This is a genomic window from Nocardia sp. JW2, assembly GCF_051843015.1.
Taxonomy (GTDB): Bacteria; Actinomycetota; Actinomycetes; order Mycobacteriales; family Mycobacteriaceae; genus Nocardia; species Nocardia coubleae.
The window spans coordinates 1-56,944 of record NZ_JBPXLK010000030.1 but is presented as its reverse complement, the minus strand read 5'-3'; the positions used below and the strand labels follow the sequence as shown (position 1 = coordinate 56,944).

The window sequence follows — 56,944 nt, the reverse complement described above, 5'->3', positions numbered from 1 at the left end:
TCGGCGGTGCCGCGCCCACAGAACCGGTCGACCAGCTGGTCGGCGAGTTCCTCACAGGCACGGCGCAATTCGAAGTGATCCACCGCGTCGAGAGCGGGTTCGACCATCGCCAGGTGACGACGGTGTTCGGCACCGGCGGTGAAGTAGATCGACGGCATCGGCCGCCCGACCATCGGCAGCAGCGGCCAGTCCTCGGGCACCCGCCCCCACTGGTTCCACAGCGACACATCGCGCGGGAACAGCACCGGATCGCTGGTCACCTGGTGCAGTTCGCGGTACCCGATCACCAGCCAGGCGGGGAAACCGCCGGGCAGTTCGACGGCGACGACCGGGCCGTGTTCGCGGCGCATCCGCCGGTACACCTCGTGCGGTTCGATATGGAACTCGGGACCGCTCAGCGGGACGGCGCCGGTGACCGGGCAGGCGCCTGCCGGTGTGCTCATGAGACGGTCTCCCCCTGTGGGACAACAGAATACAGGTGCTCGATCAGGGCGATGAGTACCTGTTTGCTCGATTCACGCGAGCGGGCGTCACACATCAGCAGCGGGACCGCCGGGTCAAGATCGAGCGCGTCGCGCACCGCCTCGGGGGCATGTGATTCACCGAAGTCGTTGCAGGCGACCACGAATGGCGTGCCCTGGTGTTCGAGACGGTCGATGGCGTACCAGGAGTCGGCGATGCGGCGCTGGTCGACGAGCACGATCGCACCGAGCGCACCGGCGAACAACCGGTCCCAGAGGAACCAGAACCGTTGCTGCCCAGGGGCGCCGAACAGATACAGGACGTGCTCGTCGTCGATGCTGATGCGGCCGAAGTCGAAGGCGACGGTGGTGGTCGACTTGCCAGGCACGCCGCTCGCGTCGTCGACGCCGACACCCACATCGGTCATCGTCGCCTCGGTGTCGAGGGGGCGGATCTCGCTCACCGACCGGACCAATGTCGTTTTGCCGACACCGAATCCGCCGATGATGACGATTTTCAACCCGTGCCGCGCCGTGCTGTGCAGCGGCGCCCGTGACCGCTCGGGTACGTCTTCAGAGCCTGCGAAGTCCAACGAGCACCTTCTCGAGGGTGGAAAGATCCAGATTCATCGCCGCCGACAGCGGAGGCCTGATGGTGATCTTGCCCGCGGCGAGCAGATCCGACAGCACAACCGTCGCCACGCCGACCGGCAGCCGCAGTTCGGCCGCGATCTCCACCACGGCGGTCGGCGCCCGGCACAGCTCGAGGATCGCGACCTGCTCGGAGGTCATGCCCGCGTTCGGCGCCGACTCGCTGACCACGAGGGTGACCAGGTCGAAGTCGTCGTCGGCGGGCATCCGGCCGCCGGTGAGGGTGTAGAACCGGTCGGGATCGTCATCGCGGCCGAGCATTACGGCGTCCCCCGGCGCGGCTGGGCGGCGAGGTGTTCGCCGAGCTGCTCGACCAGTTCGTGCATGGTGTGCCCGACCAGGCCCGCGTCGGCGTCCTCGGCGGCGATCACCGCTAAGTGCGCGCCGAGCCCGGCCTCGACCACGAACAGGATGCCGCCGTAGAACTCGGTCATCGACTGGCGGACTCCGCCTCGCCCGTCACCGAATTCGACGGAGGCCCCGTGTGCGAGGCTCTGGAAACCGGCGGCGATCGCGGCGAGCTGGTCGGCGCGGTCGGTGTCGAGTTCCGGGGTGTGGCAGATCTTGAGGCCGTCACCCGAGAGCAGCAGGGCGTGGCGGGTGCGTGGGGTGCGGGCGAGCAGTTTCTCGAGCAACCAGCCGAGATTGGTCGCGGCGGTGGTGGTCATCGGTCCTCCTGAGGGTCTGGGGCAGAGGCGGCGCTGCCTGTGCGCGGCTCGATGCGGGCAGAACGTTGGAAGGCGCCGAGTGCCGATGGTTTCGCCGGCGTCGCCTGGGTGGGCGCGGGCGGGGTGAGACCTTCGGGATGGACCTGCGCGAGCGTGCTGCCGCGACGGCGCTTGGGCAGCGCCGGAGTGGTCGCCGCGGGCAAGTGGGCGGCCTCACCGGCGGGCGGTGACACCTGGCGGGCGATGGCGTCGGCCCAGCCGAGGTCGCCGTTCTCGGTGTGCGGTGCCGGGCGCGGGGGCGGTGCGTCGAACTGGCCGAGGTTGGTGAGCTGGATGCCGCCGGTGTCGGCACGCTGGGTGGCGGGCGCGGCGTGACGGCCCGTGTCGCGGCCCCGGCGTTCGGCGCGGGCGGTGAGTTCGCGCGGGACGACGACGACCACCGCCGTGCCACCGATGGCCGAGGGCCGGTACGACACGGTGAGATCGTGTTTGCGCGCGAGGTTTCCGACCACGGCCAGCCCGAGCCGGGTGCCCGAGAGGGAGGCCAGGTCGGCGCCCTTGCCCTTGTGGTCGCGTCCGCTCACGGCGGCCTCGGCGCGGCGTAGGGCCGATTCGCTCATCACCAGACCGCTGTCCTCGATGGTGATGACAACGCCCGCGGGCACTTCCGCCGCGTAGACATGCACCTCGGTGGTGGGCGGGGAGAAGTTGCAGGCGTTGTCGAGCAGTTCGGCCAGCGCGTGCATCACGCCTTCGGCGGCGTGCCCGGCGATACCGACCTCGGCCACCGCGCGCAGTCGCACACGCTGGTACCCGGCCACTCGGCCCATCGCGCCACGCAGGATCGATTCCATCGCAATGGGCTTGGCCCAGCGCCGGCCGGTGCGGGCGCCGCTGAGCACCGCGATGCTGTCGGCGAGGCGGCCGGTCTGGGCGGTGCGGTGGTCGATGTGGAGCAGGTCGGTGAGCACGCGGGGGTCGGCGTGACGGTGTTCCATCTCGCGCAGTTCGGCGAGCATGCTGGTGGTCATGGCCTGGATACGGCTGGCGGCACCGGCGAACGCCGCGAGCGCGGCGGCACCGCGACGCGAGTTCTCCTGCGCTTCCCAGGCGTAGGCGGAGCTGTGTTCCTCGGCCTTCGCGATGCGCTGCGTCGCCTCGGCGACGGTGGCCGCCAACTGCTGTTCGGCGCGCTGAGCGGCGGCGGCGGAGAGGTCGGCTTTCGCGGTTTGGCGCAGCGCGACGAAAACCGCCGGACAGGCGATCAGCGCCGTGACCAATGCCCCGACCAGCACGGGAATGCCGATGAGAGGGGGCGCGAAAACCACGGTGAGCGCGGCGATCACCACGATGACCACTGCGGCGCTCAGCACCACATACCTCGCCGGTCCCGCTGTCGTGCGGTCCCCCGTCGCGTGCGTCACCGGCCCGACTTCCGCAGTAACCACAGGCCCCCAACCACCAATCCTCGAGCCAAACATGCAGCAAGGCAGCCCGTTTCGATAACGGGGCGAGCATAACGAGCCCTCGTCCCAACTGCCACTCGAGCAGTCAGGGTTCACCGGTTGTTGACCCGGTTGTCTCTTCCCGCGCTGGTGACAGCCTCGCCGCTGTCGAGCATCACAGCACGCCCGCGCCTGCTATGGCCGCCGCCATAGCACCGTAGCCGAGGTCGTTGGGGTGCAGATGATCTCCGCTGTCGAACTGTCGCGCCAGTCTGCTCCGGTCGTCCGGCGCGGCCAGCGCACGGTCCAGATCCACCACCGCGTCGAAGGCGTTGCCGGTGCGTATCCAGGTGTTCACCTGAGCTCGCAGGTCGTCCTTGCCCGGCGAGTAGTACACCGAACCACCGAACGGCAGCAGCGTCGCGCCGATGACGCGCACGCCCGCCGCGTCGGCCGCGCCGATCAGCTCGCGATAACCCGCGATGAGCTGGTCGGCCGAAACAACAGGGGACAACACGCCATCGGGTCCGGTGGTCCCGGCCAGGCCGATGTCGTTGATGCCGATGAGCACGATCACGGTGTCGACGCCGGGCTGTTCGAGGACGTCGCGGCGGAAACGGAGGCGGGCACTGTCCCCGAGCACGGTCGAGTCGGTGAGCAGCCGGTTGCCGCTGATACCCGCGTTGACGACCGCGTGCGGTCCGGTGCCCGGGTGGCGGGCGAGCTGGTCCGGGTAGCGCTGGTCGGTGTCGACCGTCGAGCGGTAGCCGTCGGTGATGGAATCGCCGAAGGCGACGGTGACCTCCCGTTCCGCGCCGATCGCGTCGATGCCCGTCAGGTAGTACCAGGATCGGGAGGTCTCGGTGAAGGGCGTCGCGGTCGGTTCGGCCGCGTGGTCGCCCGCGGCGCGGAAGCTGGTCGTGGCAGCTTGCGCGTGCTGGGTCGCCGGGCCGGTCGGGCGGGCGAAGTAGAGCGTGACGGTGACCGCCTCCCCGGCCGCGACCGGCAAGGGGATCGGGTCGCTGGCCGCCTCGGCGCCGGGGGCGACATCGAATGTCGTCGAGCGGGCCATTGTCAGCGGGAACACCGACCCGGGCACCAGCGCGGCGCCGCCTGCGCTGCGAGCCACCGTGGCACCCGCGACCGCCAACGGTTCGGTGCCATAGCGATTCGACAGCCGGACCCGGACCTGCGGGCCGCCGTCCGTCAGGCGGACGACCTGGCGGACGGTCTCGTCGGCAAAGCCGTCGGCCGACCAGTTCTGGGTCGCCGGATGCTGGGCGGCCGCCGCCCACACGCTCGACCACTCGGGTGCCGGCTCGCGCGTGCCACAGGCGACCAGCACCAGGACGGTCACCGTCGCGAGGAAGGTGACCGCCCGGCGGGCGGACTTGTTCATCCGAGCGACCAGGTCATGCCGAATTCGCCCAGTGCGTCGAGGAATTCGACCGGGTCGAACAGTTCGGCCGGTGACTGCGCGCCCGGTTTCGCGCCCGCGCCGATGCGGGTCGCTACCGCCACCGCGAGCTGGGCACTGTTGCGGTACGTGTCGGGCCCACTTCCGATGCCACGCAGCGTCTTTCCGGCGCGGTGGATGTCGACCACCATCGAATACGGAGCCGGGGCGGAGGGTGTTTCGGGCGCACGTTCCAGGTCGGCCTCGGTGACGGTGCCGACCATCGCGAAGATCTCCTTCGCCAGCACACCTTCCACCGAACCGGCCGCGGTGTGGCGCGGGATCGTCACCACGGCCGGCTGTGGGAACTTCACCACCGCGACAGGGTCGGTGGCGCCTGGCAGGAGCAGCGTGTCCCGGCGCGGCTGGGGGCCGGTGCGGAATTCACCGTCGGACCAGGAAAGACCACCACTGGTGAAGGCGTCCAGATTGCGCAGCACCGTGCGCATACTGCCACGTGAACCCTCCCCACCGGGTGCGACGACATGGCTGAGCACGATCTCGTCGGCACCGCCGAGCCGCCGCGCGCCGAGGTCGGCGAGCAGGTCACCGAACACGCCCGCCTCCGTGACGGCCGTGACCAGGGTGACGCCTGCGGCCTCGGCGAGCGGCCCGTATTCGTCGAACACCTTGCGGGCGAACAGTTGTTCGCCCGCGACATCCACATAGCTCGCGCCCGCGGCGACGGCGGCGCGCAGCACGCCCTCACCGGTTCCGGTGTAGTCGGGCAGCGTGCTGACGACCACGTCGATGCCGGTGAAGGCGGCGACCAGCGCGGAGTGATCGTCGGCTGCGGCGACCCGGACAGGTACGCCGAAGTCCGTCAGCCGCTGGGCGTTACGTCCCACGACGATGGTGTCGATTCCACGACGACCCAGTTCCGCCACCGCGAAACGGCCGACGTGTCCACTGGCCCCGTACACGGCGATCTTCATGTCCTGCTCCTTGTTCATTCGGTTGATGAACTCAGCGTATGGACATATCTCAGGACGTGAAATCATCCAGAATCCGCAGAAGATATCCAAACGTCTTCGGCGGTATTGTCATCGGTTATGGATCTGCTCAGCGATGTGCTGGCCACCGCGCGTACCGGTGACCCGGCGTCAGGGATGTTCGTGCGGCACGCGCCGTGGGGCCGCAGGTATCCGCTGATGGAGGGTGCCGGTTTCCATGTCGTCCTGCAGGGTTCGTGCTGGCTCACCAGGGCGGGGGCCGAACCCATCGCGCTCGGTACGGGGGACGCGGTGCTGATGCCGCGCGGGGTCGCGCACGGTCTGGTCGATCAGCTCACCAGCACGTTCACCGAGACCGCGGGACCCGACGACGTCCGCGTGGTCGACGGCCCCGGTGCCGCTTCTACCCTGCTGTGCGGGTCATATCACCTCGCCGCCGATCGCACCCATCCATTGCTGGCGGAATTGCCCGAGGTGGTGCACATTCCGGCCCGGCTCGGCACGCACGCGTCGTTGCGCGCCGCCGTCGACCTGCTCGCCGCCGAACTCACCGACGCCCGCCCCGGCGCCGACGCGGCCGTCCCACCGCTGCTCGACCTGCTCCTGCTCTATCTCTTGCGCGCCTGGCTCGCCGAAAGCGCCACCCACGACACCGCACGGTGGTCGGTGGCGTTCACCGACCCCGAACTGTCGCGTGCGCTGCGGGCCGTGCACGAGGACCCTGGTCACCACTGGACCGTCGAATCGCTCGGCGCCCGTGCGGGTTTGAGCCGGGCCGCGTTCGCCAAACGATTCACCACCCTGCTCGGCGAACCGCCACTGGCCTATCTCACCCGCTGGCGGATGCTCACCGCTGCCCGGCTTCTGCGCGAGACCGACCACCCGTTGGCCACCATCGCCGGGCGCACTGGCTACAGCTCCGAGTACGCCTTCGGCAAAGCCTTCAAACGTGAATACGGTGTGGCCCCCGGCCGGTACCGCGCAGGGTGATCAGTCGAGCACCGCGGTCGCCTCGACCTCGACGAGCAGGTCGGGTTCGCCCAGCGCCGCCACGCCGATCAGGGTGATCGGTTTGACCGGGTCGACACCCATTTTCGCGGCCGCGCGACTCACTCCTTCGCCCAGCAGCGGATATTTGTCGGCATTCCAGTCGACGACGTAGATCGTCAGCTTCGCGACGTCGTCGAAGGATCCGCCGATCGCGGTCATCGCGGTGCCCACATTCAGGTAGGCCTGTTCCACCTGGGCGGCGAAATCGCCGGCACCGACCGGATTTCCGTCGGCGTCGCGGGCCACTTGCCCGGCCAGGAAGACCAGGCGTGAGCCGGTCGCGATCGACAGCTGCCGGTACACATCGGGCTTGGGCAGCCCGTCCGGATTGATCAGTTCCACGGTCATGTTCGCTCCCATCGTCGGTGCCATAACCATAACGCTGTTATGTAATATGGCGCCATGGGTAGAACGCGGAATCCGGCGGTGCGGTCGATGCTGATCGAGCGGGCGGCGCAGATGGTCGCGGCGCGTGAACCGGTGACGCTGCGCGGGCTCGTCGCCGGGACCGAGGTGTCGACGATGGCCGTGTACACCTATTTCGACGGGATCGACGGGTTGTGGCGGGCGGTGCGGCAGGAGGGGTTCACCCGGTTGGCCGCGCGCCTCGCCCATGTGCCCGACACCGGCGATCCCGTGCGCGACCTGGCCGCCCTCGGCAGCGCCTACCTCGCCAACGCACTGGCCGAACCCGATCTGTACCGGGTGATGTTCGACGCCGGTTTCGAACTCGAGGACGCACCGGCCGCCGATGCGACGTTGGAACGGCTGGTGACGGCCGTGGCGAGGGCCCGCGACCTCGGCCGCTTCCGAGCCGAGGTCGACCCCCTCGAACTGGCGACGCAGAGCTGGGTGATCGGGCACGGGCTGGCCGCGCTGGTGGCGACCGGCCCGTTGCCCGCCGAGGCACTCGACCACGGCATCCCGATGCTCACCGCCCTGTTCGTCGGAGCGGGCGACGAACCGCGGCTGTGCGCCCGTTCCGTGCGGGCGGGGTGGCGGATCAATTGAGCTGGGCGACCGCCGCTTTCGTCGCCTCGGCCAGGAGTTCGTTGGACGGCTCGGCGTCCTGCTCGGATTTCGTCGACAGGACCGCGAGCACCAGGGGCGGGCGGTTCGGGGGCCAGGCGATGGCCACGTCGAGGGCCGAACCGTAGGCGGGGCTGCCGGTCTTGTCGCCGACAGTCCAGTCGGCGGGTAGACCGGCCTTGATGCGTTTGCCGCCGGTGGTGTTGGCCTTCAGCCAGTCGGCGAGCTGGGCGCGTTCGGGTTCGGCGAGGACATCACCGAGGACGAGGGCGCGGTAGTCGGCGGCCAGGGCGGCCGGGGTGGTGGTGTCGCGTTCGTCGCCTGGGATGGCGGTGTTGAGTTCGGTTTCCCAGCGGTCCAAGCGGGTCACGTTGTCACCGAGGGTGCGCAGGAACGCCGTGAAACCCGCTGGGCCGCCGAGCAATCGGAGCACCAGGTTGCCCGCCGTGTTGTCGGAGAGGGTGATGGTGGCATGGCAGAGGGCCGCTACGGTCATGCCGGTGTCGACGTGCTTCTCGGTTTCGGGTGAGAACTCGACCAGGTCGGCGGCGGTGTAGTGGATGACCTGGTCGAAGTAGCCGGTCGAGAGTGGATGCGCCTGCAGGAGGGCGCCACAGGCCAGGCCCTTGAAGGTGGAGGCGATGGGGAAACGCTCGTCGGCCCGGTAGGCGACGGTGGCGCCGGTTCCGGTATCGGTGACCGAGAGACCCAGTCGCGCATTGTATTTCGATTCCAAGGCGGCGTACTGGGTGGTGTCGGCGGACGCGGTGCCCGGTGCGGCCGAGGTGTCGCTCGGGGCCGCGGGTTCGGAGGAGCACGCGGTGAAGGTCAGCGTGGCGACCGCGAGTGCGGCGGCCGCGAGGCGTCTGCGGATCGGGTGCTCGATAGCGGAGGAAGTCACCGACGCACCACACCATCGCGGGCGGGGCGCGGCCAATACCGGATGCCGTCCGCGGCGAGTCGCGATCGATATCGCCGCAGTTCACGTGGGGTATCCGAGGCGATGCGCTGGGCACTTCGTCCGGTTCGGGCGAGTCGTTGCGTGACCGCTGGTTCAATGGCCCCATGGACCTGCTGCGCCACCTCCGGTTCTTCGTCGCCGTCGCGGACGAGGGCCATTTCGGGCGGGCGGCAGCGGCACTCGACATGACCCAACCACCGCTGTCCCAGGGTTTGCGTCGCCTGGAACAGCACCTCGACATCGAGCTCGTCCACCGGACCACCCAGGGCGCCGTGCTCACCCCGGCGGGCAGGCAGTTGCTGCCGCGCGCCCGGCTGCTCGTCGACGACGCCGATCGCCTGCTCGCCGAATCCCGGCGCATCGCCCAGCTCAGCGGCACCACCCGGTTCGCGGCGACCACCGCCTTGCCGGACCGTGTGGTCACCGCCTGCGTCACCGCGTTGCGGCCCGCGGACGGGACGGTGTCGACCACGATCGGCAGCACCGTCGACCTCGTCGCCGACGTGCGCTCGGGCATCTGCGATGTCGCGGTCATCGAACACCCGGCCCTGGTCGACGGTGTCGAAGCGGGCCCCGTCGTGAAACTCCCCCGCTGGCTGGTCGTTCCCGCCGGTCACCGCACCACCACCACCGAACGCCCCACCTTCCCCATGCTCACCGGTCTGCACTTCGCCCATCCCCCGCGTCCGGCCAACCCGCCCGCTTACGACGCGCTCCTCGATCTCCTGCGTGAACGCGGTCTCGACACTCCGTCGCTGCCCGCGCCCGACGACCGCGCTGTGCTGGCAGCGGTAGCCGCCGGAACCAGCTTCGGACTCACCACCACCCCACCCACTCCCACGCCGGGCGTCGCGTGGTTGACCTTGGCGCCGCAGTCGGTCGCGTTGCGGGTCAGGGTGATTCGGCGGACTGATACGCGCGGGCAGGCGGACGTGCTCGATCGCGTGCTGTACCGGGAGCGGTTGCGGTGACGGTGCGAATCACCCGTCTGTGCGCGATGAGGTGTATACGAGCAGGTGTTTTGTGTGCTGATCGATATGGCTCGACCGGCGCACAGGCCGAGTTCACGCCGGTCGAGAGGCGGAACGCGCAGATCGAGTCCCCGTCGCCTCGGTCGCGAGGGGTTGCTGCGCGGATCGCTGGCCGAGGACGAGGACGTGGTGTGGGAGACCTATGCGCGCTGGTACGCGATGAGCGAACAGCGCCGCGCCGAGGTGACCACGCCCGGCGTGCGGAGCACGCGCCGGGACGACCGCTGCCACCACGGCCGGGCGAGGCCACCGAAGCACGGACGATTCTCGCGGCGGAAGATCGGTGCGCCGGGGGCGTCGCGTGACTGTTCGGAGCGCGCGGTGAGCCGTTCGTTCGACATGCTGCGTGCGGGGTCGGGGTTCGTGGCTGCCGATCAGGCTGCTCCGACGGCCGCGGACAGGATTCGGGCGGTGTTCGCGGATGCCGGGTGCAGTGGGTGGCTGCATGCGCGGCGGTGTGACGGTTCGGCGGCGGAGATCTCGGTGGATGGGCGGGATCGGGTGGTGATGGCGTCGGTGTACAAACTGCTGTTGTGCGTGGCGTTCTACCGCGAGGTGGATCACGGGCGCATCGATCCGGCGGGCAGGCTCACCATCGATCCCGCCGACTGCACCCCGGGCCCGACCGGTATTGCCGCAATGCACGATCCGATCACGCTGAGCCGTCGCGACCTGGTGACTTCGATGATGACGGTGTCCGACAACGCCGCCGCCGACGTTCTTCTCGGTGAACTCGGGCTGGCCGCCGTCACCGACATGGCCGTCGAACTCGGTCTCACCGAAACCCGGGTCGTCGGCGGCACCGCCGATCAGCACCGAAGTCTGGTGCGCGACACCGACACCCACAGCACCGCCGAGGCGTTCGCGGCGCTGGCCGACAACGACGAGGCGTGGACGGTGTCGGCCTACGATCCCGCCTATGCCAGCGCGACCACTCCCGAGGAGATGACGCGTCTGCTGTGGCGGCTCTGGTCCGGCGGCGTGTTGTCGACGGAGAGCACGGAATTCGTGCGCGCGGTCATGCGCAACCAGATCTGGCCGCACCGTGTCGCTGCCGGCTTCCCACATCGCGGTGTCGTGGTCGCGGGCAAGACCGGCACCGTCGGCATCATCCGCAACGAGGTCGCGGTCGTCGAATTCCCCGGCGAAATCCCCGTCGCCGTCGCGGTCTTCACCCGCGCGGCCCGCGCCGACCCCGCCCTCCCCGTCGTCGACGCCGCCATCGGCGAGGCTGCCCGCATCGCCGTCACCGAACTCCGCCGCCCCACCCCCTGACCCCCTCCTGGACAAACGATCACCACTCTCTGGTGGTGTTCGGCTCTCGGGCGATGCCGCCATCAGAGCGTGGTGATCTCGAAGTGACTGGGTGCGAGCCGGTTCGACGGCCTAGCATCGTCATTCGTGGGTGGAGATTCCGGCTTCGGCCGAGCGAAAATTGGTGGGATCGTGGCGGGGGCGCTCGGTTTGTTGCTGGCGGTTCTCGTCCCGCTGCTTCCTGTGCAGCAACAGCGCGCGAGCCTGGATTGGCCGCAGGACAAGTCGCTACAGGTCAGCGCACCGCTCGTGGACTACGTGCCGCTGAGCCTCGATCTACGCATCCCCTGCACCGCCCTACAAGGTTTCACCGGCGGAACCGTCCTGTCCACCGTCCCACCCCAAGCTCCCCGAGCAGGCTCCAAGGGCCTGGTCGCCCGCATCGAGGACCGCCCGGACCAGGGCCGCACGCTGTCGATGGTGTTGCGCGACCGCCTATTGCTGAGCGTCCCCCTCACCAGCCTCCCCACCGATCCCGCAGCGCCTGGGGTAGAGGGAACACCCTTGCCCTCGGCGCCTGCCGCACCATCGGGAGCACCATCGGGAGCGCCCTCGGCAGCACCGTCAGCAGCGCCGTCAGCAGCGCCCTCAGCAGCACCGTCAGCAGCGCCCTCAGCAGCACCGCCGGCAGCACCCTCAGCAGCACCAGTGGGGACACCGCCGGCAGCACCGTCAGGCGCACCCTCAGCAGCACCAGTGGGGACACCGCCGGCAGCACCGTCAAGCGCACCCTCAGCAGCACCAGTGGGGACACCGCCGGCAGCACCGTCAAGCGCACCCTCAGCAGCACCAGTGGGGGCACCGCCGGCAGCACCGTCAAGCGCACCCTCGGCTGCACCGGTGGGGGCGCCGGCGAGCAGCGCTCCATCGGCAGTGCCTGATAGTGGCGTGGCGCCAGGCTCGGCGGACGGTGGCTGTGCGCTTGTCGTCTTCTCCGATGCGGGGAGCACCAGTGCCGAGATCGTCGGAGTGGCGGCACGGGACGGCGCGGTGTTGCGGACGGCTGTGCAGGGTGATGTGCGACCGCAGGTCGTCGGTGTGTTCACCGAACTCGATCGGGGGCGGCTCGGTGATGCGGGGTTGCACGCCGAGATCGACGCGCGGTTCTCGTCGAGTCCGAGTGGGTGGAAGCTGGCGGCGATCATCGGTGCGGTGCTGTGCACGCTGGTGGCGCTGATCTGCCTGCACCGCAGTGACCTTCGCGACGGCAGGCGCACCCGCCGACTACTTCCGATGGGCTGGTGGCGGTTGCGCGCGGTCGACGCGACCGTGGCGGGCGTGCTGGTCGTGTGGCATGTGATCGGGGCGAACAGTTCCGACGACGGGTACATCCTCACGATGGCCCGGTCCGCGCGCGAGGCCGGGTATACGGCCAACTACTACCGGTGGTTCCAGGTGGCGGAGGCACCGTTCGGCTGGCCGTACGAGGTGCTCGCCTGGATGAGCAGGGTCAGCGAGGCAGGCGTGTGGATGCGGTTGCCCGCGTTGCTCGCCGGACTCGTGTGCTGGCTGGTACTCAGCCGGGAAGTACTGCCCCGCTTGGGCATTGCCGCGAACCGCTGGGCGGTGTGGACCGGTGCGCTGGTGTTCCTCTCGATCTGGCTGCCGTACAACAACGGTCTGCGTCCGGAACCCTTGATCGCCGTCGGGGTGCTGGTCACCTGGTGCTCGATGGAGCGCGCGGTGGCGACACGGCGTGTGCTGCCGGCCGCCGTCGCCGTGCTCGTCGCGGCATTCTCATTGGCCGCCGGTCCCACCGGATTGATCTGCACGGCAGCGCTTCTGGCCGCTTCACGCCCGGTTCTGCGCACCATCGTCGCCCGCTCCGGCTCCACTCCGAGCGGATACGCGATGCTGCTCGCACCGATCGCCGCCGCCGGAACACTCGTTCTCGTTGTGGTCTTCGCCGACCAGACCCTGGCGACCGTCCTCGAAGCCACCCGCGTCCGCCAGCTCGTCGGCCCCGACATGTCCTGGTTCGAGGAACGCACCCGCTGGGACACCCTGCTGTCGGTGAACCCCGACGGTTCCCTCGCCCGCCGCTTCGGCATCCTCGCCATGCTGCTGTGCCTGATCATCGGCGTCCTCACCACCTTGCGCCACGGGCGCGTCCCCCGCACCGCCCGCGGACCGGTAACCCGCCTGCTCGCAGTGGTTTTCATGGCACTACTGCTGATGATGTTCACCCCCACCAAGTGGACCCACCACTTCGGCGTGTACGCGGGCTTGGCCGCCGCCCTCGCCGCCGTCACCGCAGTCGCCTTGAGCCGCAAGATCATTCACGCCGCCTACGTCCGCACCCTCTTCACCGCAGCGGTCCTGTTCCTCCTCGCGGTAAGCCTCACCGGCTCCAACGGCTGGTGGTACGTCTCCGGCTACGGCGTCCCCTGGCCCGACCGCGCCCCCACCCTCGACAACATAAGCCTGTCCACCCTCGCCCTCACCGCCACCGCCGCAACCCTCCTCCTCGCGCTCTACCAGTACTACCGCGAACCCCGCCCGCGCGAGAGCGGCACCCAGGCACCCGCTGGCGACCACATCAGCCAACCGCGCATATCTGAGTACGAGACCCGGCCTGGCTCCGTCGAGAACGACAGCGATCTCGACGTAACCGAGCCAGGGACCCGCTCCCGCTCATCCGAGCACGACCGCCGGTCAGTCGACGCCGCGCACAGCGAGCCGAGTGTGCCTGGACGCGAGGACAATCCGCTGCCACTCGATAGTGACGTACCCACAGCCGCCGACCACCCCGTACAGGCCGGAAGATCGACTGGTGCCGAGCACGCCAGCGCACCCGACGAATCCCAGCGCAGCGACCATTCACCGTCACACGAGCAAGACGACCTTCCGACGGCCGCCGACAAACCAGGCGCACCCACGCAGGCCGGCCAACTAGGGGCCGAGCACGATAGCGACCTCGCCGATTCCCTGCGCGACAGCCATTCACCGTCACCCGAGCATGACTCCCAGCCGGCGGGCGACAACCCGCGCACCGCCGGGCGCGACAACCCAATCGTCGACGAGCGCGGCGCATCACTGCCCGACACCACGCAGGACGGTGAGCCTCGCATCTCGCAGGCCGACCGAAGGGTGCCGTTTGCTGGGAAGTGGGCTGCGGCTGGTCGTTTCAAAGTCGCCCCGGTCGCGCCGCTGACTCTGGTTGCGGCAGCGCTGGTGCTGTTCGAGGTGGGTTCGCTCGCTTCCGCGGCGATCTCCCAGTACCCCGCCTACTCGGTCGGCCTGTCCAACCTGCGCGCCCTCGGCGGCAACCCCTGCGCCATGGCCGACGACGTCCTGGTCGAAACCAACACCGCCGACTCCCTGCTCACCCCGTACACCGGCACCATCGCCGACAGCCTCGCCGCTGAGAACACCGGCTTCACCCCAAACGGCGTTGGCAGCCTGGCCCCGGACCCCGGCCCCGGCCAGTCGTCCGCACCACCCTCCGGCTCCGGTCCCGGCGGTGGAGGGCCAGGTAGCGGCCCCGGCGGCGCACCGAGCGGTCCGAACGGCGGGGCAGCCGGTTCTCCACAAGGTGGACCCAGCGGTGGAGGACCACGCGCCCCCAGCGGCCCACCACCCAGTGGCAGCGCAGGGGGCCCCGGCGCCGGCCAGAGTGGCGCCGCACCCGGCGGTCCGACTGGTGCCGCCCCCAGCGGCCCGAATGGTGCGGCGACCGGTCCAGCGCCAGGTGGTTCGGCACCCGGTGCCGGCGCAGGGCCCAGCAGCGGCGGCCTGAGTGGCAGCGCGCCCGCAGGGCCGAACGGCGCCATCCCCGGCGGACAACCGAGTGGCAACGAAGTACCGCGCGGGACAAACGGCGGCCCGGCGGGCGCTCCAGGCGGGCCGAGCGATGGCATGCCAGGCGCTGCCGCAGGACCTGGCAATGGCGCACCAGCCGGAGCCCCAGGACCAGGCAACGGCGCACCGACTGGAGCCGCAGGACCAAGCGGGATAGGGATTGCCGGTGTCAACGGGAGCACTGTGGCGCTGCCGTTCGGGCTTGCTCCCGAGCGAACGCCGGTACTCGGTAGTTACGCCGTGGGAGAGCCTCGCGCCAGCAAGTTGATCACCCAGTGGTTCCGGATGGATCTGGCAGCGGTGCTGCGTGATCCGGCTTATCGGGTGTTGATCCTCACCGTTGCCGGACGCATCGAAGGAGTGGGCCCTGATGGGGCACCGATGCCGGGACAGCGGCTCCGCGTGGAGTTCGGTCGGGAGGCCGGCGGCACGTTCTCCCTGTTGGGCGAGGTGCCCCCGCCGAGTGTGGGCGGCGCACCGGGGTGGCGGAATCTTCCAGTCGCACTGGATCGGATTCCGGTGGGCACCAACGCCGTTCGCCTCATCAGCGAGGGTGACCCCGATCCGATGCAGTGGGTGGCACTCACCCCACCACGCCTGCCGAAACTGACAACGCTGAACACGATGGTCGGTGAAGAGAACCCGGTACTCGCGGATTGGCATGTGGGCCTGGCCTTCCCATGCCAGCGCCCCTTCGATCATCGAGCAGGCGTGGCGGAGATGCCGATCTGGCGCATCCTCCCCGACAAACTCAACGCCCAGGTCTCCGAAACCTGGCAGGGCGACACCGGCGGCGGCCCCCTCGGCTGGACCGGCATGCTCATGCGGTCGCAAACCATCCCGTCCTACCTGGCCGACGACTGGACCCGCGACTGGGGTGAACTCCAACGCCTCACCCGCCTGATCACCGCACCCCCCGCCGAGATCACCATCGACACCGAACCCACCTGGGGCTGGTCCACCGCCGCACCGATCAGAACAGACTGATCACAAGCGCAACCAGCCGAAACGACAACCGCCGCTGTCCAGAAGGGCAGCGGCGGTTGGATTGTGGGACAACCTACTTCGGCGGTGCACCACCGGCCGGCGGCTCCGCACCGGGAGCACCCGGGGGCGCGGCGGCGGCGGGTGGCTTGGCGCCTGCGGGCAGGGGCTTGCCGATGTGGGGTGCCATGTCCGGCATCAAACGGATCGCCACCTGTTCCCAGGTGCCCCAGTTGTGGATGCCGATATCGGGGAAGTCGTAGCTCACGTTGGTGTAACCCAGTGCGGTGAGGCGCTTTTCGAAGGAACGGGTGTTGGCGAGGGCGATCGCTTCCAGCGGCATGCCCTGGGTGATCGCGTCGATGGACGACAGATCCTGATCGGCGGGCTTGGCGCTACCGGCCGAGATGTAGAGGCGGGTGTTGTTCGCGATCAGCTTCTCGGCGAAGCCGTAGGGGTCCATCCGCCGCCACTTCTCGCTGCCCGCGGGCGCCATCGCCTCGATGTTGTACCCGCCGCTGGCGATCATGGCCGCACCGAGCGCCTCCCGCATACCGGGCATCGACATGTGCAGGTACCCCGACAGCGACCCCGCATAGCTGAACTGCTCGGGGTAATAGGCCGCCATCAACAGCGCCGCACTGCCACCACTGGACAGCCCGAGCACACCATTGCGCGTGGAACTGAACCCCAACCGCGACTTCAAAGCCTCGGGCAGCGTCTTGGTGATGAAGGTTTCCCACTGGTAGGCGGTGGTTTTGCCCTGGGTGTCCTCCCAGCCACCGATGGCCGAACCGGAGTCGGCGCTCGGCAGCATCGACCCGTCGGGGTTCACTCCGTTGAAGCTGCTCGGCTGCTCCCAGTCGGCGTAGAAGCTGGACTGCCCGCCGACCGGCATCACCACATTGATGTTGAACTTCGCCATCTGCGCCGGGATGGAGGTGTGCTTCTCCCAGCCGTTGAGGTCGTTCTCGGCGCGTTCACCGTCGAGCAGGTACACCACCCGGTCCGTGTTGCCGTCGGCCGCGCGCACGATGCGCGTGTTGATGGTGCCCATCGACGACTCGACCGCGAAGTCGATCGCGTTCGGATCGGCATCGGCAGCCGCCGGAACCACCATCCCGAACGGCAGCAACACCGCCGCCGTGACCCCGATCAGGGTCCGCCGGACCCGCCCGGATCGGCGCGCAGGCGCCCCTCCCCCGTTTACGCCACGCATGATCGACCTTTCGCTGACGCGGCCACGCCGCTCCCCACACGACCCGCCCCCACGGCGATGTCCTGCCGCGCAGCATAGCGCGCCCGGCAGCCACCGGCACATACCGAATTACGGTGCGACGCAGCCACCTTCACCGGCCTGGGCTTTCACCACGGCACCGGTGACGATCCGGGCGCTACGCTGGTGAGGAAATTCGTGCCGCGACCCCGGCGGCCCCTGCAGAACGGGACCCCGTGAAGCTCGCTGTACGCCTGATGTTCGTGCTGATCCCAGCCTTGCTGCTGGCCCTGCCCTGGTGGACTCTGGTCTGGGCACCCACCGGCGGTACCGGAACGCTGTTCTGGATCGGGACCGCCGTCGTCGCGGCCCTGTTCGCCTGCCTGCCGGTGGCGATGTTCCTCGGGCACGGCCCGGCCCAATCCGACCCGGCGGTGATCGTCGGCGACGCCCTGCTCGGGGTGTCCTGGGTGTTCTTCGCCTGGTCGGTCATCGGCGTGTTCGTCCGCGGCGCGCTGACGGTGATCGGTGTCGACGACCCCGCCCGCCCGGTCGCGGCGGGGGTGGCGATCACCGCGCTCGCCCTCACCGGCTGGGGCGTGTACGAGGCACGCCGGGTGCCGCGCGTGCGCACGGTCGACGTGGCCATCCGCGGCCTCGCCCCCGGCCTCGACGGTCTGCGCATGGTTGTCGTCACCGACACACACTACGCCGCGCTGAACCGCGTGCGCTGGTCGGAGAAGGTGGTCGACGTGGTGAACGACCTCGAACCCGACATCGCCTGCCACGCCGGCGATCTCGCCGACGGCTCGGTCGAGAAACGCCAGACCCAGGTCGACCCGCTCGGCAAGGTCGTCGCGCCGCTCGGCCGCTTCTACATCACCGGCAATCACGAGTACTTCGGCGACGTGCAGGGCTGGATCGACTACATGGCCGGCCTCGGCTGGCAGCCACTGCACAACGAACACCGCACCCTCACCCGCGACGGTGACCGGCTGGTCATCGCCGGAATCGACGACCCGACCGGGCGCGGACTCCCCGGTCACGGCCCCGATCTGCCCGCCGCCCTGACCGGTGCCGACCCCGACCTGCCGGTGGTGCTGCTCGCCCACCAGCCCAAGCAGATCGCCGACGCCGTCGCGGCCGGGGTGGCGCTGCAGATCTCCGGTCACACCCACGGCGGTCAGATCTGGCCGTTCCACTACCTGGTGCGACTGGATCAGCCGGTCGTGGCCGGGCTGAGCAGGCACGCGAACAACACCCAGCTCTACACCAGCCGTGGCACCGGGTTCTGGGGACCGCCGCTGCGGGTGTTCGCACCCAGCGAGATCACCGTCCTGGTGCTCCACCCGGAGCCCGCCTGAACCGTCAGCGGTGCGGCTGGGTGACCTCGCTCGGCAGCGGACCGCTCATGGCCACACCGGACCCGGTCCAGCTGTAGGTGATCGCCGCCGGGCCACCCTGCGGCGCCGCGAACGGTTCGTCACCGACGAGCCACTTGTAATTCACGGTCACCGAGTTGCCACTCGCCCCGGCGACATAGGTGAACGCGTAAGCCTCGGAAGTCGCTGTGCCCAGGTACTTTCCGTCGTGGAAGAACAGGATGTGAATCGGTGCGCCCGCCGAATTCCCACCGACGGCGCGCACCCACAACAGCTGACCACAGCTGCCCGGCCGGTCCTCCGAGGCCTGCGAGGCGGCCCAGCCGTCACCGAGCCCGGCGAGCGCTTTGCGCACACCGCTGGAGCCCGGGTCGACGCACCGATCCGGCCCGCTGATGTCGTCGGCGGGCGGCGTGACCACCGGCGGCTCCGGATCCGACGGCACCGGTGAGTCGATCACCGGCGGCACCTCAGCCGACGGCCTCCCCGGCGACGGCGTGCCCGGCGACGGCGAAATGGTCTGCTCCACAGGAGGTTCCACCGGAACCGAAGACGTAGCGGTGACCGAGGTCGTCGGCCGGGCAGTGCCCCCGTCGTCCCCGGTGCAGCCCGCGACCATCCCCGCCGCCACCGCGATCAGCGCACTCATCCGAACTGCGTTCTTCATGATTTCCTCGATTCCGAGTCCCCCGCACGCTGTCGGCGCGGACAACGACTCCATCGAGACTCTCGCCGACCCCGTTAGGCGAAAAATGCGAATCCCAGCCCTAGGGTGCGAAATCCACACCCTCCGTCCCACCGGCTGTGACGTGCCGATTCGACATCCGCGCCGAGCAGTTCCCGGCGAGTGGTACCGAATGAAAGCATCGGCGCGTGATCGGTGGCACTGTTACCGTGAAACGGGGGCATTCGTACCGAAAAGGCTTGCCCCGCAAGCAGTGTGATGTGCGAGCGATGAGGAGACCTGAATGGACGACGTGGCACTGGTACTGGACCCCGCAGGCGCGGATATCCAGGGAGAATCCGCGCGGATTCGGGCACGGGGGCCGGTGACGCTCGTCGAGCTGCCGGGTGCGGTGCGGGCATGGTCGGTCACCGACGCCGCCACGCTGAAGAAGCTGCTGGCCGACCCACGGGTGTCCAAGTCCGCCACCAAGCACTGGCCCGCGTTCGCCGCGGGCGAGGTGCCGCCGGACTGGCCGCTGTTCCTGTGGGTGGCCGTGAACAACATGTTCACCGCCTACGGCGCCGACCACACGCGCCTGCGCAAGCTGGTCGCACCCGCGTTCACCCACCGGCGCACAACCGCCATGCGCCCGATGATCGAGAAGATCACCGCCGGCCTCCTCGACGAACTGGCCGCCGTCCCGGCAGGCGAGGTGATCGACCTGCGCGAACGCTTCGCCTACCCGCTGCCCATCCAGGTGATCTCCGAGCTGATGGGTGTGCCGGATTCGCTGCATGCGGGCCTGCGCAAGTGCGTCGACGGCATCTTCGACACCTCGCTGAGCCCGGAGGAGTCGCAGGCCAACTACATGAACATGTACGGCATCCTCGGCGAGTTGGTCGCCTACCGCCGCACCAACCCCGGCGACGACATGACCAGCCTGCTCATCACCCACCGCGACGAGGACGACGGCACCCAGCTCACCGAGCAGGAACTCGTCGACACCTTGCTGCTGGTGATCAGCGCGGGTCACGAAACCACCGTCAACCTGCTCGATCAGGCGGTGCACTCCCTGCTCACCCATCCCGAGCAGCTGGCGGCGGTCGGCGAGGGCAAGGCCACCTGGGCCGATGTGGTGGAGGAGTCGCTGCGCTTCGAGGCGCCGGTCGCGCATCTGCCGCTACGGTTCGCCGTCGAGGAGATCCAGCTCGAGGGCGTCACCATCGCGGCGGGCGACCCGATCCTCGCCTCCTACGCCGGGGCGAGCCGTGACCCGAACCTGCACGGCGACACCGCCGACGACTTCGATGTGACCCGGGTGAACAAGGAACACCTGGCCTTCGGCTACGGCGTGCACCGCTGCCTCGGCGCGCCGCTGGCCCGGCTCGAGGCCGAGATCGCCCTGCCCGCCCTGTTCGCACGCTTTCCCGGAATCCGATTGGCCGGTGCCACGGAGGAATTCGGTTCGGTGGCCAGTTTCATCTCCAACGGCCACGCGACACTGCCGGTGCACCTGAGCTGAGGTTCCCCGTCTCCCATACCTAGATCTGCTAGGGTCATACCTAACGGTTCTAGGTATGGGAGTGCTGTGCGCATCGACAAAGACCTGGTAGCGGCTTCGGCGACGCCGCTCGTGCTCGGGATACTCGCCGACGGCGAGTCCTACGGCTACGCCATTCTCGAGCAGGTGAACACGCTGTCCAACGGCCGCATGCAGTGGACCGACGGCATGCTCTATCCCCTGCTGCACCGGCTGGAACGGCTCGGCTACGTGTCCTCGGCCTGGCGCGTGTCCGACAGCGGCCGCCGCCGCAAGCACTACCTCATCACCGACGCGGGCCGCGCCGCCCTCGCCGAACGCCGGGCGCAGTGGACCGTCGTGGCCGAAGCCCTCGACCAGGTCTGGCGCGGCATCAATCAGCCGCCGTCCGCGGCGCAGGGGTGGGCGTGATGGATACCGAACTCGACGCCGCGGTCGACCTGTGGCGCGGCTACGTCCAACGGCACCGGGTGATTTCGGTGGCCGATGTGGACGAGATGGAAGACCATCTGCGCGAACAGGTCTCGACATTGCGGGACGCCGGTCTCAGCAGCGAGGAAGCGTTTCTCGTCGCGGTCAAGCGGATGGGCAATGTGGACTCGATCTCGCGCGAGTTCGCCCGCGAGCATTCCGACCGGTTGTGGAAACAGCTGGTCCTGATGCCCGAAGACGGTGGGCGCCAGAGCAATCGGGAACTGCTGATGGTGATCGCCATCGCGCTCGCCGCGGGCCTGGCGGTGAAGACCGGGATCACGTTCCTGCACGAGGAGACACTCGCCCTCAACGTGAGCCTTCTCGTCCTGCCGTTCCTCACCGGATATTTCGCCTGGAAGCGGCAGGTGAGCGCGGCAGTCGCCCTCGCCTTGATCGTGCCGTTCGTGCTGGTCGCGCTTGTGCTGAATCTGTACCCGTTCGAGGACGGCGGGTCGACCGTGGTGCTGGCGGGCATCCACGCCCCGATAGCGCTGTGGCTGGTGGTCGGTCTCGCGTATGCAGGCGGTGACTGGCGCTCGAACCGCCCGCGCATGGATTTCATCCGGTTCACCGGGGAGTGGTTCGTCTATCTCACGCTGCTCGCCCTCGGTGGTGGAGTGCTGATGGCCCTCACGGCCGCCGCGTTCGAAACCCTCGATTTCGATATCGAACCGGTCATCACCCGCTGGATCATGCCGTTCGGCGCGGCCGGTGCGGTGATCGTCGCGGCGTGGCTGGTCGAGGCCAAACAGAACGTGATCGAGAACATCGCCCCCGTGCTCACCAGGGTGTTCACACCGCTCACCATCCTGATGCTGCTCGCCCTGCTCGGTGCCTTCGCCACCACCCGCAGCTTCACCGGCATCGATCGGGACCTGCTGATCCAGATGGACCTCATCCTGGTCCTCGTGCTGGGCTTGCTGCTCTACACGATCTCGGCCCGCGACCCGCTGGCACCACCCGCCTTCTTCGACCGTGTGCAACTGGTGCTCGTGCTGAGCGCCCTGATCGTCGACCTGATGATGCTGGCGGTCATGGCCACCAGGATCGCCGAATTCGGTTCCAGCCCCAATAAAATCGTCGCGCTCGGCATGAATGTCGTGCTGCTGGTGAACCTGGCCTGGTCGGCCCACCTGAGTCTGCGATTCCTGCGCGGCCGAACCCCTTTCACCGCGCTGGAACACTGGCAGACCCGTTACCTCCCCGTCTACGGCGCCTGGGCGGCGGTGGTCGTGGTCGTGATCGGGCCGCTGTTCGCCTTCGCCTGAAGGTTTTCGCAAGAAAATCGCTGGACCGGCCGTGACAGGATCGGTCTGTGCTGTTGACGATCTCCACGACCCACTCCCCGGCGACCGATCTCGGGTACCTGCTGGTCAAACACCCCGACCGGGTGCAGTCGTTCGCGACGACCGGCGGCACGGCGCATGTGTTCTACCCCCACGCCGACACCGACCGGTGCACGGTGGCGCTGCTGCTCGAGATCGACCCCGTGGAACTGGCCAGGCCGGGGAAGGGCCAGCACAGCTCGGCGCTGGGACGCTACGTCAACGACCGGCCGTATGTGGCGTCGAGCCTGCTGTCGGTGGCGCTGGGCAAGGTGTTCCGGTCGGCGCTCAACGGCACCAGCCGGGACCGGGCCGAGCTGGCGGGCACGGCGATCCCGCTGGAGATCGAGGTGCCCGCGGTGCCGTGCCGGGGTGGCAGCGAGATCGTCGAGCGGCTGTTCGCGCCGCTGGGCTGGCAGGTATCGACCACCACCGAACCGCTCGACCCGCAGTTCCCGGAGTGGGGCGACTCGCCCTACACCCGTTTGCGGCTCACCGGGACCGTGCGCCTGGCCGAGGCGCTGAACCACCTGTACGTGCTGCTGCCGGTGCTCGACGACGCCAAGCACTACTGGGTCGACGCCGATGAGGTCGACAAACTGTTGCGCGCCGGTTCCGGATGGCTCGGCACACACCCCGACCGCGAACTCATCGCCCGGCGCTACCTGGCCGGTCGACACTCGCTGACCCAGTCCGCGCTCGAACGCCTGCGCGCCGCCGACGACCAGCTCGAGCCCGAAACCATCGAGGACCCGGTCGAACTCGTCGAGACCACCGAACGCAGGACGCCGCTGGTGAAATTGCGCCGCGACGCGGTGCTCGCCGCACTCGCCGAAACGGGCGCCACCCGCGTCCTCGACCTCGGTTGTGGGCCGGGCACTCTGCTGCTCGCACTGCACGCCGACCAGCGATTCACCGAGATCGTCGGCGCCGACGTGTCCAGCGGTGCGCTGGCCATCGCCGAGCGGCGCTTGAAGTTCCACCGCATGCCCGACCGGCAGCGGGCCAGGATCACCCTCGTCCAGTCGGCGCTGACCTACCACGACGACCGGCTGCGCGGCTTCGACGCGGCCGTGCTGATGGAGGTGATCGAACACGTCGACGAGAGCCGGTTGCCCGCGCTCGAACGCGCCGTCTTCGGGCACGCCGCGCCCGGCGCGGTCATCGTGACCACGCCGAACGTCGAATACAACGTGCACTACGAAACTCTCGACGGTCACCGTCACGACGATCACCGATTCGAATGGACCCGTGCGCAATTCGCCGACTGGGCCGCCCGCGTGGCCGATACCTTCGGCTACACCGTCGACATCCGTCCCGTCGGGGAGCACGACCCGCGCACCGGCTCCCCCACCCAGCTCGCTCTCTTCCGTAAGGCCGCCTGATGAACATCGACCTTCCCGAGCTGTCGCTCGTCGCCCTCGTCGGCATCTCCGGCTCCGGCAAGTCCACCTTCGCCCGCGCACACTTCAAGCCGACCGAGGTGCTGTCCTCGGACTTCTTCCGCGGCCTGGTCGCCGACGACGAAAACGACCAGACCGCGACGAAAGACGCCTTCGACGCACTGGGGCACGTCGCGGGGATCCGCTTGCGTGCCGGTCGGCGCGTGGTCGTCGACGCCACCAACGTGCAGAAGCACGCTCGCGCCGAGTTGGTCGCGCTGGCACGGTCTTTCGACGTGTTGCCGGTCGCGATCGTGCTCGACACACCGGAAGCTGTTGCGTGGGAACGGACGCGGAGCCGCACGGATCGCACCTTCGAACGGCATGTCCTGCGGCGGCAGAGCCAGGAGCTGCGGCGGTCGCTGCGGCAGCTCGGACGCGAGGGGTTCCGCAAGGTCTATGTGGTGAGCGACCCGGCCGATGTCACGATCTCCTACGAGCGGGCCTGGAACGACCGGCGCGAACTCACCGGACCGTTCGACATCATCGGCGACGTGCACGGGTGCCGTGCCGAATTGGAGTCCCTGCTCACCGAACTCGGCTGGGTGCTGGTGCGCGACGAGGCGGGCCGGCCGGTCGATGCGACTCACCCGGACGGGCGCCAGGCCGTGTTCGTCGGCGATCTCGTGGACCGTGGACCGGATTCGCCAGGCGTGCTGCGGCTGGTGATGGGCATGACCGACAACGGCCACGCACTGTGCGTGCCCGGCAATCACGAGCAGAAGCTGCTGCGCAAATTGCGTGGCAAGCAGGTGACGGTGTCGCACGGACTGGCCGAGACGCTCGAGCAGTTGGCGGCGGAGCCACCGGAGTTCGTCGACGAGGCGGCGCGGTGGATCGACAAGCTCGTCAGCCACCTGCGGCTCGACGGTGGGCGGCTCGTCGTCGCGCACGCGGGACTCAAGGAGGAATACCACGGACGCGCCTCCGGGCGGGTACGCGACTTCTGCCTCTACGGTGAATCAACCGGGGAGACAGACGAATACGGGCTTCCGGTTCGCTATCCGTGGGCGCGCGACTATCGCGGCTCGGCGATGGTGGTGTACGGGCACGTGCCGACACCGAAGGTGGAGTGGGTCAACAACACCGTGTGCCTCGACACCGGTGCCGTCTTCGGTGGTGAGCTGACCGCGCTGCGTTACCCGGAGAAGACCTTCGTCGCGGTGCCCGCCCAGCGGACGTACTACGAACCGGTGAAACCACTTGTGGCCGAACCGGTTCGCGATGAGGAGACGCTGAATCTCGCCGATGTCACCGGGCGCAGGCACGTGCGTACCGACGACGGCACCGTCATCGTCGACGCCGAGAGTTCGGCGGCCGCGCTCGAGGTGATGAGCCGGTTCGCCATCGATCCGCGTCTGCTGCTGTGGTTGCCGCCGACCATGTCGCCGCCGTCCACGTCGTCGGTGGAGGGATATCTCGAATACCCGACCGAGGCGTTCGCCGACTACCGGGCGGCGGGCGTGGACACGGTGGTGTGCGAGGAGAAGCACATGGGTTCTCGTGCCGTCGTGCTCGTCTGCCGCGACCAGGGCGCTGCCACAACACGTTTCGGCGTCTCCGACGGCAGCTCCGGTGCGGTCTACACCCGCACCGGCCGATCCTTCTTCAGCGACGCCGCCCTCACCGAAATACTGCTCGCCCGGGTACGGGCCGCCGCCGGGACACTGTTCGACGAACTCGACACCGATTGGCTGCTGCTCGACTGCGAGCTGCTGCCGTGGTCGGCCAAGGCGGGCGGGTTGATCCGCACCCAGTACGCCGCGGCCGGTGCGGCCGCACGCTCCGTCCTGCCCGCGGCGCTGGCCGCATTGGAAGCGGGCGTCGACCGCGGTCTCGACCTCACCGCCCTGCGTGATCGCACGGCCGCCCGTGTCTCGAACGCCGACGACTTCACCACCGCCTACCGTCGATACTGCTGGCCCACAAACGATCTCGACGGCGTGGCGCTGGCACCGTTCGCCGTGCTCGCCGCCGAAGGCACCACCTTCGCCGACCGCGACCACGGCTGGCACCTCGACATCTGCGACCGCCTGGTCGCCGCCGACCCCACCACGTTCCGATCCACCGACCGCCGCGTGGTCGATCTGTCGGACCCGTCCGCCGAAGCCGAGGCCACCACCTGGTGGCTCGACCTGACAGGCGCGGGTGGCGAAGGAATGGTCATCAAGCCCTACGCGGGCCTGTCCACCCGCACCAAGGGCAAACTCGTCCAGCCGGGCATCAAATGCCGAGGCCGCGAATACCTCCGCATCATCTACGGCCCGGACTACACAGCCCCCGAACACCTCACCCGCCTACGAGACCGCAACCTCAACCGCAAACGCGGCCTGGCCCTCCGCGAACACACCCTCGGACTCACCGCCCTCAACGCCCTCGCCGCCGGCGAGCCGTTGTGGCGGGTCCACGAGCTGGTTTTCGCTGTTCTCGCCATGGAGTCGACACCCACCGACCCCCGCCTGTAGACCCGCCGCTCGCGCCCAGCCGGCGCGGGCGGTGTCTCATCCGATGACGGGGATGGGTTGGGCAGCAGTTCTGTGGCAGGGTCGCAGGAGCATCCGTGGAACCGCCGTGGTTGCGGCAGAACTGTTGAGAGATCAGAGAATTGACTGAGTTGGATCTGTACCCGTTGCCCTTTCGTGCCGCCCATGTGGCGTGTGTCGCGCCTGTTCGGACAGTGCGCGAGCTCGAGATGATGCGGTTGAGTGCGAGTATCCGGTCCAAGCCGGAGTGGTATCGCAAGCGTGAGGATCCCGAGGTCGTGGCGCGCTGGTCGCGGGAGGCGGCCGAGCAGGGGATGACGCAGGCTCAGATCCGCTATGTGCTCGACGAATTGGGGTATTACACCGAGCTTCGTGATGTGGAGCGCGGGATCGAGGTGTCGGCTGTCGACGGGGTGTGGCAGTCGGACTCGGTGGTCGACGAGGATCTTCGCAAGCGGTTGGCCGAGGCGGTGCGCGTACTGGAGGAAGTGCCTGCGGCGGAACTGGATTGGCATCCGGGGTCCGACGGGCAGGTGCTCGATCTGGTACATCCCTCGATGTACTGCCTGGTGCGCGGCGTGAGCCTGCCAGAGGACGCACCGTGGCCCACTCCGGAGAAGAACGCCGAGTCGGCCTCGCATTCGAAGAAGTTCCAGTGGTTGCCCACCGATGTCGAGGTCGGCGCCGACGGTTCCGTGGCGTTCCTTTCCTACGTGAACAATGTCGACCCGGACCGCCATCAGGAACTCGCCGCCGTCCTGCCCGAGCTCTTCGGCCGGACACTCCCCCTGCTGGAGAACGTGCTCACCGATCTGCGCGCCCCGAAACGAGTGCGCATCGTCGCCGACCCGTTCGGCTGGTACGAGGACACCGAACCGCAACCCCCGGAGGACGACGACGAGGCAGCCGAGGAAGCCTACGAGGAAGCCATGGAGAAGTGGTGGGAAGAACGTCAGCCCACCATCCCGGACGCGCCCGAGTTCCAGCCGCCCGAGCGGGACGACACCCGTACCGTCACGCTCAGCGGCCGAAGGCTGCAGGTGATCGTCAAACTCGCCAACATCCACCTCAGCCCGGACAAGCCCGAATATCCCGGTGGTTCATGGCATGTCGAGGCCATGCTGAACGAACGCATCGTCGCCACCGCCATCTACTACTGGGACAGCGACAACATCACCGACAGCCTGCTCGGCTTCCGCACCGCCATCGACGAGCCGTACTACGAGCAGAACGACCGCACCGGAGTCCGCGAGGTCTACGGTCTCGACGACGAGGACGCGCTCAACCAGGAACTGGGCTCGGTCCGCACCACGACCGGCCGGTGCGTGGCCTTTCCGAACATCTACCAGCACCGGGTCGCCCCGTTCCGGCTCGACGATCCGACCCGAAGCGGTCACCGAAAGATCGTGGCCTTCTTCCTGGTGGACCCGACGGTCACCATCACCTCGACCGCCGACGTCCCGCCGCAGCAGCCGTGGTCACCCACCTCGACGATGACCAGAGCCCAGGCCGAGGAATTCCGTGAACAACTGATGCATGAACGCAAGTTCTTCGTCGACGAACACAACGAGGAATACTTCGAGCGGGAGTTCTACCTCTGCGAGCACTGACCTACTTCGCGTGGCGGCCGACCTCGTCCAGGTGGGTCAGCGCTTGCCGGTAGGACTCGAAAAGACTTGTCTCGCAGTACGGCACGCCGATCTCGTCGCAGAAGCCCGCGACGATCGGCTGTGCGTGCCGCAGGTTGGCGCGCGGCATCGACGGGAACAGGTGATGTTCGATCTGATAGTTCAAGCCGCCCATCGCCAGGTCGACGAGGAAGCTGCCGCGCACATTGCGTGAGGTGAGGACCTGACGACGCAGGAAGTCGGTGTTGTCGCCCTCGGGCAGAACCTCCATGCCCTTGTGGTTGGGCGCGAACGTCGAACCCATGTACAGCCCGAACAGGCCCTGCTGCACGGCGATGAACACCAGCGCTTTGCCCGGTGACAGCACCAGGAACGCCGCCGACAGCAGCCCGACGAAGTGGGTAGCGAGCAGCGCACCCTCCCAGACGCGGTTCGCGATCGGCCAGCGGAACACCGCGACGATGCTCTTCCAATGCAGGCTGCCGCCCTCGAGCAGCAGCAACGGGAAGAACAACCACCCCTGGTAACGGAAGATGAAGCGGCGCCAGCCCTTTCCGGTCCGCGCCCGCTCACCGGAGAACGCAAGCACCCCCATCGCGTCCGGGTCCATGCCCTCGGTATTGGGGTGCGCGTGATGGCGGGCGTGATTACTGGTCCACCAGCCGATACTCAACCCGATCGCCAGATTGCCCGCGATCAGGCCGTACAGGTAGTTGGCCTTGCGGCCCGCGAAGATCTGCTTGTGCCCGGCGTCGTGGCCGAGGAAGGCGATCTGCGAGAACACCATCGCTAGGAACGCCGCGACGAGCAGCGTCCACCACGAGTCCCCGATGACGAAAAACGCCACCCAACCAGCGACGAAAGCCGCCGCGGTGAGCGCACTCTTCCACCCGTAATACCGCAACCGCCGGTCCAAGAGGTTCGCCTCCCGGACACGACGCAACAGGACCGAGAACTCACTGCCACGCACGGGGACGACATCAGACGCTATAACCACCGCACAAGCATGGCGCATGGAGGCCACGGCCGGGTGAACGGGTTGCAGATCGATGACGAAAATCGCCGGCGCCGGCGAGTCAGGCGTTCGGCAGCTGGTCGAGGAACCACCGGAACCGGGCGGCCTCCCCGCTGCCGGTGGTCGGCAACCGCAACAGCGGGAAACCGTAGCGGTCGCAGATCTCGTCCTTCTTCCTGTCTCTGGCCTGCTGCACCGGGTCGGCTTCGTGCGTGCTGAACCCGTCCACCTCGACCGCGCCCACATTCACATTGGTGATGTGGTTGAAGACGACGAAATCGAACGAGGACCGGTACCGGACGAACTCGCGCAGCTCGGCATCGAGCAGCCGCAGATCGCGGGGAAAGACGTTCTGCAGATAGACCTGGCGGTGGATCGCCAGGTGGTCACGCCCGGTGTCGGCGAGCACCTGCTCGAGCATCGTCAGCGCGATATCCTCCGACGGCCAGCGGGTACGCCCCCAGCCGATCAGCGGGTGCGCGCGCCGCCGCTCGCTCAGCTCGGTGTACAGCAGGTCGAAGATCGACACCAGGTCGCTGTCGACCACGGCGTGGCGGCGATCCCGGTAACGCACGTAGCCGAACAGATCGCGCAGGTGCCTGCTCCCCGGCAGCTCGGACGGGTGTGTGACGAGGACGAACGCCCGCATCGCCCGCGACACGGCCACGTTGATGAGCTTCGGGTCGTCGGCGAATTTCAGTCCGGCCCGGCCGCTGTGCGTGTCGTCGAGGACGGTGGTCATGATGATCGCGTCCTTCTCACGGCCCTGGAATTTGTGGACCGTGTCGGAGTCGATGGCGGCGATCAGGGCGTCGGCCGCCTTGTCGGCCTGGCGTCGGTACGGTGTGGTCACCCCGATCTCGTGCGGCGCGAATTCGGCTTCCAGCCACGGGATCACCTGGTGGCGGATCACGTCGATCTCCCGCTCGTTGCTGCGCTGTTTCGAACGAGGATCGTCGTCGCCGCTGATGCGGCGCATGTGGTTACCCGGACTGGTGCGCACCAAGGTCATGGCACCGATTCCCGGCGTGCTGCGCGTGTACGGAATCAGCTCGCCGTCGTAGAACTTCCGGTTGCAGAACTCGATGATGTCGGGGTCGCACCGATAGTGTTCGCGCAGCATCTGGTGGGGCACATGGTCGCCGTAGCGTTCGAGGATCGCGGCCAGCACGCTGTTGCGGTAGTCGAAAATCGGATCGGGCGACGGCGGCAGATCGGTGAACTTCTTGGTGACCGGTGGGAGTTGCGCCAGATCGCCGACCACGATGACGGTGCGCGCGCAGGCCAGCGCCGGGGCGACGGTCACCAGATCCACCTGCGATGCCTCGTCGATGATGAGATAGTCCAGCAACTCCGACCGGCCGATGCTGTTCTGCAAGGAATGGCAGGTGCTCAGGATCAGCGGGTAGTCGAGGGTGAACGCGGCGAACCGGGATCGATACCGTGAGTTGTGAACGGTGCGGGTACTCGCGCCATATCGCTCGTACAGGGAATCGCGCAGGAGTTGGGCGGACAAGCGGGCCTGCTCGGCCGTCAACTCGTCGAATTTCCGGGCCGCCAAGCCGGCGCCGAGTTGCTCGACTCGCTTCTCGAGTTCGGCGATCTTCTTCTCGTAGTACAGGCGCTGAATGCGCAGCACCACATCGACATCGCTCGCGTCCACGTGACGCAGCGCCCGGTACCGGAAGTAGCGGTTCATGGCATCGACCATCCGGCCGACGCCGCTGTCGCGGATCCACCGCGGGTCGGTATCGGCGATGAAGTCGAGGAGCTTGCGTGCGCTGTAGCGGCGCAGCAGCGGCAGGTTCGCCGCATCCGGTAGCGCGCCCTCGTCGAAATACGACTGGAAATGCCGCTGCTCCAAACGGTATGCGTGCAATGCGGCACGCACCTCGGCCCGCAGACGATCCTGTTTCAGCAGGTCGGCGAGGCGCCGGTTCACCCTGTCGAGCTCGGCCGCCGCGTCGGTCCGCGGTTCTGTCCAGGTATGGACCAGCGCGTCGACCTGCGCGTTGCGTTCGGGCTGCGCGGCGAAGAACTCCTGGCGTTTGTCGTAGTTACCGAGATTGGCCGCGACCATCCCGAAACCTTCCTTGGTCAGCTTCTCGACGACATTGTCGACCGCGGAATTGCTGAACGAGACCACGCCGACCGTGGCACCGGTTTCACAGATCACCGAGGCGATGATGTTGAGGATCGTCTGGGTCTTACCGGTTCCCGGCGGCCCTTCGATCACCGAAATCGGGTACCGCAGGGCGTTGTTCACCGCCTTGCTCTGACTGATGTTGGTGCGAAACGGATATACCGGAAGTGGTATTCGCTCATCGGGTTTCGGCTCGATCGGCGCGTTCTCGAGAATGCGGGCCAGAGCACACTCGGGGTGAAGGAATTCCAGGCTCCGATAGTTCTTCTGGAGGAGTGCACCGGCATCGCCGGTCTGCTTTGCCGCCACCGCTCGCCAGTACCGCAGCACGTCCTGGGAGCGGGGACTCGGGGCCGACCGCACCTGCACCTGATCGTCACGGTACGCGTGCCAGGTTCCGGTGCGGGTCAGCACATGCCACCACGATCCGGCTTCGGGCGGGCCCGCGAAAACGTAGGCCTCGACGGCCTCCACCGGGGAACCGCCGACGAACATCCGCTGGTCCGGGCCGAGTGGCATCGCCCTCGGGTCGTGGAGAACGGTCACCCGGTCCCACCCGAACGGGTACTCCTTCGGTGTGGCGAACCGCACCACGACCCGGTCTCCCCGCGGCTGGAACGCGGTGATCTCGAACGTCTTGTCCTCGGGAACCCGGTCTTCCCTGCGCCGGATCACGACCGCCGTCGCCCATGGATCGAACATCGAACCCCCCTCGCCGCCCGAACAGCGAGTCTACAATCCCGGCTCGATCACGTCTTCCGTTGTGCCACTGGGTTTTCGGTCGATTCAATGCCATCCGAGGTGTCGGCGGCGATGTTCTGCCCGATCACGCTCTCGCGTGGGCGAGAGGATCCGCCCGGAGCGTTGAGATCACCCCTCAGCCGAGGCCGTCCGGAACGATGCGCAGCTTTTGCGCGATACGGGCGAGCGCCTTCTGATCACTCGCGTTGAGCGAGTCGAGGACGGTGCGGCGCACTGAGCGCAAGTGGGTCGGAGCTGCCGAACGCACGATGTCCAGGCCGGTGTCGGTGAGTTCGGCGAGGGTGTAGCGACCGTCTGCCGGGTCGGGTGCCCGGACGATCCAACCGCGCTGTTCACAGCGTTTGGTGACGTTGGACAGGCGCGACAGCGACCCGCTGGCGAGGACGGCGAGTTCCCCCATGCGCAGCTTGCGTTGCGGCGCTTCGGAGAGATGACTGAGCACGAGGTATTCGAACAGCGTGAGGTCGTGCTCCTGCCGCAGCGGTGATTCCAGCTTCCCGGGCAGCAGTAGGACCAGGGAGATGAGCCCGGTCCACGCCGCCTTCTCGGTCTCATCGAGCCAGCGATCTTCTTGGTCGCCCATGCGTGTCTCCGTGCTGCTCAGGATGTCCGTTGCCGGCTGACCCGAGCAGGCAATGACTTCAAGGTTGAATTATTGATTGCGCAGGGTTAGTTTACGTGTGAAGTCATACATCGCGGTACGCCCCTTCACACGATTGAGAGCATCATGAGCACGGTTACCTTCGGCATCAGTCCCGGCGCAGGCGAGAAGCTGCACCGAGCGCTCGGCTACAGCAGCGCCGTCCGGGTCGGCGACCGGGTGGAGACCTCCGGTCAGGCCGGGGTGAATGACGAGCTGATCGTTCCCGACTCACTGGAGGACGAGATCATCCAGGCTTTCGACAACGTGGAGCGAACGCTCGCCACCGTCGGCGCCACCTGGAGGGACGTCATTCACGTCAACTCGTATCACAAGGTAGAAGCGGGAAGCGGCGTCATCGGAGACGATCACAACAAGGTGATGGCCGAGCAGTTCCGTCGGCGTCTCGGCGGCCGCGCGCCGATCTGGACCGAGACCGGGGTGACCGCGCTCGGTCTCGCCGCCATGCGCGTGGAGATTCGTGTCACCGCCATCGTCGGTTCCGGAAACTGAACGACGCATCCGGCGACCGAAAGCAGCGTCTCACTCGCGAGTACTACCGAGGACGCTCCCACGGAGTGATGTGGCGCGGCTCGGCTCGTTCGTAATCTCGCCGTACTGACCAACGGCGAGAGGGCATTTGATGATCATCCCCACCGAGCGGAGATCGCCGATGCAGCGGTTCCGGGTGCCGGTTCTGCTCGTCGGGGCAGTCGTGTTGCTGATCGCCGCGCGGGGCGTGGACGCGCTCGTTTCGGATGTGCCTGTGCTGCGGTTCTTCCTAGGAATCGGGGCGGCGGTCGGGGCGGTCTTCGCTTTCAGGTGGCTTTCCCGCCGTGTCGAGAAACGCGCGGAGGTCACAGAATTGGCCGCCGCTGGGCGGTGGCGGGGGCTCGGGCACGGTGTACTCATCGGAGCCGGGGCATTCCTCGCGACGATGCTGCTCGCGGTCCTGTTCACCGACGCCGACATCACCAGTGGCTCCTTCGGAGCCTGCCTGGGAGTCGCGGGCTCGATGGCTTCGGTGGCGGTCACCGAGGAGCTGCTGTTCCGTGGCGTGGTGCATCGCATTCTGGAAGAACGGACCGGCAGCATCATCGCGATCGCGGTCTCGTCTGTGATCTTCGGCCTGACGCACTTGGTCAACAGCAATGCCACGCTGTGGGGTGCACTGGCCATCGCGGTCGAAGGTGGTGCGCTGCTTGCCATCGCCTACACCGCCACGGGGTCGTTGTGGTTGCCGATCGGCCTGCATTTCGCCTGGAATTTCACGGAGTCCGGCGTGTTCGGCACCGCGGTATCCGGCGCCGACGGCGAATCCGGCCTGCTACGCACCGTCCTCTCCGGACCGGATGTGCTGACCGGGGGGACGTTCGGTCCGGAGGCGAGCCTCTTCGCGCTGCTGTGCTGCCTGGTCCCGGCGGTGTGGATGCTTCGCGGCGCGAAGCTCGTCACCCGGCGCTGACAGTTCACTTCCGGACCTCCCGCCTCCGGCCGAAACCGCCTCGGCGGCTGCACTTCTCGCTTGCGATGCACGAGTTCATGTTGCTGGAACAGCAAGTTTGCGTGCCAGATCGTGTCCGATCCGGAAACACTGAGAGTGTCCCGATCACAGGAGTCTCGATGAGCGCCACCCATGCGGTCACCTCCTGGAACGGGACCGGGAGCGCCGTTCTCGGCGCGCCCATGCCGCCGCGTCCCCTCTCAGCGTCCGCCGACTTCCCTGGACAGGAACACATGAACACCGCAATCCGGCCGTCACCGAGCCGCTTCCGCCGAGCCGTACGCGCGATGGTGTCGTTCACGCTAGCCCTACTGCTCACGGTCGGCGCCGCCGCGTGCACCACGCCGTCCTCCGCCGACATTCCCCCCTACGCCCTTGCCACCCACAACGATCCGGAATTCGACAAGACCTTCCGGCACGAGTTCGCCGATATCGACGGGGTCCGGATCCATTACGTGACCGGTGGCAGCGGCACACCGGTGGTGCTGATCCACGGTTGGCCGCAGACCTGGTTCGGCTGGTGGCCGATCATGCCGGAGCTGGCCGAGAACCACACCGTCTACGCCATCGACCTTCCCGGGCTGGGCGACAGCACCGGCTCACCGAGCGGCTACGACAAAGCCACCTTGGCCCGCTACGTGCACACCCTGATCGCCGATCGGCTCGGAGTGCGTGACGCCCGCGTCATCGGGCACGATTTCGGTGCCGCGGTGGCATTCCAGTACGCCACCCAGTTCCCCGCCGACACCGCACGTCTCGGCTACCTCGACCTGCCGCTACCCGGGCCCTCGATCGATGCGGCCACATACCGGTCGATGAGCTGGCATATCGCCTTCCACTCCCAGCGGCGGGTCCCCGAGGCAGTCGTCGACGACGTCCGCGAATATCTGGCGCTGTTCTATCCGCAGGTCTCCTTCGGCGGATCAGCCTTCGGTGGCACCTCGGACCGATCCCCGTTCACCGACGCCGAGATCGACGAGTACGCACGGACTTACAGCCGACCCGAACAACTGGCAGGTGGCTTCGAGCTCTACCGCGCTCTCGACCAGGACGTCCGCGATGCCGTGGCAGCAGCACCGACACCGGTGCCCACGCTGCTCATGACCGCCCAGGGCCAGCTCGACCCCGTCCGGACGACCGCGGCCCCACGGATGACCAATATCGTGCGGGCAGTGGATGTGCCGAACGCGGGCCACTGGCTCAGCGAGGAGAACCCTCAGTTCGTCACCTCCGAACTGCTGCGCTTCCTCGCCGGATGAGCCTGGCGGAACTCGTCGACAAGTGGTCTGGAGTTCCGGAGTCACGACAAAAACAGGTTAGGCCCGGTCATTGACCGGGCCTAACCTGTTGTTTCTGTGGAGCTAAGGGGACTCGAACCCCTGACCCCCACACTGCCAGTGTGGTGCGCTACCAGCTGCGCCATAGCCCCGTGTTCTGTTGTTTCAGCTGCTCTCGCTGCTGCCTGAATGAAGTTACACCATGGTTCTCCGGGAGAACAAATCGGCTGGTAGATGGCGAAAACGGGGCGATTCAGGAGTGGGTTGGGGGATGTGGGCGGCGCGGCGGGGGTCTAGGATGTGCGCAACCTCACGTGGGTCAGGGGGCGAGGGTGGTGACCCAGTTCTCGTCGCGCCACTCGACGGTGGTTGTTCCGTCGTAGATGGTGGGGGTGGCGGATTTGTTGCCGGTGCGGGCGTCGAGGTCGGCGAGGGCCGATTTCGCGGCGGCCGCGGCGGCGTCGCGCTGGGTGGCGTGGGTGATGCAGGCGGCTACGGATTCGGGGGCGCCGGATTCGGTGGCGAGGGTGGCCAGGGCGGGGTTGCTCAGGTCCTCGGCGCCTTCGTCGGGCTGGCGGTCGACGAACAGGGCCTTGTGGAACTTGCCGTAGGTGGGGCCCGAACCTGTTTGGGCGACACAGAGATTGGCCGCGATGGCGCGGGTGGAGTAGTCCTTGCTCTTGGACTGGTCGTCGAGGAACGCGACGAGGTGGTAGTTCACGGCGAGCTTGCCCTCGTCGATCTTCTGGGCGAGTTCCTGGCCGTAGCTGGTCTCCATCACCCCGCACGCGGGGCACAGCGGGTCTTCGAAGATGTCGATGGTTTTCGCGGCGTCGGGACGGCCGAGCCGGATCACCCCTTCGGGCGTGGTGGTGACCTGCACCGCCGCCTCGCGCACAGCGCCGTAACCGTCGTTGCGGACGGATGGTGGTTCGGCGCTCCACTTGTAGACGGCGAACACGATCAGCCCGATCACGACGAGGGCCACCGCGCCCAGCGCGTAGGTGGTGTTGCTCGACACGGGACGTGGTTTGTGCGAAGAACCGGCTGTGCTCACCCGTCCACTCTGCCTCGAGCCGATATCGGCGCGCCGCCCGGGCACGCCGATATCAGCTCTACCAGCTATTTCTCCGTGTCGACCGGGCGACGGTTCGCGGAAACCATGCCGTCACGCACGACGGGTGACCCGTCGGGGCCGTCGCAGGTGCATTGCGGGTCGAGGCCGTCGCCGGCGTGGTCGGGATGCTGCGGGTCCTCGGGATGCACGATCCGCGACGGCTCTGGAGTGAACACCCACACCGTCGCCGACACCGCGAGCACGGCCCCGGTCACCGCCATGCCGACCCCGAACGACGTGCGGTCGGCCACCTCGCCGATGACGATGGGGCCGAGGACCGCGCCCAGGTCGGCTGCCATCTGAAAGGCCGCGAGGACCGGCCCGCCGCGCGCCCGGCTGCCGAGCACATCGGCGAGCGCCGCCTGCTGCACCGGGCTGAACATGCCGGATCCGATGCCCGCGACGAACGAGGCGAGCAAAAACCACGGCAGCGACGGCGCGAAACCGAGCGCGCCGGTGCCGACCGCGCAGATCGCCGAGCCGAGGATCAGGAACGGTTTGCGGCCGAGCCGGTCGGATAATCGACCCGAGGCGAACAGCACCGCGCCGTTGCCCGCCGCGAAGACGGTGAGCGCGACACCAGCCATGCCGGGTTCCTGCCGCAGGGTTTCCACCACCAGCAGCGGGACGAACGCCATCCGCACACCGAACACCGCGACACCGCCGGCGAAACTCGACAGCAGCACCGCGCGATACGCGGGCTCCGACCAGCCCTGCCGGAAGGTCAGTTCCGGTGTGGTCGTCGCGCTCTCGTCCTTCAGGACCGGTGACTCGCGTAAACCGGCGAACACGATCACGCACACGACGAGCAGGGCGAGCGCGTAGATGACGAACGGGGCCCGCAAGCCGAGCCCGGCCAGCGCACCACCGACCAGCGGACCGACCAGCGAACCGATCAGGAAACTCGTCGAATACACACCGGACACCCGGCCGCGCGCGGCAGGCGGCGACACCCGGATGATCAACGCCATCGACGACACCGTGAACATCGTCGACCCGATCCCGCCGAGCGACCGCAACACCAGCAGTTGCCAATACGTCTGCGCAAGCGCGCACGCACCGGTCGACACCGCGACGATGAGGATGCCCGCCAGATACACCCGTCGCTCGCCGAGCTTCTGCACCAGGCGCCCGCTGGCGGGGGCGAACAGCAAGCGCATCAAGGCGAAGGCACTCACGATCGCCGACGCGGCCGCGATACCGACCCCGAATTCGCGCGCGTACTGCGGCAGCACCGGCGCCACCAGCCCGAAACCGAGCGCGATCACGAACGCCGCCGCTATCAGCACCCAGATTTCGGCGGGTAGTCGAACCTTTGTCGCGGTACTCACTCGATCAGCGCCTGATTCACCATCTCCTCGGCGGCGGCCTGCACCTGGGCCAGATGCTCGGAACCGAGGAAGGATTCGGCGTAGATCTTGTACTTGTCCTCGGTGCCCGACGGACGGGCGGCGAACCAGGCGTTCTCGGTGGTCACCTTCAGCCCGCCGAGCGGGGCTCCGTTGCCGCGCGCGGTGGTGAGGATGCCGGTGATCTCCTCGCCGGCGATCTCGGTGCCGGTGATGGCGTCGGCGCTGAGCCGCGCGAGCTTGGCCTTCTGCTCGGTGGTGGCAACGGCGTCGATGCGCGCGTAGGCGGGACTGCCGTGCTGACGTTCGAGCTCGCCGTAGCGGGCCGAGGGGGTCTGACCCGTGACGGCCGCGATCTCGGCGGCCAGCAGCGCCAGCAGAATGCCGTCCTTGTCGGTGGTCCACACGGTGCCGTCCATCCGCAGGAACGACGCGCCCGCGCTCTCCTCACCACCGAAAGCCAAACTGCCACTGAACAATCCGGGCACGAACCACTTGAACCCGACCGGCACCTCGTACACATCGCGCCCGAGCACACCGACCACCCGGTCCACCATCGAGGACGTGACAACCGTCTTGCCGACCTTGGTGAGCGCGTCCCACCACATCCGGTTGGCGATGAGGTATTCGATCGCGACGGCGAGGAAGTGGTTGGGGTTCATCAGGCCGCCGTCGGGGGTGACGATGCCGTGGCGGTCGGCGTCGGCGTCGTTGCCGGTGGAGATGTCGTAGTCGTCCTTGATGCCGACCAGTCCGGCCATGGCGTGGCGCGAGGACGGATCCATCCTGATCTTGCCGTCGCTGTCGAGGGTCATGAAACGCCAGGTGGGGTCGACGAACGGGTTGACCACCTCGAGTTCGAGATCGAAGCGCTGCCCGATCTCCTCCCAGTAGTCCACGCTCGCCCCACCCATCGGGTCGGCGCCCATGCGGATGCCCGCGCCGCGAATGGCGTCCAGGTTCAGTGCGTTCGGCAGGTCGGCGACGTAGTGGTCGAGGTAGTCGTAGCGCTGCACATGGGTCTTCATCGCCTGTTCCAGCGACACCCGCTTCACCTCGGCCAGGCCGCCGCGCAGCAGTTCGTTGGCGCGCGCGGCGATGGCGTCGGTGGCCTTGGTGTCGGCGGGACCGCCGTGCGGCGGGTTGTATTTGAAGCCGCCGTCGCGCGGCGGATTGTGCGAGGGGGTCACCACGATGCCGTCGGCCTGGTGCTTGGTTCCGCCCTGATTGTGGCGCAGCACAGCATGACTCAGCGCGGGCGTCGGGGTGTAGCGGCCGCGCGCGTCGATCACGGCGGTGACGTCGTTGCCCGCGAGGACCTCGAGCGCGGTGGTCCAGGCCGGTTCGGACAGGGCGTGGGTGTCGCGCGCCAGGTACACCGGACCGGTGATGTCGCGGGTGGCGCGGTACTCGACGATCGCCTGGGTGATGGCCATGATGTGCGCCTCGTTGAACGCGCTGTCCTCGCTGGACCCGCGATGACCCGAGGTGCCGAAGACCACCTGCTGGCTCGGTTCGGCCGGATCGGGCACGCGGCTGTAGTACGCGGTGACCAGGTGAGCGATATCCACCAGGTCGGTCGGGCGGGCGGGCCGTCCGGCGCGATCGTGGGCCATGGTGGGTGTTCCCTTCCGTGTCGGCTGGGCGCGGCTGGTCATGAGGATCATGCGCACAACCAGTTGGTCAGGGACGCGGCGGCATACACCGAGGCCAAGCTCGCCGCGACACTGATCGCGACGTTGCCCAGGGCATACACGTAGGCGCCCTCGGTTACCAGACGTATGGTCTCGTAACCGAATGTGCTGAACGTGGTCAGCGCACCACAGAAACCGATTCCCGCGAACGCCAGCAGAGTACTGCCCGCGCTCGCGCCGATCAGGCCCCCGAGCAACGCCGAACCGACAATGTTAACCGTCAACGTCCCCCACGGCAGCCCGGCCGGGAACCGCGCCGAGACCGCCCGATCGACGAGGTAACGCGCGGGGGCACCGAGCATTCCACCCGCGAACACGAGTGCCGCGGTCATCGCCCGCCTCCCGCCGTGGGAGCCCACATCGCGACCATCGGATGGCCCCCTTCCGTCGTCGGATTCACGTGCCCTGCCCCACGCTGCCTGCCGCCCAGCGGGTCCCGATCATGGCGAGCGCCATCGCGCCGAGGCCCGCGAGAACCGAGAGACCGAGATAGGCCACGGCCGTGCCCGGCGAACCGGTGTCGATCAGTGTACGAAGCTCGAGGCCGAAGGTGGAGAAAGTAGTGAACCCGCCGAGCACGCCGATCCCGAGGAACGGGCGAACCAGCATCGGCGCCGACCAGAACTCGGTGACCACGACCATCAGCACCCCGAGGGCGAAGCAGCCGACCACATTGACGGTCAGCGTCGACCACGGAAATTGCCCAGGACGCACCGGCCACCACTGGCCCACACCGTATCTGGCCGTGGCCCCGAGACCACCGCCCACCGAGATCGCCGCGAGGACGGCCGGGTCGAGCGCCGGGGGCCGCGATGCCATGCACTGCCCTCCCCTGCTAGTCCGACGGTGGTCGTTGCTCATGGTATCGAGTACCCCCGACAAACTAGCGCGCGGTGCGCGTCCGGCAAACCCCCAGCAGCCACCTCGCGCGAACGCCGATGGCCCGGACCGAGTCTCGGTCCGGGCCATCGGTTTACGACGGGTGGATCAGTGCGCGAGCACCATCTCGCCCTCGGCGGGGGCGGGCACCTTGTTCGGCATGAGCACACCGATCACGATCGCGCCGAGCACGAAAGTGGCCGCCGCCCACCAGAAGCTGGTGGTGTAGCTCTCGATCGCGCCCTGGGCCATGGTCAGTGGACCGGGCTCGTGCGCGGAAACGTAGTCGGTCATCGCCGAGGCCGCGATCGTGCTGAGCAGCGCGGTGCCGATGGAACCGCCGACCTGCTGGCTGGTGTTCACCATCGCCGAGGCGACACCGGCGTCGTCGTGCTGCACGCCTGCCGTCGAGCCCTGGAACGCCACCGACATGGCGCCACCGAGGCCGAGGCCGAGCAGGACGAGCGCGGGCAGGATGTGGGTGACATAGCTGCTGTCAAGACCGATGAAGGTGAGCCACACCATGCCCGCCGCGGCGACCAGGAAGCCGCCGCTGATGACGACCTTCGGCCCGACCTTTGGCAGCAGCAACGAGGGCGCGGTGGTGGACGAGGCAACCATGCCGAACACCATCGGCATGAACGCCACACCGGTCATGATCGGCGAGTACTGCAGCGACAGCTGCATGTAGAACGTCAGGAACAGGAAGATCGCGAACATGCCGATGCCCATGATGAACACGGTCAGGTAGGAACCGGCACGGGTGCGGTCGGTGACGATGCGCAGCGGCAGCAGCGGGTGCGCGACGCGGGTCTCGATCCAGACGAACACCGCGAGCAGCACGGCGCCGCCGATCAGGAAGGCCAGCGTGGTCGGATCGCTCCAGCCGTGGGATTCGGCGTGCGAGAAACCGTAGACGATGCCGAACAGCGCCGCGGTGACGGTGATGGTGCCGGGCCAGTCGAGCTTGGGCCGCGAGGTGGCGTTCACGTGCTTGGCCAGCAACAGCACCGCACCCACCAGCGCGACGGCGGCGAAGATCAGGTTCACATACATCGCCCAGCGCCACGACGCCCACTCGGTGAGCGCGCCACCGAGCAGCAGGCCGATCGCGCCACCGGCACCGGCGACCGCACCGAAGATGCCGAACGCCTTCGCGCGTTCACCGGGTTCGGTGAAGGTGACGGTCAGCAGCGAGAGGGCGGCGGGCGCGAGCAGCGCGCCGAACACACCCTGGCCGACGCGGGCGGCGACCAGCATCTCGAAGCTGTTGGCCGCGCCGCCGATGGCGGAGGCGACCGCGAAGCCGACCAGGCCGACGATGAAGGTGTTGCGGCGGCCGAACAGGTCGCTGAGGCGGCCGCCGAGCAGCAGCAGGCTGCCGAAGGCCAGCGCGTAGCCGGTGATGACCCATTGGCGGTCGGCGTCGCCGAAGCCGAGGTCGGCCTGGGCCGCGGGCAGCGCGATGTTCACGATCGTCGCATCGAGCACGACCATCAGCTGCGCGATACCGAGGACAGCGAGCACCCACCAGCGCAACGCGTGTGAGCCTCGCCGGTTCCCGGTGTCCGCACCGGACGCGGGACTCGTCCCCTTGTCGAGTGTGGTGGTCATGACTCCCCTTGCAGGTCTAGGTCGGTAGTTTCGGTGGCATAATCGGAGATATAGCCTCCGCTTCAGTCGAAGCTACCAGAGTAACGGAGAAACCACCTCCACTTAATCCGGCAATGAGTAGGATGCACCTGTGAATCACGCCACGACGACTGCCGCAGCACCCCGCAGGCTGCGCGCCGATGCCGCCCGCAATCAGCAACGCATCGTGGTCGCAGCCAGGGAACTCTTCGCCGAACACGGCCTGGAAATCACCCTCGACGACGTGGCCGAGCGCGCGGGCGTCGGCGTCGGCACGGTCTACCGGCGCTTCGCCAACAAGCGGGCACTCATCGTCGAGGTGTTCGAGCAGAACATGGTCGACTTCGCCGACGCGGCCGACGCCGCGACCCGCAATCCGGACCCGTGGCTGGCACTCGTCGAGTTCTTCGAACATGCCTGCAAGCACCTGGCGACCAACCGCGGCTTCGGCGAGGTGGTGCTCGAACTCGAAGAGGACCCGACCCGGTTCGCCGAGATGCGTGAGCGGATCCGCCCGTCGGTGGCGGCCATCGTCGACCGGGCGCGCGACGCGGGCGCGGTGCATCCCGACATCACCACCACCGACTTCTTCGCGCTGATCCACATGGTCAACTCGTTCATGGAGTTCGCCGCACCGGTCAATCCCGACGTGTGGCAGCGGTACATGGCCGTGGCGCTGAACGGCGTGCGCACCGATGCCGTGCCGCGCAGGCCGCTGCTCGCCCCGCCGCTCACCGACGCCGAGGTGGAGCAGGCCAAATCGGCCGCCTGCCTGGGTCGTCGCCGCTGATTTTCGTTCCCTCAGTAGCGCGGGTCACACTTGGTCCTCTACAGTTGGACACATGACCAAGAACACCTGGGTGAACTGGGCTGGCGAGCAGCGCTGCGCACCCGCCGTCGTCGCGACGCCGCGTGACGTCGAGGAACTCGCCGGGATCGTCACCGAATCCGCGGCGCGGGGCCGGACGGTGCGTGTCGCCGGTTCGGGCCACTCGTTCACCGACGCCGTGCTCACCGACGGCACCCTCGTCGACCTCGGCGCCATGAACAAGGTGCTCGATGTCGACACCTCGACCGGCCGCGCGCGCGTGCAGGCCGGGCTGACGCTGAACGCGGCGAGCCCCCTGCTGCACGAGCACGGACTGGCCTTCCCCAACCTGGGCGACATCGACACCCAGACCGTCGCGGGCGCCACCGCCACCGCGACCCACGGCACCGGTGCGCGCCTGCGCAACATCTCGGCGGCCCTGCACTCGGTGCAGGTGCTGTGCGCCGACGGCAACGTGGTGGAACTGAACGAGGAGACCGACCCCGAGGGCTGGCGCGCGGCGCGGGTGAGCATCGGCGCGCTCGGCATCGTCACCGAGGCGACCCTGCAGCTCGAGCCGTCGTTCGTGCTCGAAGGCGTGGAACGGCCGCTGCCGCTGGCAGAGGTCCTCGCCGATCTCGACGAATTCGTCGACGGGAACGACCATTTCGAGTTCTTCGCCTTCGCGCACAGCTCCGTGGTGATGACCAAGGCGCTCAACCGCACGGACGAGCCCGAGCAGCCGCGCGGCGCGCTGAGCGAGTGGGTCAACGACATCCTGCTGTCCAACTATCTCTACGACGGCCTGTGCCGGGTGGGACGCCGCGTTCCCGCGACCGTCCCGCTGATCCATCGCGTGGCCACCGTCGCGGGCAGCAACAACCGTCAGCGCGACCGCTCCTACCGCGTGTTCGCCACACCTCGCCTGGTGCGGTTCAACGAGATGGAATACGCGGTCCCGCGCGCACACGCGGCCGAGGCCGTTCGCGAGATGATCACGCTGGCAAAGAAATTCGGTACGCCCATGCCGATCGAGGTGCGCTGGGTGGCACCCGACGACGCCTTCCTCTCCCCCGCGAGCGGACGCGACACCTGTTACATCGCGGTGCACCAGTACCAGGGCATGGAATGGGAACCGTACCTGCGCGCCTGCGAAGCGGTCTTCGACCGGCTCGACGGTCGCCCGCACTGGGGGAAACACCATTTCCAGACCGCCGAGACGCTGCGCGGACGCTATCCCGACTGGGATCGGTTCGCGGCCGTGCGCAAACGCCTCGACCCCACCGGGGTGTTCGCCAACGATTACGTGAACCGGGTTCTCGGTCCGCTCGACTGAGGCGGACACCGCAGGACAACACCGTAGCCGCGCCCACACGCGCGCGGGTTGATGCGATGATGGCGGTGATATCCGAAGCGCCACAAGCACTTCGCCCCTGCACCGAAAGGGCGACCATGGCCCACACACCCTGCGTGTTGTTCGTCTGCGTCCACAATGCGGGCCGATCACAGATGGCGGCGGGCTTCCTGCGCGCCATGGCCGGCGATCGCATCGAGGTCCGCACCGCGGGCAGCGAGCCCGCCGACGAACTGAATCCCGTCGCGGTGGCGGCGATGGCCGAGATCGGTATCGACATCTCCGGCGAACGGCCCAAGCCGCTCACCGACGATGTCGTCGGGCTGTCGGATGTGGTGGTGACCATGGGTTGTGGCGAGGTGTGCCCGTATTTTCCCGGCATCAGCTATCGCGACTGGGTGCTGTCGGATCCGGCCGGGCAACCGATCGAGGTCGTGCGCGGGATCCGCGATCACCTGCAGATCCTGATCGGCAACCTCATCGCCGAACTGGTGCCCGTGCCCGCGCGTTGATGTCCGATTCGTTCAAGACGACCGGCCTTCGCGCCGAATACGCTGCCGGACATGACTCCTCAGCTCGACGCCATCTCGATCATCGTGTCCGACATGGCCACCTCGGTGGCCTTCTACCGTGCGCTCGGCCTGAACTTCCCCGAGGGATGTGAGACCGAGGGGCACGCCGAGGCTGCCCTGTCCGGTGGGATGCGGCTGCTGCTGGACACCGAGGCGACGGTCGCCTCGTTCACCCCCGGTTGGCAACCGCCCAGCGGCCCCGGCCGGAGCAGTCTCGCGTTCCGCTGCGCCGATCCGGCCGAGGTCGACTCGCTGTACAAGGAATTGGTCGGCGCCGGATACCACGGTGAGCTCGCGCCGTGGGACGCCTTCTGGGGCCAGCGCTACGCCGTGCTCGCCGACCCCGACGGGCACGGTGTCGACCTCTACGCGCCGTTGCCCAGCGGATAGGTCGACCAGCCGTGCGGGTCGCGCAGGCGCCGCCGATACCGGCCGAGTACCTCGCGGACCTCGTCGCTGACCGGCGGTTCGCCGTCCAGCTTGGTCCACAGGTGAGCGTCGTGCTCGGTGAGTTGCACGGGTCCGGTGGTGGCGACGTCGACGACGAAGGTGAACTGCCTGGTGCGCGCGCCGTTGCCGGACAGATAGTCGAAGTCGCCCAGGTAGTCGGTGACGCCGGTGACCTCGAGGCCCGTCTCCTCGGCTACCTCACGGGCGAGGGCGTCGTCGAGTGACTCGCCGTGCTCGACGACGCCGCTCGGCAACTCCCACCGTCCGCTGAGGAAGTCGGATCGTCGGCGGCGCAGGATGAGTACCCGGTCGTGGCGCATGACGACGGCGCCGACGACAAGTCGGCGTACTTCGTCTCGTTCGGCCTCGATACGCAGCGTGGTGAACACGGATTCGTCGATCATCGGGTCACATCCTCTCGTCGTGGTTCGGACTGGGCCTGGCACATGCGACGGGGCGTGCACAGTGAGCATAACTTCGTATCGCAGTTGAGCCGAATGAGACTTTCCGGGCACCCTCAGCCGGGTTGCAGGCTGCGCACCGTGCATCCGCCCAGGTCACGGACGTCGCGGGACAGATGTGCCTGGTCGGCGTAGCCGTGCAGCACCGCTACCTCGGCGGCCGGAGTGCCCGCCCGGATCGTTTCCAGCGCGCGTTGAAACCGAAGAATCCTCGCCAACATCTTGGGACCGTAACCGAATGCCCCGAGCGAACGGCGGTGCAGCATGCGCACCGACAGCCCCGCGCGGGCAGCGGTGTGGGCGACCGATTCGCCCGCGGCCATGGCCTCGGCGATGCCGGTGAGCAGCGGGTCCGGTGGGGGCGCTGCGGCCGCGAGGTCGACGGCGACGGATTCGAGAGCCACAACGCGGTCGGGCGAGTTGTCGATCCGATCGAGCAGTGCGCGGGCGGTGGTGGCGGGCACGATCCTGTCGAGGTCGACGCGCTGGTCGAGCAGCTCCACGGCGGGCACGCCGAGCACAGCCGGTGCGGCACCCGGGGCGAACCGGACACCGACGAATTCGGCGGCACCGGCACGCACCCGTGCGGCACGGCTGTCCGGGCCCGCCACCATCAAGGTGCCCTCGGTCCAGATCAAGTCCATGCAGCCGTCGGGGAACACGCTGACCTGGCCCGCGCCCCCGCCGGTGCGTTGCCAGACCACCGCGCGATCGACCCGTGACCGACGTTCCCGGTAGCCCATCCCCCGACGGTAGTACCGCCCACCGACACACTCGGTTCCGCCAGAGGCCGCCCGTCCGTAAGATCTGGCAACACAACGTTCGGCTCGGCGGAGGGGTGGCTGGATGCAATCGGCAGGCTCAGTGCACGGGCGACCGCGCGTGGCGGGGTTTCCCGGCGCGGATATCGACCCCGAACCCGATGTGTGGTCGGGCGCGGCGCTCGACGACGACCGGATCCGCGCGCTGGCCGTCGGCGCCTACTACGGGCGAAGCTGGGGCGCCTACTGCGACAGTGTCGCCTTCCTGCCGGAGGAGCCCGGCAGTTCCGCCACGCGCCGCGAGACCGCGATCGAGGGCCTGCACGAATCGTGGGGCGTCGACCACGCCGAGGACGCGCGCGACACCATCCGCCGGCTGCTGGCGGGCATGCACGCGCCGCTGTTCGAACTCGTCCACCCGCTCGCCGTCGCCGCGGCCACCGACACCGGGCGGGTCGACCGGTCGGGGCTGGCCGACGAGCACCGCGAATTCCTGCACACGCTCTCGGGTTTCCGTGGCTACCGGGGTCCGGCCGGTATCGACCGGGACTACGACGCCTGGTTGCAGGCCATCAAACTCGGCATCACCGACCACCTGCCCGCTCCGCTGCAGAACGACGCCACCGCCTGGGATCTGGCGCGGCTGGTGTTCATCGCCCGTGCCTCGTGTACCGCCGGGTATCTCACCGAGGACGAGGCCTTCGAGCACATGCTCACCGGCCTCGACCGGGCACGTCAGCACTATCGCAACTGGCGTCAGTTCGGCGACGGCTTCCTCACCGGAGCCATCTTCTGGGCCGCCGCGCAGGATCTGTCGGCCGCGAAAAACCAAGTGACGGAACGACGCCGGATGATCGCAGGCCTGCACCTCCGTCCGTCGAGTCCCTGGCGGCGGGTGGCACTGCACGCGGGAGCGCCGGTGTTCAGCCCGGCATGGTCAGCATGATCCCGACGGCCTGACGCCGGAACGGTTCGTCGGCGACCATCCCGAGTTTGCGCCGCTCCACCAGCAGTTGCCACTCGCCGAACAGGTCGGCCGAGGACGGCAGCGACGGCGCGATCGATCCGTCGACGTGCTCGATCTCGCAGGCCAAGCGGATCGCCTCGGCCATCCGCTCGAAGTCGGTCGCGGTCCAGTCGTGGAAGTCCAGATCGGTGCCCGCACCCGAAATCCGCAGCGTCACCATGTTTTCCGCGCCCGACCGCACCGAGGCGCCGGTGAGAACGGACACCGGGAACTCGTACATCGCCCACGCGGAAACGAACAGCAACCGCAGGGTGGTGATCACGAGCAGACCCGGCGCGCCCTCGTGCCCGGCCTGCGCCAGCTCGAGGACGTACTCGTCCGGGCGGGCGGCGGCGTGCAGGGTATCGATCTCGCGGGCGCAGTTGCCTGCGTGCCGCATGCGGGCCGCCGCCGCGCCGACATCGGGTCGTCGCGGGCCGTTCGGGCCGAGAAGCGGGCGTGGCGGAACAAGACTCGGACGTGGCGGGAACACCCGGCGCAGACCGACGAGATCGCGTTCGACCGCGCGAACCAGTACCTGGGCCTGCTCACGCAACCCCGTCTCCAGGAACACCGGAACCGGATGCCGTTGCGTCGCTTCACCACCGACCACGAACTCCGCCGACCGGAAGAACAGCAGCAGCGCCATCTGCCCGTCCTCGGTGGTCGCCAGCGCGATCCGCGCGAGTTCGGCCACACCCACGTCGAGGGCGATCTCGTTGTCGGCCCGCAGCGGCGTCGTCACCAAGCGCCCGTCCGCGTACCGCACCGCGACCCGCGCACCCCATACCTCGATCACGCCCGCGTCCCTCCTGCCCGGCCCCCGCCTGGCTGGATCGTACCGAGCTGGTAACGACGCCCTCACACAGATGGCAGGCTTACCCCATGTCCGAAGACGAAAACCCGACCGAGTCACCCACCGAGGCGACCAAACGCAAGTTCCGCGAAGCCCTCGAACGCAAGAACGGCAACGCCTCCGTGGCCGGCGCCGCCCAGAACGAAGCCAAGCTGCGCGGTACGTCCGCGGCTGCGGGTGGAAAGCGCACGTTCCGCCGTCGCGCGGGCGGCTGATCCCACGAAAAAGCCCCTCACCTGCGTGTCAGGTGAGGGGCTCTTCAGTGGAGCTGCCGGGAATCGAACCCGGGTCCTCCGCCGCGTCTTCAGGGCTTCTCCGTGTGCAGTTCGCTATGTCTCTACTCGGATCTCCGGGTCTCGCGAACAAGCTCGGATGACGATCCCAGTCGCTGTTCGATGTCCCGCCCAGATCCGCGACCGACCTGGACGGTGATTCCCTCTAGCTGATGCCAGTACCCGGGTCGAGGGACGAACCCGGACTGACAGACACGCTTCGCTACTTAGGCAGCGAGAGCGTAGTCGCGCTGATTGGAATCGGCGCTTAATTGGTTGCAACGACGCTTACGGTGGTCTCTTGCCTGCACCGACACGCTTCCCCTGAATCAACGTACGCAGTCGAAACCGTTCAGCCCCGTACGTGCCCGCACCTTGCGGGCTAGTCATATTAACACCCGTGCTTCCCGGTTTCTTCCCCTTATTTCTGCCAGCGCGGGGTGGCGTCGTGTTGACCCGGTAGCGAACCGGCCAATTGGTCCGGCACAGTCGGTGGGGGCGAGTATCGTTCTCGATCGGTCGAACCGGGAGAAGCGAGATCGCCTGGGCGGCTGGACCAAGGAGTTGATTGATGGCATTCCCCCGTCGGCGTGGGCTGCGCCGGGTCGCGGTGATTCCGGCTGTTGCCGGACTGGTGCTCGCCGCGGCGTGTTCGGCCGGTGAGTCGGAGCAGGCTCCCGGCGTGAGCAGTCAACCCTGTCCGGGTTCCGCGCATCCCGATCGCGGCTGCCTGTACCTCGGAGTGCTCTCGGACCTGGCCGACGGCCCGTTCTCGGCGCTCGGTTCGTCGATGAACGAGGGTCAGCTCGCGTTCTGGAACCAGGTGAACGAGTCGGGTGGGATCGGTGGCTACGACGTCGACATCACCACCCACAGCCGCAACACCTCACTCGACCCGGGCAGGCATCGTGCCGGCTACGCCGAGATCGAACCGAATGTGCTCGCCCTCGCGATGAGTTTCGGCACCTCGCAGACCATCGCGATGCTCAACCAGATGGACGCCGACAACATGGTGAGCACCGCCGCCACCCAGTGGTCGGGCTGGAACTACCGCAGCGCCGACCGCAACCTGGTGCTCAGCGCGGGCTACTCCTACTGCACCGAAGCGGTGATGGGTCTGGACTGGTTCGCCGAGAACCACTACGCGCCGACGAATATCGCGGTGGTGTCCTACCGGGGCAATTACGGCGGCGACTACGCCAGCGGCGCGCTGAAGTGGGCCCTCGCGAACGGCGCGACCATCGCCGACCGCATCGACACCGGACCCAACGGCGAGGTGGGCAACCAGGACGGGCCGGTGCAGGAGGTGCTCGCCGCCGCCCCCGATCTGGTGATGCTGGCGACCGGCCCCGCCGAAACGGCCGAAATCGTGGGCAAGCTGGTGCGCGCGGGGTTCACCGGCCGGTTCCTCGGTTCGCTGCCCACCTGGAACGCCGCACTGCACCAGACCGCCGCCGCCCCGGCGCTCGCCGCCCGCTACAACTACATGACTCCCGTCGACAGCTGGGCGGGCGACAGTGTCGGCGCGCAGAAGGCACGCGAGGCGACCGATCACGAACCGTCCAACTTCGGTTATTCGCTCGGCTGGGCAATCTCCTACCCGCTCAGGGCATTGCTCACGGAGGCGGCGGAGCGCGGCGAGCTCACCCGGGAGGGGCTGCGGCGGGCCGCCGACGGGCTCGAACCCGACGGGGAAGGCATCGTCGCCATCCATCCGGTCGGTGCGGACGCGCCCGATCTGAGCAAGGAGTGGACCGTGGTGTTCCAGCCCGACGACAGCGCGCCGATGGGTGCGCGGCCGATCGCGGTCGGCTACCAGGGTTCGACGCTGGCCAGGCTCGGGCTGCACGAACCCTGCACCCGGTTGTAGGTCTCAGCCCGCGGCGATCATCGCGACCGCCGCGAGCGCGAGTACCAGCCCGAATTTCTGGGTGCGGCTGATTCGTTCGCCGAGCAGCACCATCGCCAGCAGCACGGTCGCCGCCGGGTACAGCGAACCGATCACGCTGACCACCGACAGCATCGCCCCGTGGAAGGCGTAGAGCAGGGCGGCGTTGGCGATCACGTCGAGCACGCCGATCCACAACGCCAACCGCAGCGGTTCGCCGTGCAGACCGGCGAACTGACCGGCGGCCAGCGCGCAGATCCACACCACCGCCGTCGCGGCGCCGCGCTGGCCGAGCAGCGGCCACAGCCCGGCGGCCGGGTCGGTTTCGTGCAGGAAGAAGAAGGCGAATCCGAACGCGGCGCCGGAACCGACGGTCAGCAGGGCGACGCGACGGGAGAAGCGCAGTTGCCGACCGCCGATGATCTCCTCGGTGGTCTCGTCCGGTGCCTCACGGCTCACCAGCACCACCGCGACGAGCGCGAGCGCGATACCGGCGATCGCGGCCGGGCCAGGGCGCTCACCCAGGAAGAAGCCCGCGACCACCGGAATGCCGGCCACCAGTACCGCCGTGACCGGGGAAACCACTGCCATCGGCCCGTCGGCGAGCGCGGCGTAGAACCACCACACCGCGAGCCCGCTCGCCACACCGGCGGCCAGCCCCCACAGCATCGATGCGGTGTCGGGATGCCCGCCGACCAGCGGTGCGATCAGCAGGACCAGCAGCACCGACCACGGATACGAGACGACGACGACCCGCAGAGCGGTGACTCTGCGGGCCGCGATGCCGCCGAAGAAGTCGCTGACTCCGTAACCCGCCGCCGCGATCAGGGCGAGGACGACGGAGATCAACGCATGCCTTTGACCCGCCGACCGATCTCGCGGGTGACCTCACGCTCGGCCTGGCGGCGAGCCAGATCCTGGCGCTTGTCGTAGTCCTGCTTACCCTTGGCCAGGGCCAGCTCCACCTTCACCTTGCCGTCGGAGAAGTACATCGACAGCGGCACCAGCGTCTGGTTGCCCTCGCGGGACTTGCCGACCAGGTGCTCGATCTCACGCTTGTGCAGCAGCAGCTTGCGGTTGCGCCGGGGCGCGTGATTGGTCCACGTGCCGTGGCTGAACTCGGGGATGTGCAGGCCACGCAGCCACACCTCGCCGTTGTCGACCGTCGCGAAGGCATCGACGAGCGAGGCCTTGCCCTCACGCAAGCTCTTCACCTCGGTGCCGACCAGCGCGATCCCCGCCTCGTAGGTGTCGAGGATCGTGTAGTTGTGCCGGGCCTTGCGGTTGGTCGCGATGACCTTCCGGCCTTTCTCCTTCATAACGGTCAACTGTAAGTGACGGCGCCAGCGGTTTATTCCATGGCCGGATCAGGCGCGGGCGGCGGCCCGGGCCAGTGCGCGGTCGCGTTGTTCCTCGAAGCGGCTGGCCTTGACCTCGAGATCGGTGAGATAGGCGTGCAGTTCGTCGCGGGCGCGTTCGCCCTCGGGGCCGAAGTCGGAGCGTTCGAAGATCCGCCAGGTGCGCAGGACCGGCTTCAGCACGGTGTCGAGGTGCTGGCGCAGGTCGTAGACGCCGTGCTTGGCGAGCAGGACGGCGTTGCGGCGGAAGTTGGGCTGGTTGAGACCGGGCATCTGGAAACGCAGGATGACATCGGTGATCGCGGCCATGGCGGCGTCGGGGGTGAGGTCGAGGGCGGCGCCGCACAGTTTGCGGTAGAAGATCATGTGCAGGTTCTCGTCGGCGGCGATGCGCGCGAGCATCCGGTCGGCGATCGGATCGCCGCACAGGGTGCCGGTATTGCGGTGGCTGATGCGGGTGGCCAGTTCCTGGAAGGTGACGTAGGCGACGCCGCGCAGGAACTGGGAACCCTTCTCCGGCTTGGCGATACCGGCGGTCATGTGCGCCATCCGTGCCTGTTCCAGGGCGACCGGGTCGACCGCGCGGGTCACCACGAGGTAGTCGCGCATGACGATGCCGTGCCGGTTCTCCTCGGCCGTCCAGCGCCCGACCCAGGTGCCCCAGGCATTGTCGAGGCCGAAGGTGTCGGCCAGTTCACGGTGGTAGGAGGGCAGGTTGTCCTCGGTGAGCAGATTGGTGATCATGGCCGCCCGCGCCACCTCGCTGAGCTTGGATTGCCCCGGTTCCCAATCGATTCCACCCATGGCGGCGAAGTTGCGACCCTCGTCCCACGGCACGTAGTCGTGCGGGTTCCAGTCCTTGGCCTTGGACAGGTGGTCGTTGAGGTTGTCCTCGGCCGTCGATTCGAGCTCGGCGAGGATGTCGCGGTCGGACAGGTGGAGCTGCATCTGGTGTCACCTCGAAGTTGCGGGAGAGGACTCGGAGTCCGTGCCCCTACGATCGGCCCAGGTCGTGACGGGCGTCGGCACAGTCGCGGAATACTGTGTGCGATCACAGTGGGCCGCACCGTCGGCTAGTCCGCGGGCAGCATGGGGCCGAACTGGTCGATGCTCAACGGTAGGTGGGGCCAGGGGGCGGTGTCGGGTGTCAGTTCGCCGACCACCGTGACCCCGGCCGCGTCGAAGGCGGCGCGCGCCCGGGTGACGTGGTCGGCGGAGGTGACGAGGACGGCCGAGGTCAGGTTGTGCTCGGTCATCAGGGCGGCGGTGTGGTCGGCGTTGCCGATGGTGGAGTCGGCGTGGGGCTCGCGCAGGATGCGGGCGGGGTCGATACCCGCGTCCTCGAGCCAGCTCGCCATGGCGTCGGCCTCGCTGCGACCCGCCTGCGGGTTGCCGCCCGTGACGATGATCGGCGACCACGGCGCGAACACCGCCTGCACGTAGCCGGTCCGCAACCGGCGCAGCAGTTCTTCGCGCATGGTGCCCTCCGGTGTGAGTCCGTAGCCGAGGATGACCACCGCCGTGTCGCCGCCGTAGGTACCCGGCACGGTAGGCGCGACGATCCGGCGCAGATCCTGGATCACAGTGACCACCGCCGGTTCCGCCGACACCGATTGTGCTGCGGCACAGACGAATCCGGTCGCGGTGAGGGCCGTGCACACCCCTCGGATCGCCCACTTGGTCCAGACCATGGCCGTCGCCTCCTTGCGCGGACCGATCACCGTTGGATCGGTCGAGGAGGCCAACGGTGCGCCGTGGAAGGCGGCGCAGGAAGGGCTATGACGTGCGGCTACCGGAATTCACAAGGGTGTGGTGGGCGGTGCTGGTCCGCGCCATCACAAACATTACGGTCTCCGCCGGGTCAGCCACCCGGACGCAACAGCAGATAGAGGGCCAGCGCGGAGGCGAAGACGAGCACGAGTGCCACCGTCGACCAGCGCGGCCTGCCCCGGTGTACCGGGCGGTGGCCGCCGAGCAAGGAGGGTGCGACCGCCGGATCGATATGCCGATGCGGCATCGGCGCGAGGGCATCCGCACCGCCCGAGCTCGCGCCACCCGACGTCTCCGCCTCGGAGCCTTCACCATTGGCCATGAATCGACACTAACTCGGTACCCCCTGATCCGTCGCGAGTTCCCTTCCGGCTAGTCGCCCGCCAGCGTGGCCAGCACCCCCTCCCCGTACCGGGCCAATTTGTTCTCACCGACCCCGGCGACGGTGCCGAGGGCGGCGAGGTCGCCGGGTTTGCGGGCCGCGATCTCGCGCAGGGTCGCGTCGTGGAACACCACGTAGGCGGGCACACCCTGTTCCTTGGCGGTGGCCGCGCGCCAGGCCCGGAGGCGTTCGAACAGGGGCACATCGGCGGCGGGCAGGTCGGCCGCGGCCTTCGCCGCCTTGGGTGCGCGTGCGGGCCGGGTGGGGCGTTCGGGTTCGCGACGCAATGCCACCTTGCGACCTTCGAAGAGCACCTCGTTGCCCGCGTCGGTGAGGGCGAGCACACCGTATTCGCCCTGTACCGCGAGGAATCCGCCGGCCAGCAGCTGACGGACCACCCCGCGCCACTCGGTGTCACGCAGATCGGTGCCGATACCGAACACGGTGAGCTCGTTGTGGCGGTGCTGGGTGATCTTCGGGTTGGTCTTGCCGAGCAGGATGTCGACGAGGTGACCGGCGCCGAAGGCTTGTCCCCGTTCACGTTTGAGCCGCAACACCGTGGAGAGCAGTTTCTGCGCGGGGACGGTGCCGTCCCAGGTTTCGGGTGGGTTCAGGCACACGTCGCAGTTGCCGCAGCCCTGTCCGGTGGGCTGTTGACCGAAATAGTTCAGCAGTTGCGCGCGTCGGCAATTGACCGTCTCGCACAGGGCGAGCATGGCGTCCAGGTGCAGTTGCAGTTGCCTGCGGTGGGCGGCGTCGCCTTCGCTCGAGTCGATCATCTTGCGCTGCTGCACCACATCGGCCAGCCCGTAGACCATCCACGCCGTCGACGGCAGACCGTCGCGGCCCGCGCGGCCCGTCTCCTGGTAGTAGCCCTCCACCGACTTCGGCAGGTCGAGGTGGGCGACGAACCGCACGTCGGGTTTGTCGATACCCATGCCGAAGGCGATGGTCGCCACCACGACCAGTCCGTCCTCGCGCAGGAACCGAGCCTGGTTCTCCGCGCGCACACGGTTGTCCAGACCCGCGTGATACGGCACCGCCCGCACACCGTTCTCGTTGAGCATGGCGGCGGTCTTCTCCACCGAATTGCGCGAAAGGCAGTAGACGATGCCCGCGTCGCCGGGATGCTCGGTGCGGATGAACTCGAGCAGCTGCCGGTCGGGGCGGTTCTTGCCCTCGATCCGGTACTGGATATTGGGCCGGTCGAAGCTGGCGACGAACTGCTTCGCCTCACCCAGATCGAGTCGCTCGACGATCTCGGCGGCGGTCTTCGCCGTGGCGGTGGCGGTGAGCGCGATGCGCGGCACATCGGGCCAGCGTTCGTGCAGCAGCGACAGCGCGAGATAGTCCGGCCGGAAATCGTGGCCCCACTGCGACACGCAGTGCGCCTCGTCGATGGCGAACAGGGCGACCGTGCCGCGATCGAGCAGCCGCAGCGTGGATTCCAGGCGCAGGCGTTCCGGCGCCAGATACAGCAGGTCCAGCTCGCCCGTCACGAACTGCGCCTCCACCGTGCGGCGCTGATCGGGCGACTGGGTGGAGTTGAGGAACCCGGCCCGCACCCCGAGGGCACTCAGCGCGTCGACCTGGTCCTGCATGAGCGCGATCAGCGGTGAGACGACGACACCGACACCCGGGCGGACCAGTGAGGGCACCTGGTAGCACAGGGATTTGCCGCCACCGGTCGGCATCAGGACGAGCGCGTCACCGCCACCGATGACCTGCTCGACGATCGCGGCCTGGTCGCCGCGGAAGCTGTCGTAGCCGAAGACCCGGCGTAAGACCTCGTCGGCCGTCTCACCGCGTGCGGGGGCCGCCGCCCGGCCCGGGGTGGCGGGGGCGAGATCGTCGAAGTGGAAGCCGCCGGTGTCGTCGAAATCGTGTTCGGAGACGTAACCGCCGCCCGACGAGTAAGGGTCGTCGGGCGGGAAGTCTTCCGGAGGGAAGTCGTCGGGGGCTGTGGCGCCGGAATTGCTCACCGGGCCATCCTACGAGCGAGCGCCGGGACCGCAGCCCCTCCACCGACCCCGATCACCGCCGTGACCGGGATCTGCTCACATGTGGATAACTCGCCTCTCACGCCCGCAAACGGGCAAGGACCTCGGAGTGCAGGGGGCCATTGGTCGCCACCGCGTCGCCGCCGTGCGGGCCCGGGCGCCCGTCCAGGGAGGTGAACGTGCCGCCCGCCTCGCGAACCAGGATGTCGAGTGCCGCCAGATCCCACAGCGAGACCTCCGGTTCGGCGGCGATATCCACCGCCCCCTCGGCCACCAGGCAATAGTTGAAGAAGTCGCCGTACCCCCGGACCCGCCACACCTCGTCGGTGAGGTCGATGAACTTCTCCCGCAGCCCCCGTTCGTGCCAGCCCGACAGCGAGGAGAACGCCAAGCTCGCCGAATCCAGCTCGCCCACCGCCGACACCGTGATGGGTTTCGGAGCACCAGGATGAACCTGAGCCCACGCCCCCGACCCCGCCGCCGCCCACCAGCGCCGACCGAGTGCCGGGGCGCTGACCACCCCGACCACCGGAACACCGTCCTCCAGCAGGGCGATCAGGCTGGCCCACACAGGAACACCACGAACGAAGTTCTTGGTCCCGTCGATCGGGTCCACCACCCACTGCCTCCCGGTGAACTCGGCATCACCGCCGAACTCCTCACCGAGAACAGCATCATCGGGACGTTCGGCACTCAGCACCCGGCGGATCACCTGCTCCACCGCGAGGTCGGCATCCGAGACAGGTGTGAGATCCGGTTTCGAGTCGACCTTCAGGTCAACTGCGCCGAAGCGCTCCTTGGAAATGGCGTCGGCCTCATCGGCCAATCGAAGAGCAAGGTCCAGGTCAGCGGAGTAGGCAGCCACGAGGGGAGTTTATGGCGATCCACACCAGCAACTCGAATGGGATTCCCCCAGTCCGCCATGACCGCACTCCCAACCCCGCACGACCCGACCCCGAGGAGGGTCCGCCGCGAAGCGGCGCAGCGGCCCGGCCGCGCGAACAGCGCTCGAAGCGCATGCGCCGCAGGCGCG

Annotated in this window: 53 protein-coding genes, 1 tRNA gene, 1 other RNA gene and 1 pseudogene (1 of these 56 cut by a window edge); 23 read left to right on the top strand and 33 right to left on the bottom strand. The window is 68.2% G+C overall.

Going from position 1 to position 56,944, the window contains the following annotated elements:
• From ACSVDM_RS27760 to ACSVDM_RS27730, 7 genes are all read right to left on the bottom strand, one after another.
• Window positions 1–443 carry the beginning of a cytochrome P450 gene (locus tag ACSVDM_RS27760; RefSeq protein WP_439268725.1) on the bottom strand. 811 nt of this gene lie to the left of the window's left edge, so the window shows 443 of its 1,254 coding nt (coding positions 1–443); its start codon is at window positions 441–443; its stop codon lies off the left edge, out of view.
• Window positions 440–1,006 (bottom strand): GTP-binding protein, encoded by a 567-nt coding sequence (locus ACSVDM_RS27755; protein WP_067491890.1) that lies wholly within the window; start codon window positions 1,004–1,006, stop codon window positions 440–442. The genes ACSVDM_RS27760 and ACSVDM_RS27755 overlap by 4 nt, the downstream gene beginning before the upstream one ends.
• Window positions 1,007–1,034: 28 nt before the next feature.
• The gene (locus ACSVDM_RS27750) at window positions 1,035–1,373 is read right to left on the bottom strand and encodes a DUF742 domain-containing protein (protein ID WP_067491839.1); all 339 of its coding nucleotides are present in this window, start codon (window positions 1,371–1,373) and stop codon (window positions 1,035–1,037) included.
• Window positions 1,373–1,780, bottom strand: coding sequence for a roadblock/LC7 domain-containing protein (locus ACSVDM_RS27745; protein WP_067491837.1), 408 nt, complete (start codon window positions 1,778–1,780; stop codon window positions 1,373–1,375). Before ACSVDM_RS27745 ends, ACSVDM_RS27750 begins: the two co-directional genes overlap by 1 nt.
• A complete protein-coding gene (locus tag ACSVDM_RS27740) occupies window positions 1,777–3,153 on the bottom strand; it encodes an ATP-binding protein (protein ID WP_439268724.1) in 1,377 nt (458 codons plus the stop codon). Before ACSVDM_RS27740 ends, ACSVDM_RS27745 begins: the two co-directional genes overlap by 4 nt.
• 247 nt (window positions 3,154–3,400) lie before the next feature.
• Window positions 3,401–4,624 carry an SGNH/GDSL hydrolase family protein gene (locus ACSVDM_RS27735; RefSeq protein WP_439268723.1) on the bottom strand — a complete coding sequence of 408 codons (1,224 nt, stop codon included), beginning with the start codon at window positions 4,622–4,624 and terminating at the stop codon, window positions 3,401–3,403.
• On the bottom strand, window positions 4,621–5,616 hold the full coding sequence (locus ACSVDM_RS27730) for a saccharopine dehydrogenase NADP-binding domain-containing protein (RefSeq protein ID WP_439268722.1): 996 nt from the start codon (window positions 5,614–5,616) through the stop codon (window positions 4,621–4,623). Before ACSVDM_RS27730 ends, ACSVDM_RS27735 begins: the two co-directional genes overlap by 4 nt.
• A 117-nt stretch (window positions 5,617–5,733) precedes the next feature.
• Between ACSVDM_RS27730 and ACSVDM_RS27725 the strand changes: the two genes are divergently transcribed.
• Window positions 5,734–6,624 (top strand): AraC family transcriptional regulator, encoded by an 891-nt coding sequence (locus ACSVDM_RS27725; protein WP_439268721.1) that lies wholly within the window; start codon window positions 5,734–5,736, stop codon window positions 6,622–6,624.
• Here ACSVDM_RS27725 and ACSVDM_RS27720 read toward each other — a convergent pair whose 3' ends face one another.
• Window positions 6,625–7,032, bottom strand: a complete 408-nt coding sequence (locus ACSVDM_RS27720; protein ID WP_439268720.1) for a RidA family protein — start codon at window positions 7,030–7,032, stop codon at window positions 6,625–6,627. It abuts the gene before it with no gap.
• A gap of 54 nt (window positions 7,033–7,086) precedes the next feature.
• Here ACSVDM_RS27720 and ACSVDM_RS27715 point away from each other — a divergent pair, with 54 nt between their 5' ends.
• Window positions 7,087–7,695, top strand: coding sequence for a TetR/AcrR family transcriptional regulator (locus ACSVDM_RS27715; RefSeq protein WP_439268719.1), 609 nt, complete (start codon window positions 7,087–7,089; stop codon window positions 7,693–7,695).
• Here ACSVDM_RS27715 and bla read toward each other — a convergent pair.
• The gene (gene bla / locus ACSVDM_RS27710; protein WP_439268731.1) at window positions 7,688–8,599 is read right to left on the bottom strand and encodes a class A beta-lactamase; all 912 of its coding nucleotides are present in this window, start codon (window positions 8,597–8,599) and stop codon (window positions 7,688–7,690) included. The genes ACSVDM_RS27715 and bla overlap by 8 nt on opposite strands.
• Before the next feature lie 179 nt (window positions 8,600–8,778).
• On the opposite strand from bla, the gene ACSVDM_RS27705 reads away from it, so the two are divergent.
• The 3 genes and pseudogenes from ACSVDM_RS27705 to ACSVDM_RS27695 all read left to right on the top strand — a co-directional run.
• Complete coding sequence (locus tag ACSVDM_RS27705; protein ID WP_067637124.1) at window positions 8,779–9,645, top strand: LysR family transcriptional regulator; 867 nt, start codon at window positions 8,779–8,781, stop codon at window positions 9,643–9,645.
• Window positions 9,646–10,044: 399 nt separating this feature from the next.
• Complete coding sequence (locus ACSVDM_RS27700) at window positions 10,045–10,980, top strand: serine hydrolase (protein ID WP_439268730.1); 936 nt, start codon at window positions 10,045–10,047, stop codon at window positions 10,978–10,980.
• Between the two features lie 126 nt (window positions 10,981–11,106).
• Window positions 11,107–11,427: pseudogene (locus ACSVDM_RS27695) on the top strand (hypothetical protein); the annotation flags it as partial.
• A 46-nt stretch (window positions 11,428–11,473) separates the two neighbouring features.
• On the opposite strand, the gene ACSVDM_RS27690 reads toward ACSVDM_RS27695, so the two are convergent.
• Window positions 11,474–11,839: a hypothetical protein gene (locus ACSVDM_RS27690; protein WP_439268732.1), complete on the bottom strand. Its 366-nt coding sequence runs from the start codon at window positions 11,837–11,839 to the stop codon at window positions 11,474–11,476.
• 68 nt (window positions 11,840–11,907) lie between these two features.
• On the opposite strand from ACSVDM_RS27690, the gene ACSVDM_RS27685 reads away from it, so the two are divergent.
• Window positions 11,908–15,807 carry an arabinosyltransferase domain-containing protein gene (locus ACSVDM_RS27685; protein WP_439268729.1) on the top strand — a complete coding sequence of 1,300 codons (3,900 nt, stop codon included), beginning with the start codon at window positions 11,908–11,910 and terminating at the stop codon, window positions 15,805–15,807.
• Window positions 15,808–15,880: 73 nt separating this feature from the next.
• Here the strand turns inward: ACSVDM_RS27685 and ACSVDM_RS27680 are convergent, their stop codons facing one another.
• Entirely contained in the window at window positions 15,881–17,023 is a 1,143-nt protein-coding gene (locus ACSVDM_RS27680) for an alpha/beta hydrolase (RefSeq protein ID WP_439268718.1), read from the bottom strand.
• Between the two features lie 254 nt (window positions 17,024–17,277).
• Here ACSVDM_RS27680 and ACSVDM_RS27675 point away from each other — a divergent pair, with 254 nt between their 5' ends.
• Window positions 17,278–18,384 (top strand): metallophosphoesterase, encoded by a 1,107-nt coding sequence (locus ACSVDM_RS27675; protein WP_439268728.1) that lies wholly within the window; start codon window positions 17,278–17,280, stop codon window positions 18,382–18,384.
• A gap of 4 nt (window positions 18,385–18,388) precedes the next feature.
• On the opposite strand, the gene ACSVDM_RS27670 is transcribed toward ACSVDM_RS27675, so the two are convergent.
• On the bottom strand, window positions 18,389–19,069 hold the full coding sequence (locus tag ACSVDM_RS27670; RefSeq protein WP_439268717.1) for an LppP/LprE family lipoprotein: 681 nt from the start codon (window positions 19,067–19,069) through the stop codon (window positions 18,389–18,391).
• A gap of 301 nt (window positions 19,070–19,370) precedes the next feature.
• Here ACSVDM_RS27670 and ACSVDM_RS27665 point away from each other — a divergent pair, with 301 nt between their 5' ends.
• The 6 genes from ACSVDM_RS27665 to ACSVDM_RS27640 all read left to right on the top strand — a co-directional run bounded on the left by ACSVDM_RS27665 (window position 19,371) and on the right by ACSVDM_RS27640 (window position 27,943).
• Complete coding sequence (locus ACSVDM_RS27665; protein ID WP_439268716.1) at window positions 19,371–20,591, top strand: cytochrome P450 family protein; 1,221 nt, start codon at window positions 19,371–19,373, stop codon at window positions 20,589–20,591.
• Window positions 20,592–20,657: 66 nt separating this feature from the next.
• On the top strand, window positions 20,658–21,020 hold the full coding sequence (locus ACSVDM_RS27660; RefSeq protein ID WP_439268715.1) for a PadR family transcriptional regulator: 363 nt from the start codon (window positions 20,658–20,660) through the stop codon (window positions 21,018–21,020).
• Complete coding sequence (locus tag ACSVDM_RS27655; RefSeq protein ID WP_439268714.1) at window positions 21,020–22,351, top strand: permease prefix domain 1-containing protein; 1,332 nt, start codon at window positions 21,020–21,022, stop codon at window positions 22,349–22,351. Before ACSVDM_RS27660 ends, ACSVDM_RS27655 begins: the two co-directional genes overlap by 1 nt.
• Window positions 22,352–22,398: 47 nt before the next feature.
• A complete protein-coding gene (locus tag ACSVDM_RS27650; RefSeq protein WP_439268713.1) occupies window positions 22,399–23,793 on the top strand; it encodes a 3' terminal RNA ribose 2'-O-methyltransferase Hen1 in 1,395 nt (464 codons plus the stop codon).
• Entirely contained in the window at window positions 23,790–26,315 is a 2,526-nt protein-coding gene (locus ACSVDM_RS27645) for a polynucleotide kinase-phosphatase (protein WP_439268727.1), read from the top strand. The genes ACSVDM_RS27650 and ACSVDM_RS27645 overlap by 4 nt, the downstream gene beginning before the upstream one ends.
• Before the next feature lie 140 nt (window positions 26,316–26,455).
• On the top strand, window positions 26,456–27,943 hold the full coding sequence (locus ACSVDM_RS27640) for a DUF4246 domain-containing protein (protein WP_439268712.1): 1,488 nt from the start codon (window positions 26,456–26,458) through the stop codon (window positions 27,941–27,943).
• A gap of 1 nt (window position 27,944) precedes the next feature.
• Here ACSVDM_RS27640 and ACSVDM_RS27635 read toward each other — a convergent pair whose 3' ends face one another.
• The 3 genes from ACSVDM_RS27635 to ACSVDM_RS27625 form a co-directional block, all read right to left on the bottom strand.
• Window positions 27,945–28,958 carry a fatty acid desaturase family protein gene (locus ACSVDM_RS27635; RefSeq protein ID WP_439268711.1) on the bottom strand — a complete coding sequence of 338 codons (1,014 nt, stop codon included), beginning with the start codon at window positions 28,956–28,958 and terminating at the stop codon, window positions 27,945–27,947.
• Between the two features lie 79 nt (window positions 28,959–29,037).
• Window positions 29,038–31,821 (bottom strand): AAA domain-containing protein, encoded by a 2,784-nt coding sequence (locus tag ACSVDM_RS27630; RefSeq protein ID WP_439268710.1) that lies wholly within the window; start codon window positions 31,819–31,821, stop codon window positions 29,038–29,040.
• Between the two features lie 175 nt (window positions 31,822–31,996).
• Entirely contained in the window at window positions 31,997–32,464 is a 468-nt protein-coding gene (locus tag ACSVDM_RS27625; protein WP_439268709.1) for a MarR family winged helix-turn-helix transcriptional regulator, read from the bottom strand.
• Between the two features lie 144 nt (window positions 32,465–32,608).
• On the opposite strand from ACSVDM_RS27625, the gene ACSVDM_RS27620 reads away from it, so the two are divergent.
• The 3 genes from ACSVDM_RS27620 (at window position 32,609) to ACSVDM_RS27610 (ending at window position 35,284) form a co-directional block, all read left to right on the top strand.
• A complete protein-coding gene (locus ACSVDM_RS27620; RefSeq protein WP_439268708.1) occupies window positions 32,609–33,034 on the top strand; it encodes a Rid family hydrolase in 426 nt (141 codons plus the stop codon).
• Window positions 33,035–33,194: 160 nt separating this feature from the next.
• Window positions 33,195–33,986 carry a lysostaphin resistance A-like protein gene (locus ACSVDM_RS27615; protein ID WP_439268707.1) on the top strand — a complete coding sequence of 264 codons (792 nt, stop codon included), beginning with the start codon at window positions 33,195–33,197 and terminating at the stop codon, window positions 33,984–33,986.
• A gap of 272 nt (window positions 33,987–34,258) precedes the next feature.
• Complete coding sequence (locus ACSVDM_RS27610) at window positions 34,259–35,284, top strand: alpha/beta fold hydrolase (protein ID WP_439268706.1); 1,026 nt, start codon at window positions 34,259–34,261, stop codon at window positions 35,282–35,284.
• 97 nt (window positions 35,285–35,381) lie between these two features.
• Here the strand turns inward: ACSVDM_RS27610 and ACSVDM_RS27605 are convergent.
• The 7 genes from ACSVDM_RS27605 to ACSVDM_RS27575 form a co-directional block, all read right to left on the bottom strand.
• Window positions 35,382–35,454, bottom strand: a tRNA-Ala gene (locus ACSVDM_RS27605).
• Between the two features lie 167 nt (window positions 35,455–35,621).
• Window positions 35,622–36,359 carry a DsbA family protein gene (locus tag ACSVDM_RS27600; RefSeq protein ID WP_439268705.1) on the bottom strand — a complete coding sequence of 246 codons (738 nt, stop codon included), beginning with the start codon at window positions 36,357–36,359 and terminating at the stop codon, window positions 35,622–35,624.
• 65 nt (window positions 36,360–36,424) lie between these two features.
• Window positions 36,425–37,750, bottom strand: coding sequence for an MFS transporter (locus tag ACSVDM_RS27595; RefSeq protein ID WP_439268704.1), 1,326 nt, complete (start codon window positions 37,748–37,750; stop codon window positions 36,425–36,427).
• Window positions 37,747–39,384, bottom strand: a complete 1,638-nt coding sequence (gene pgm / locus ACSVDM_RS27590; RefSeq protein WP_439268703.1) for a phosphoglucomutase (alpha-D-glucose-1,6-bisphosphate-dependent) — start codon at window positions 39,382–39,384, stop codon at window positions 37,747–37,749. Before pgm ends, ACSVDM_RS27595 begins: the two co-directional genes overlap by 4 nt.
• A gap of 47 nt (window positions 39,385–39,431) precedes the next feature.
• Window positions 39,432–39,794: a fluoride efflux transporter FluC gene (locus ACSVDM_RS27585; protein WP_067491792.1), complete on the bottom strand. Its 363-nt coding sequence runs from the start codon at window positions 39,792–39,794 to the stop codon at window positions 39,432–39,434.
• A gap of 64 nt (window positions 39,795–39,858) precedes the next feature.
• On the bottom strand, window positions 39,859–40,281 hold the full coding sequence (gene crcB, locus ACSVDM_RS27580; RefSeq protein ID WP_439268702.1) for a fluoride efflux transporter CrcB: 423 nt from the start codon (window positions 40,279–40,281) through the stop codon (window positions 39,859–39,861).
• 168 nt (window positions 40,282–40,449) lie between these two features.
• Window positions 40,450–41,955, bottom strand: a complete 1,506-nt coding sequence (locus tag ACSVDM_RS27575; protein WP_439268701.1) for an MFS transporter — start codon at window positions 41,953–41,955, stop codon at window positions 40,450–40,452.
• Between the two features lie 130 nt (window positions 41,956–42,085).
• Between ACSVDM_RS27575 and ACSVDM_RS27570 the strand changes: the two genes are divergently transcribed.
• The 4 genes from ACSVDM_RS27570 to ACSVDM_RS27555 all read left to right on the top strand — a co-directional run bounded on the left by ACSVDM_RS27570 (window position 42,086) and on the right by ACSVDM_RS27555 (window position 45,097).
• Entirely contained in the window at window positions 42,086–42,763 is a 678-nt protein-coding gene (locus ACSVDM_RS27570; protein ID WP_067491786.1) for a TetR/AcrR family transcriptional regulator, read from the top strand.
• 52 nt (window positions 42,764–42,815) lie between these two features.
• The gene (locus ACSVDM_RS27565) at window positions 42,816–44,117 is read left to right on the top strand and encodes a D-arabinono-1,4-lactone oxidase (protein ID WP_439268700.1); all 1,302 of its coding nucleotides are present in this window, start codon (window positions 42,816–42,818) and stop codon (window positions 44,115–44,117) included.
• 116 nt (window positions 44,118–44,233) lie between these two features.
• A complete protein-coding gene (locus tag ACSVDM_RS27560) occupies window positions 44,234–44,647 on the top strand; it encodes an arsenate reductase ArsC (RefSeq protein ID WP_067491782.1) in 414 nt (137 codons plus the stop codon).
• A 51-nt stretch (window positions 44,648–44,698) separates the two neighbouring features.
• Complete coding sequence (locus ACSVDM_RS27555) at window positions 44,699–45,097, top strand: VOC family protein (RefSeq protein WP_439268699.1); 399 nt, start codon at window positions 44,699–44,701, stop codon at window positions 45,095–45,097.
• Here the strand turns inward: ACSVDM_RS27555 and ACSVDM_RS27550 are convergent.
• Window positions 45,073–45,561, bottom strand: a complete 489-nt coding sequence (locus ACSVDM_RS27550; RefSeq protein WP_439268698.1) for an NUDIX hydrolase — start codon at window positions 45,559–45,561, stop codon at window positions 45,073–45,075. The two genes, ACSVDM_RS27555 and ACSVDM_RS27550, sit on opposite strands and share 25 nt — an antisense overlap.
• 113 nt (window positions 45,562–45,674) lie before the next feature.
• The gene (locus ACSVDM_RS27545; RefSeq protein WP_439268697.1) at window positions 45,675–46,361 is read right to left on the bottom strand and encodes a DUF6597 domain-containing transcriptional factor; all 687 of its coding nucleotides are present in this window, start codon (window positions 46,359–46,361) and stop codon (window positions 45,675–45,677) included.
• 139 nt (window positions 46,362–46,500) lie between these two features.
• Here ACSVDM_RS27545 and ACSVDM_RS27540 point away from each other — a divergent pair, with 139 nt between their 5' ends.
• Entirely contained in the window at window positions 46,501–47,325 is an 825-nt protein-coding gene (locus ACSVDM_RS27540; protein ID WP_439268696.1) for a DUF1266 domain-containing protein, read from the top strand.
• Here ACSVDM_RS27540 and ACSVDM_RS27535 read toward each other — a convergent pair.
• The gene (locus tag ACSVDM_RS27535; protein ID WP_067491773.1) at window positions 47,303–48,184 is read right to left on the bottom strand and encodes a hypothetical protein; all 882 of its coding nucleotides are present in this window, start codon (window positions 48,182–48,184) and stop codon (window positions 47,303–47,305) included. The genes ACSVDM_RS27540 and ACSVDM_RS27535 overlap by 23 nt on opposite strands.
• A gap of 86 nt (window positions 48,185–48,270) precedes the next feature.
• Here ACSVDM_RS27535 and ACSVDM_RS27530 point away from each other — a divergent pair, with 86 nt between their 5' ends.
• Window positions 48,271–48,456: a DUF5302 domain-containing protein gene (locus ACSVDM_RS27530; RefSeq protein ID WP_067491771.1), complete on the top strand. Its 186-nt coding sequence runs from the start codon at window positions 48,271–48,273 to the stop codon at window positions 48,454–48,456.
• A 45-nt stretch (window positions 48,457–48,501) separates the two neighbouring features.
• Here the strand turns inward: ACSVDM_RS27530 and ssrA are convergent.
• Window positions 48,502–48,873, bottom strand: a transfer-messenger RNA (tmRNA) gene (gene ssrA / locus ACSVDM_RS27525).
• 211 nt (window positions 48,874–49,084) lie between these two features.
• Here ssrA and ACSVDM_RS27520 point away from each other — a divergent pair.
• Window positions 49,085–50,383 (top strand): ABC transporter substrate-binding protein, encoded by a 1,299-nt coding sequence (locus tag ACSVDM_RS27520; protein WP_439268695.1) that lies wholly within the window; start codon window positions 49,085–49,087, stop codon window positions 50,381–50,383.
• Between the two features lie 3 nt (window positions 50,384–50,386).
• Here the strand turns inward: ACSVDM_RS27520 and ACSVDM_RS27515 are convergent, their stop codons facing one another.
• The 7 genes from ACSVDM_RS27515 to hisN all read right to left on the bottom strand — a co-directional run bounded on the left by ACSVDM_RS27515 (window position 50,387) and on the right by hisN (window position 56,776).
• Complete coding sequence (locus tag ACSVDM_RS27515; RefSeq protein ID WP_084476470.1) at window positions 50,387–51,250, bottom strand: EamA family transporter; 864 nt, start codon at window positions 51,248–51,250, stop codon at window positions 50,387–50,389.
• On the bottom strand, window positions 51,247–51,720 hold the full coding sequence (gene smpB, locus ACSVDM_RS27510; RefSeq protein WP_067491767.1) for an SsrA-binding protein SmpB: 474 nt from the start codon (window positions 51,718–51,720) through the stop codon (window positions 51,247–51,249). Before smpB ends, ACSVDM_RS27515 begins: the two co-directional genes overlap by 4 nt.
• A 48-nt stretch (window positions 51,721–51,768) precedes the next feature.
• Window positions 51,769–52,707, bottom strand: a complete 939-nt coding sequence (locus ACSVDM_RS27505) for an acyl-ACP desaturase (RefSeq protein ID WP_439268694.1) — start codon at window positions 52,705–52,707, stop codon at window positions 51,769–51,771.
• Between the two features lie 125 nt (window positions 52,708–52,832).
• On the bottom strand, window positions 52,833–53,450 hold the full coding sequence (locus ACSVDM_RS27500) for a YdcF family protein (RefSeq protein WP_439268693.1): 618 nt from the start codon (window positions 53,448–53,450) through the stop codon (window positions 52,833–52,835).
• 170 nt (window positions 53,451–53,620) lie between these two features.
• Window positions 53,621–53,851, bottom strand: a complete 231-nt coding sequence (locus ACSVDM_RS27495) for a hypothetical protein (protein WP_439268692.1) — start codon at window positions 53,849–53,851, stop codon at window positions 53,621–53,623.
• A gap of 50 nt (window positions 53,852–53,901) precedes the next feature.
• A complete protein-coding gene (recQ, locus tag ACSVDM_RS27490) occupies window positions 53,902–55,893 on the bottom strand; it encodes a DNA helicase RecQ (RefSeq protein ID WP_067491759.1) in 1,992 nt (663 codons plus the stop codon).
• Between the two features lie 97 nt (window positions 55,894–55,990).
• A complete protein-coding gene (gene hisN / locus ACSVDM_RS27485) occupies window positions 55,991–56,776 on the bottom strand; it encodes a histidinol-phosphatase (protein WP_439268691.1) in 786 nt (261 codons plus the stop codon).
• Window positions 56,777–56,944: the final 168 nt, after the last annotated feature.

Bases quoted from the DNA above. Each gene is read 5' to 3' on its own strand.
- ACSVDM_RS27750 (WP_067491839.1), bottom strand. From the start codon at position 1,373: ATGCTCGGCCGCGATGACGATCCCGACCGGTTCTACACCCTCACCGGC.
- ACSVDM_RS27745 (WP_067491837.1), bottom strand. From the start codon at position 1,780: ATGACCACCACCGCCGCGACCAATCTCGGCTGGTTGCTCGAGAAACTG.
- ACSVDM_RS27735 (WP_439268723.1), bottom strand. From the start codon at position 4,624: ATGAACAAGTCCGCCCGCCGGGCGGTCACCTTCCTCGCGACGGTGACC.
- ACSVDM_RS27730 (WP_439268722.1), bottom strand. From the start codon at position 5,616: ATGAAGATCGCCGTGTACGGGGCCAGTGGACACGTCGGCCGTTTCGCG.
- ACSVDM_RS27725 (WP_439268721.1), top strand. From the start codon at position 5,734: ATGGATCTGCTCAGCGATGTGCTGGCCACCGCGCGTACCGGTGACCCG.
- ACSVDM_RS27720 (WP_439268720.1), bottom strand. From the start codon at position 7,032: ATGACCGTGGAACTGATCAATCCGGACGGGCTGCCCAAGCCCGATGTG.
- ACSVDM_RS27715 (WP_439268719.1), top strand. From the start codon at position 7,087: ATGGGTAGAACGCGGAATCCGGCGGTGCGGTCGATGCTGATCGAGCGG.
- ACSVDM_RS27705 (WP_067637124.1), top strand. From the start codon at position 8,779: ATGGACCTGCTGCGCCACCTCCGGTTCTTCGTCGCCGTCGCGGACGAG.
- ACSVDM_RS27700 (WP_439268730.1), top strand. From the start codon at position 10,045: ATGCTGCGTGCGGGGTCGGGGTTCGTGGCTGCCGATCAGGCTGCTCCG.
- ACSVDM_RS27680 (WP_439268718.1), bottom strand. From the start codon at position 17,023: ATGCGTGGCGTAAACGGGGGAGGGGCGCCTGCGCGCCGATCCGGGCGG.
- ACSVDM_RS27675 (WP_439268728.1), top strand. From the start codon at position 17,278: ATGTTCGTGCTGATCCCAGCCTTGCTGCTGGCCCTGCCCTGGTGGACT.
- ACSVDM_RS27670 (WP_439268717.1), bottom strand. From the start codon at position 19,069: ATGAAGAACGCAGTTCGGATGAGTGCGCTGATCGCGGTGGCGGCGGGG.
- ACSVDM_RS27665 (WP_439268716.1), top strand. From the start codon at position 19,371: ATGGACGACGTGGCACTGGTACTGGACCCCGCAGGCGCGGATATCCAG.
- ACSVDM_RS27655 (WP_439268714.1), top strand. From the start codon at position 21,020: ATGGATACCGAACTCGACGCCGCGGTCGACCTGTGGCGCGGCTACGTC.
- ACSVDM_RS27630 (WP_439268710.1), bottom strand. From the start codon at position 31,821: ATGTTCGATCCATGGGCGACGGCGGTCGTGATCCGGCGCAGGGAAGAC.
- ACSVDM_RS27625 (WP_439268709.1), bottom strand. From the start codon at position 32,464: ATGGGCGACCAAGAAGATCGCTGGCTCGATGAGACCGAGAAGGCGGCG.
- ACSVDM_RS27620 (WP_439268708.1), top strand. From the start codon at position 32,609: ATGAGCACGGTTACCTTCGGCATCAGTCCCGGCGCAGGCGAGAAGCTG.
- ACSVDM_RS27615 (WP_439268707.1), top strand. From the start codon at position 33,195: ATGCAGCGGTTCCGGGTGCCGGTTCTGCTCGTCGGGGCAGTCGTGTTG.
- ACSVDM_RS27610 (WP_439268706.1), top strand. From the start codon at position 34,259: ATGAACACCGCAATCCGGCCGTCACCGAGCCGCTTCCGCCGAGCCGTA.
- pgm (WP_439268703.1), bottom strand. From the start codon at position 39,384: ATGGCCCACGATCGCGCCGGACGGCCCGCCCGCCCGACCGACCTGGTG.
- ACSVDM_RS27585 (WP_067491792.1), bottom strand. From the start codon at position 39,794: ATGACCGCGGCACTCGTGTTCGCGGGTGGAATGCTCGGTGCCCCCGCG.
- crcB (WP_439268702.1), bottom strand. From the start codon at position 40,281: ATGGCATCGCGGCCCCCGGCGCTCGACCCGGCCGTCCTCGCGGCGATC.
- ACSVDM_RS27575 (WP_439268701.1), bottom strand. From the start codon at position 41,955: ATGACCACCACACTCGACAAGGGGACGAGTCCCGCGTCCGGTGCGGAC.
- ACSVDM_RS27565 (WP_439268700.1), top strand. From the start codon at position 42,816: ATGACCAAGAACACCTGGGTGAACTGGGCTGGCGAGCAGCGCTGCGCA.
- ACSVDM_RS27560 (WP_067491782.1), top strand. From the start codon at position 44,234: ATGGCCCACACACCCTGCGTGTTGTTCGTCTGCGTCCACAATGCGGGC.
- ACSVDM_RS27555 (WP_439268699.1), top strand. From the start codon at position 44,699: ATGACTCCTCAGCTCGACGCCATCTCGATCATCGTGTCCGACATGGCC.
- ACSVDM_RS27550 (WP_439268698.1), bottom strand. From the start codon at position 45,561: ATGATCGACGAATCCGTGTTCACCACGCTGCGTATCGAGGCCGAACGA.
- ACSVDM_RS27545 (WP_439268697.1), bottom strand. From the start codon at position 46,361: ATGGGCTACCGGGAACGTCGGTCACGGGTCGATCGCGCGGTGGTCTGG.
- ACSVDM_RS27530 (WP_067491771.1), top strand. From the start codon at position 48,271: ATGTCCGAAGACGAAAACCCGACCGAGTCACCCACCGAGGCGACCAAA.
- ACSVDM_RS27520 (WP_439268695.1), top strand. From the start codon at position 49,085: ATGGCATTCCCCCGTCGGCGTGGGCTGCGCCGGGTCGCGGTGATTCCG.
- smpB (WP_067491767.1), bottom strand. From the start codon at position 51,720: ATGAAGGAGAAAGGCCGGAAGGTCATCGCGACCAACCGCAAGGCCCGG.
- ACSVDM_RS27505 (WP_439268694.1), bottom strand. From the start codon at position 52,707: ATGCAGCTCCACCTGTCCGACCGCGACATCCTCGCCGAGCTCGAATCG.
- ACSVDM_RS27500 (WP_439268693.1), bottom strand. From the start codon at position 53,450: ATGGTCTGGACCAAGTGGGCGATCCGAGGGGTGTGCACGGCCCTCACC.
- ACSVDM_RS27495 (WP_439268692.1), bottom strand. From the start codon at position 53,851: ATGGCCAATGGTGAAGGCTCCGAGGCGGAGACGTCGGGTGGCGCGAGC.